The sequence below is a fragment of the Rahnella sp. PCH160 genome, from assembly GCF_047784855.1.
Classification (GTDB): domain Bacteria; phylum Pseudomonadota; class Gammaproteobacteria; order Enterobacterales; family Enterobacteriaceae; genus Rahnella.
In genome coordinates, this window is sequence record NZ_JBLOGT010000002.1 from 283,505 (window position 1) to 339,619 (window position 56,115).

General features: G+C 53.1%; 52 protein-coding genes and 8 pseudogenes (2 of these 60 only partly in view). 26 read left to right on the forward strand and 34 right to left on the reverse strand.

All coding sequences use genetic code 11. From position 1 onward, the window contains the following. Window positions 1-1,009, reverse strand: partial view of an MFS transporter gene (locus ACM5QY_RS24150; RefSeq protein ID WP_416123195.1) — the 5' portion only. The gene continues 173 nt to the left of window position 1, outside the view; the window shows 1,009 of its 1,182 coding nt (coding positions 1-1,009); its start codon is at window positions 1,007-1,009; its stop codon lies off the left edge, out of view. 98 nt (window positions 1,010-1,107) lie between these two features. Continuing rightward, the gene (locus ACM5QY_RS24155; RefSeq protein ID WP_416123196.1) at window positions 1,108-2,106 is read right to left on the reverse strand and encodes an ROK family protein; all 999 of its coding nucleotides are present in this window, start codon (window positions 2,104-2,106) and stop codon (window positions 1,108-1,110) included. A 134-nt stretch (window positions 2,107-2,240) separates the two neighbouring features. Between ACM5QY_RS24155 and ACM5QY_RS24160 the strand changes: the two genes are divergently transcribed. Further along, window positions 2,241-2,639, forward strand: coding sequence for a VOC family protein (locus ACM5QY_RS24160; RefSeq protein WP_416123197.1), 399 nt, complete (start codon window positions 2,241-2,243; stop codon window positions 2,637-2,639). A 16-nt stretch (window positions 2,640-2,655) separates the two neighbouring features. Here the strand turns inward: ACM5QY_RS24160 and ACM5QY_RS24165 are convergent, their stop codons facing one another. The 3 genes from ACM5QY_RS24165 to ACM5QY_RS24175 are packed head-to-tail and all read right to left on the reverse strand — an operon-like array spanning window position 2,656 to window position 4,956. Continuing rightward, window positions 2,656-3,378, reverse strand: a complete 723-nt coding sequence (locus tag ACM5QY_RS24165) for an amino acid ABC transporter ATP-binding protein (RefSeq protein ID WP_416123419.1) — start codon at window positions 3,376-3,378, stop codon at window positions 2,656-2,658. Beyond that, the gene (locus ACM5QY_RS24170; protein WP_416123198.1) at window positions 3,365-4,129 is read right to left on the reverse strand and encodes an amino acid ABC transporter permease; all 765 of its coding nucleotides are present in this window, start codon (window positions 4,127-4,129) and stop codon (window positions 3,365-3,367) included. The genes ACM5QY_RS24165 and ACM5QY_RS24170 overlap by 14 nt, the downstream gene beginning before the upstream one ends. Window positions 4,130-4,188: 59 nt before the next feature. After that, window positions 4,189-4,956, reverse strand: a complete 768-nt coding sequence (locus ACM5QY_RS24175; protein ID WP_416123199.1) for a basic amino acid ABC transporter substrate-binding protein — start codon at window positions 4,954-4,956, stop codon at window positions 4,189-4,191. Window positions 4,957-5,163: 207 nt separating this feature from the next. Here ACM5QY_RS24175 and ACM5QY_RS24180 point away from each other — a divergent pair, with 207 nt between their 5' ends. After that, entirely contained in the window at window positions 5,164-5,919 is a 756-nt protein-coding gene (locus ACM5QY_RS24180; RefSeq protein ID WP_416123200.1) for a hypothetical protein, read from the forward strand. A 63-nt stretch (window positions 5,920-5,982) separates the two neighbouring features. Here the strand turns inward: ACM5QY_RS24180 and kup are convergent. Both kup and ACM5QY_RS24190 read right to left on the reverse strand, forming a co-directional pair. Next, window positions 5,983-7,856 (reverse strand): annotated as a pseudogene (gene kup, locus ACM5QY_RS24185) (low affinity potassium transporter Kup). A gap of 112 nt (window positions 7,857-7,968) precedes the next feature. Continuing rightward, entirely contained in the window at window positions 7,969-8,829 is an 861-nt protein-coding gene (locus ACM5QY_RS24190; protein WP_416123201.1) for a LysR family transcriptional regulator, read from the reverse strand. A 114-nt stretch (window positions 8,830-8,943) separates the two neighbouring features. Between ACM5QY_RS24190 and ACM5QY_RS24195 the strand changes: the two genes are divergently transcribed. The 3 genes and pseudogenes from ACM5QY_RS24195 (at window position 8,944) to pptA (ending at window position 11,115) form a co-directional block, all read left to right on the forward strand. Continuing rightward, entirely contained in the window at window positions 8,944-9,939 is a 996-nt protein-coding gene (locus tag ACM5QY_RS24195; RefSeq protein WP_416123202.1) for a nitrilase family protein, read from the forward strand. Window positions 9,940-10,254: 315 nt separating this feature from the next. Beyond that, window positions 10,255-10,826: pseudogene (gene mntP / locus ACM5QY_RS24200) on the forward strand (manganese efflux pump MntP). 58 nt (window positions 10,827-10,884) lie between these two features. Then, complete coding sequence (gene pptA, locus ACM5QY_RS24205) at window positions 10,885-11,115, forward strand: tautomerase PptA (protein ID WP_416123203.1); 231 nt, start codon at window positions 10,885-10,887, stop codon at window positions 11,113-11,115. 64 nt (window positions 11,116-11,179) lie between these two features. Here the strand turns inward: pptA and ACM5QY_RS24210 are convergent, their stop codons facing one another. The 5 genes and pseudogenes from ACM5QY_RS24210 to ACM5QY_RS24230 form a co-directional block, all read right to left on the reverse strand. Next, window positions 11,180-11,362, reverse strand: a complete 183-nt coding sequence (locus ACM5QY_RS24210; RefSeq protein ID WP_416123204.1) for a hypothetical protein — start codon at window positions 11,360-11,362, stop codon at window positions 11,180-11,182. Then, window positions 11,350-11,514, reverse strand: a complete 165-nt coding sequence (locus ACM5QY_RS24215; RefSeq protein WP_416123205.1) for a hypothetical protein — start codon at window positions 11,512-11,514, stop codon at window positions 11,350-11,352. Before ACM5QY_RS24215 ends, ACM5QY_RS24210 begins: the two co-directional genes overlap by 13 nt. A 119-nt stretch (window positions 11,515-11,633) precedes the next feature. Then, a complete protein-coding gene (locus ACM5QY_RS24220) occupies window positions 11,634-12,476 on the reverse strand; it encodes an MBL fold metallo-hydrolase (RefSeq protein WP_416123206.1) in 843 nt (280 codons plus the stop codon). Between the two features lie 53 nt (window positions 12,477-12,529). After that, entirely contained in the window at window positions 12,530-12,670 is a 141-nt protein-coding gene (locus ACM5QY_RS24225; protein ID WP_416123207.1) for a hypothetical protein, read from the reverse strand. A gap of 511 nt (window positions 12,671-13,181) precedes the next feature. Further along, window positions 13,182-14,086, reverse strand: a pseudogene (locus tag ACM5QY_RS24230) (DMT family transporter). Window positions 14,087-14,323: 237 nt separating this feature from the next. Here ACM5QY_RS24230 and ACM5QY_RS24235 point away from each other — a divergent pair. Genes ACM5QY_RS24235 through ACM5QY_RS24245 form a run of 3 tightly spaced genes read left to right on the forward strand, consistent with a single transcriptional unit; the run spans window position 14,324 to window position 16,875 of the window. Next, the gene (locus tag ACM5QY_RS24235) at window positions 14,324-15,163 is read left to right on the forward strand and encodes a transporter substrate-binding domain-containing protein (RefSeq protein ID WP_416123420.1); all 840 of its coding nucleotides are present in this window, start codon (window positions 14,324-14,326) and stop codon (window positions 15,161-15,163) included. Between the two features lie 3 nt (window positions 15,164-15,166). Next, entirely contained in the window at window positions 15,167-15,877 is a 711-nt protein-coding gene (pxpB, locus tag ACM5QY_RS24240) for a 5-oxoprolinase subunit PxpB (RefSeq protein ID WP_416123208.1), read from the forward strand. 11 nt (window positions 15,878-15,888) lie between these two features. Next, window positions 15,889-16,875 carry a 5-oxoprolinase subunit C family protein gene (locus ACM5QY_RS24245; RefSeq protein ID WP_416123421.1) on the forward strand — a complete coding sequence of 329 codons (987 nt, stop codon included), beginning with the start codon at window positions 15,889-15,891 and terminating at the stop codon, window positions 16,873-16,875. Window positions 16,876-16,959: 84 nt separating this feature from the next. On the opposite strand, the gene ACM5QY_RS24250 is transcribed toward ACM5QY_RS24245, so the two are convergent. Further along, window positions 16,960-18,165 carry a pyridoxal phosphate-dependent aminotransferase gene (locus ACM5QY_RS24250; protein WP_416123209.1) on the reverse strand — a complete coding sequence of 402 codons (1,206 nt, stop codon included), beginning with the start codon at window positions 18,163-18,165 and terminating at the stop codon, window positions 16,960-16,962. A gap of 369 nt (window positions 18,166-18,534) precedes the next feature. Between ACM5QY_RS24250 and nac the strand changes: the two genes are divergently transcribed. The 7 genes from nac (at window position 18,535) to ACM5QY_RS24285 (ending at window position 23,954) form a co-directional block, all read left to right on the forward strand. After that, complete coding sequence (nac, locus tag ACM5QY_RS24255; protein WP_416123210.1) at window positions 18,535-19,458, forward strand: nitrogen assimilation transcriptional regulator NAC; 924 nt, start codon at window positions 18,535-18,537, stop codon at window positions 19,456-19,458. Window positions 19,459-19,598: 140 nt separating this feature from the next. Further along, a complete protein-coding gene (locus ACM5QY_RS24260) occupies window positions 19,599-20,039 on the forward strand; it encodes an acetyl-CoA carboxylase biotin carboxyl carrier protein (RefSeq protein ID WP_416123211.1) in 441 nt (146 codons plus the stop codon). Next, window positions 20,036-20,833, forward strand: coding sequence for a LamB/YcsF family protein (locus ACM5QY_RS24265; protein WP_416123212.1), 798 nt, complete (start codon window positions 20,036-20,038; stop codon window positions 20,831-20,833). The genes ACM5QY_RS24260 and ACM5QY_RS24265 overlap by 4 nt, the downstream gene beginning before the upstream one ends. 118 nt (window positions 20,834-20,951) lie before the next feature. Continuing rightward, window positions 20,952-21,701, forward strand: coding sequence for an SDR family oxidoreductase (locus ACM5QY_RS24270; protein WP_416123213.1), 750 nt, complete (start codon window positions 20,952-20,954; stop codon window positions 21,699-21,701). 50 nt (window positions 21,702-21,751) lie between these two features. Then, entirely contained in the window at window positions 21,752-22,447 is a 696-nt protein-coding gene (locus ACM5QY_RS24275; protein WP_104925024.1) for an amino acid ABC transporter permease, read from the forward strand. 4 nt (window positions 22,448-22,451) lie between these two features. Next, the gene (locus tag ACM5QY_RS24280) at window positions 22,452-23,207 is read left to right on the forward strand and encodes an amino acid ABC transporter permease (protein WP_416123214.1); all 756 of its coding nucleotides are present in this window, start codon (window positions 22,452-22,454) and stop codon (window positions 23,205-23,207) included. Window positions 23,208-23,216: 9 nt separating this feature from the next. Further along, window positions 23,217-23,954 (forward strand): amino acid ABC transporter ATP-binding protein, encoded by a 738-nt coding sequence (locus tag ACM5QY_RS24285; RefSeq protein ID WP_416123215.1) that lies wholly within the window; start codon window positions 23,217-23,219, stop codon window positions 23,952-23,954. 51 nt (window positions 23,955-24,005) lie between these two features. Here the strand turns inward: ACM5QY_RS24285 and ACM5QY_RS24290 are convergent, their stop codons facing one another. From ACM5QY_RS24290 to ACM5QY_RS24300, 3 genes are all read right to left on the reverse strand, one after another. Then, window positions 24,006-25,022: a sensor domain-containing diguanylate cyclase gene (locus ACM5QY_RS24290; RefSeq protein WP_416123216.1), complete on the reverse strand. Its 1,017-nt coding sequence runs from the start codon at window positions 25,020-25,022 to the stop codon at window positions 24,006-24,008. A 177-nt stretch (window positions 25,023-25,199) separates the two neighbouring features. Further along, on the reverse strand, window positions 25,200-26,228 hold the full coding sequence (locus ACM5QY_RS24295; protein WP_416123217.1) for an alpha/beta hydrolase: 1,029 nt from the start codon (window positions 26,226-26,228) through the stop codon (window positions 25,200-25,202). Between the two features lie 76 nt (window positions 26,229-26,304). After that, window positions 26,305-27,498 (reverse strand): MFS transporter, encoded by a 1,194-nt coding sequence (locus ACM5QY_RS24300; protein ID WP_416123218.1) that lies wholly within the window; start codon window positions 27,496-27,498, stop codon window positions 26,305-26,307. A gap of 243 nt (window positions 27,499-27,741) precedes the next feature. Here ACM5QY_RS24300 and ACM5QY_RS24305 point away from each other — a divergent pair, with 243 nt between their 5' ends. Then, window positions 27,742-28,632 (forward strand): LysR family transcriptional regulator, encoded by an 891-nt coding sequence (locus ACM5QY_RS24305; RefSeq protein ID WP_416123219.1) that lies wholly within the window; start codon window positions 27,742-27,744, stop codon window positions 28,630-28,632. 71 nt (window positions 28,633-28,703) lie between these two features. On the opposite strand, the gene ACM5QY_RS24310 is transcribed toward ACM5QY_RS24305, so the two are convergent. The 3 genes and pseudogenes from ACM5QY_RS24310 to ACM5QY_RS24320 all read right to left on the reverse strand — a co-directional run bounded on the left by ACM5QY_RS24310 (window position 28,704) and on the right by ACM5QY_RS24320 (window position 31,561). After that, on the reverse strand, window positions 28,704-29,027 hold the full coding sequence (locus ACM5QY_RS24310) for a hypothetical protein (RefSeq protein WP_416123220.1): 324 nt from the start codon (window positions 29,025-29,027) through the stop codon (window positions 28,704-28,706). 58 nt (window positions 29,028-29,085) lie between these two features. Further along, window positions 29,086-30,727 (reverse strand): annotated as a pseudogene (locus ACM5QY_RS24315) (methyl-accepting chemotaxis protein). Window positions 30,728-31,378: 651 nt separating this feature from the next. Next, a complete protein-coding gene (locus tag ACM5QY_RS24320; RefSeq protein WP_416123221.1) occupies window positions 31,379-31,561 on the reverse strand; it encodes a hypothetical protein in 183 nt (60 codons plus the stop codon). Here ACM5QY_RS24320 and ACM5QY_RS24325 point away from each other — a divergent pair. The 3 genes from ACM5QY_RS24325 (at window position 31,560) to ACM5QY_RS24335 (ending at window position 33,161) form a co-directional block, all read left to right on the forward strand. Then, on the forward strand, window positions 31,560-32,033 hold the full coding sequence (locus tag ACM5QY_RS24325) for a hypothetical protein (protein ID WP_416123222.1): 474 nt from the start codon (window positions 31,560-31,562) through the stop codon (window positions 32,031-32,033). The two genes, ACM5QY_RS24320 and ACM5QY_RS24325, sit on opposite strands and share 2 nt — an antisense overlap. A 303-nt stretch (window positions 32,034-32,336) precedes the next feature. Beyond that, window positions 32,337-32,753: a hypothetical protein gene (locus tag ACM5QY_RS24330; RefSeq protein ID WP_416123223.1), complete on the forward strand. Its 417-nt coding sequence runs from the start codon at window positions 32,337-32,339 to the stop codon at window positions 32,751-32,753. 141 nt (window positions 32,754-32,894) lie between these two features. Continuing rightward, window positions 32,895-33,161, forward strand: coding sequence for an SDR family NAD(P)-dependent oxidoreductase (locus ACM5QY_RS24335; RefSeq protein ID WP_416123224.1), 267 nt, complete (start codon window positions 32,895-32,897; stop codon window positions 33,159-33,161). Here ACM5QY_RS24335 and umuC read toward each other — a convergent pair. The 3 genes and pseudogenes from umuC to ACM5QY_RS24350 all read right to left on the reverse strand — a co-directional run. After that, window positions 33,108-34,154: pseudogene (gene umuC / locus ACM5QY_RS24340) on the reverse strand (translesion error-prone DNA polymerase V subunit UmuC); the annotation flags it as partial. The gene ACM5QY_RS24335 and the pseudogene umuC sit on opposite strands and share 54 nt — an antisense overlap. Before the next feature lie 140 nt (window positions 34,155-34,294). Next, window positions 34,295-35,164 carry an ImmA/IrrE family metallo-endopeptidase gene (locus ACM5QY_RS24345; RefSeq protein ID WP_416123225.1) on the reverse strand — a complete coding sequence of 290 codons (870 nt, stop codon included), beginning with the start codon at window positions 35,162-35,164 and terminating at the stop codon, window positions 34,295-34,297. Between the two features lie 2 nt (window positions 35,165-35,166). Further along, the gene (locus ACM5QY_RS24350) at window positions 35,167-35,559 is read right to left on the reverse strand and encodes a helix-turn-helix domain-containing protein (protein ID WP_416123226.1); all 393 of its coding nucleotides are present in this window, start codon (window positions 35,557-35,559) and stop codon (window positions 35,167-35,169) included. A 279-nt stretch (window positions 35,560-35,838) separates the two neighbouring features. Between ACM5QY_RS24350 and ACM5QY_RS24355 the strand changes: the two are divergent. From ACM5QY_RS24355 to ACM5QY_RS24380, 6 genes and pseudogenes are all read left to right on the forward strand, one after another. Then, a pseudogene (locus ACM5QY_RS24355) lies at window positions 35,839-36,051 on the forward strand (DUF2188 domain-containing protein); the annotation flags it as partial. A gap of 17 nt (window positions 36,052-36,068) precedes the next feature. Beyond that, window positions 36,069-36,683, forward strand: coding sequence for a CBASS cGAMP-activated phospholipase (locus ACM5QY_RS24360; RefSeq protein WP_416123227.1), 615 nt, complete (start codon window positions 36,069-36,071; stop codon window positions 36,681-36,683). A 23-nt stretch (window positions 36,684-36,706) separates the two neighbouring features. Next, window positions 36,707-37,069, forward strand: coding sequence for a patatin-like phospholipase domain-containing protein (locus tag ACM5QY_RS24365; RefSeq protein ID WP_416123228.1), 363 nt, complete (start codon window positions 36,707-36,709; stop codon window positions 37,067-37,069). Beyond that, a complete protein-coding gene (locus ACM5QY_RS24370) occupies window positions 37,063-38,205 on the forward strand; it encodes a CBASS cGAMP synthase (protein WP_416123229.1) in 1,143 nt (380 codons plus the stop codon). The genes ACM5QY_RS24365 and ACM5QY_RS24370 overlap by 7 nt, the downstream gene beginning before the upstream one ends. Then, window positions 38,202-39,833: a ThiF family adenylyltransferase gene (locus ACM5QY_RS24375; protein ID WP_416123230.1), complete on the forward strand. Its 1,632-nt coding sequence runs from the start codon at window positions 38,202-38,204 to the stop codon at window positions 39,831-39,833. Before ACM5QY_RS24370 ends, ACM5QY_RS24375 begins: the two co-directional genes overlap by 4 nt. Continuing rightward, the gene (locus tag ACM5QY_RS24380) at window positions 39,821-40,297 is read left to right on the forward strand and encodes a Mov34/MPN/PAD-1 family protein (protein WP_416123231.1); all 477 of its coding nucleotides are present in this window, start codon (window positions 39,821-39,823) and stop codon (window positions 40,295-40,297) included. Before ACM5QY_RS24375 ends, ACM5QY_RS24380 begins: the two co-directional genes overlap by 13 nt. Window positions 40,298-40,709: 412 nt before the next feature. Here the strand turns inward: ACM5QY_RS24380 and ACM5QY_RS24385 are convergent, their stop codons facing one another. The 5 genes and pseudogenes from ACM5QY_RS24385 to ACM5QY_RS24405 form a co-directional block, all read right to left on the reverse strand. Then, window positions 40,710-42,875 (reverse strand): tyrosine-type recombinase/integrase, encoded by a 2,166-nt coding sequence (locus ACM5QY_RS24385; protein ID WP_416123232.1) that lies wholly within the window; start codon window positions 42,873-42,875, stop codon window positions 40,710-40,712. Next, the gene (locus ACM5QY_RS24390; protein ID WP_416123233.1) at window positions 42,872-43,864 is read right to left on the reverse strand and encodes a tyrosine-type recombinase/integrase; all 993 of its coding nucleotides are present in this window, start codon (window positions 43,862-43,864) and stop codon (window positions 42,872-42,874) included. The genes ACM5QY_RS24385 and ACM5QY_RS24390 overlap by 4 nt, the downstream gene beginning before the upstream one ends. Before the next feature lie 69 nt (window positions 43,865-43,933). Then, window positions 43,934-44,161 (reverse strand): annotated as a pseudogene (locus ACM5QY_RS24395) (Y-family DNA polymerase); the annotation flags it as partial. Next, window positions 44,145-44,582, reverse strand: a complete 438-nt coding sequence (gene umuD, locus ACM5QY_RS24400) for a translesion error-prone DNA polymerase V autoproteolytic subunit (protein WP_416123234.1) — start codon at window positions 44,580-44,582, stop codon at window positions 44,145-44,147. The pseudogene ACM5QY_RS24395 and the gene umuD, both read right to left, overlap by 17 nt. Before the next feature lie 313 nt (window positions 44,583-44,895). Then, window positions 44,896-45,816, reverse strand: a complete 921-nt coding sequence (locus ACM5QY_RS24405; protein WP_416123235.1) for a LysR substrate-binding domain-containing protein — start codon at window positions 45,814-45,816, stop codon at window positions 44,896-44,898. A gap of 95 nt (window positions 45,817-45,911) precedes the next feature. Here ACM5QY_RS24405 and ACM5QY_RS24410 point away from each other — a divergent pair, with 95 nt between their 5' ends. Beyond that, window positions 45,912-46,766, forward strand: coding sequence for an aldo/keto reductase family oxidoreductase (locus ACM5QY_RS24410; RefSeq protein ID WP_416123236.1), 855 nt, complete (start codon window positions 45,912-45,914; stop codon window positions 46,764-46,766). A 185-nt stretch (window positions 46,767-46,951) separates the two neighbouring features. Here ACM5QY_RS24410 and ACM5QY_RS24415 read toward each other — a convergent pair. From ACM5QY_RS24415 to ACM5QY_RS24445, 7 genes and pseudogenes are all read right to left on the reverse strand, one after another. Then, window positions 46,952-47,197: pseudogene (locus ACM5QY_RS24415) on the reverse strand (RpiB/LacA/LacB family sugar-phosphate isomerase); the annotation flags it as partial. A 255-nt stretch (window positions 47,198-47,452) separates the two neighbouring features. Continuing rightward, window positions 47,453-48,925: a pyridoxal phosphate-dependent decarboxylase family protein gene (locus tag ACM5QY_RS24420; protein ID WP_416123237.1), complete on the reverse strand. Its 1,473-nt coding sequence runs from the start codon at window positions 48,923-48,925 to the stop codon at window positions 47,453-47,455. Between the two features lie 18 nt (window positions 48,926-48,943). Continuing rightward, entirely contained in the window at window positions 48,944-50,329 is a 1,386-nt protein-coding gene (locus ACM5QY_RS24425) for a diaminobutyrate--2-oxoglutarate transaminase (RefSeq protein ID WP_416123238.1), read from the reverse strand. A gap of 564 nt (window positions 50,330-50,893) precedes the next feature. Continuing rightward, the gene (locus ACM5QY_RS24430; protein WP_416123239.1) at window positions 50,894-51,307 is read right to left on the reverse strand and encodes a hypothetical protein; all 414 of its coding nucleotides are present in this window, start codon (window positions 51,305-51,307) and stop codon (window positions 50,894-50,896) included. Between the two features lie 517 nt (window positions 51,308-51,824). Next, on the reverse strand, window positions 51,825-52,712 hold the full coding sequence (gene blaRAHN / locus ACM5QY_RS24435) for an RAHN family extended-spectrum class A beta-lactamase (protein WP_416123240.1): 888 nt from the start codon (window positions 52,710-52,712) through the stop codon (window positions 51,825-51,827). Window positions 52,713-52,828: 116 nt separating this feature from the next. Beyond that, entirely contained in the window at window positions 52,829-54,499 is a 1,671-nt protein-coding gene (locus tag ACM5QY_RS24440; RefSeq protein ID WP_416123241.1) for a methyl-accepting chemotaxis protein, read from the reverse strand. A 356-nt stretch (window positions 54,500-54,855) separates the two neighbouring features. Then, a protein-coding gene (locus ACM5QY_RS24445) for an ABC transporter ATP-binding protein (protein ID WP_416123242.1) crosses the window boundary here: on the reverse strand, window positions 54,856-56,115 show its 3' portion. The gene runs 330 nt beyond the window's last position; 1,260 of the gene's 1,590 nt are visible here — the last part of the coding sequence; its start codon lies off the right edge, out of view; it ends in the stop codon at window positions 54,856-54,858.

Here is a 56,115-nt window from a genome sequence, read left to right on the forward strand (position 1 = left end):
TCACCGGCATCACTTTTTCCTGGCCTGCCAGCGTGATCAACACCGGCGCGATGTTCGCCGCACCAATCCCGACCAGCGCAAAACCGCAGATCGGCAGGAACCAGCCCGGCAGCAGGATCACCATCAGATAACCGGCAATCCCGAGAATACCGCCAAACACCAGTACCCGTTTACGGCCCAGCGCGCTGACAATCGCATCGCCGGTCAGACGCATTACGGACATCGCGATGGCGAATACCGCAAAGCCCCAGCCCGCATGTTCAAGCGCCAGTCCGCGTTCGCCGGTCAGGAAAACACCGCCCCAGTCGAGCACCGCGCCTTCCGCCATAAAGCAAATCATCGCCATAATCGCCATCAGGATCAGGCGGAAATTCGGGCGCGCTTTGGCTTTGCCTTCGTGCGCGCTTTCTTCATGCGCCCCGAACGGCAACAGGCTGCGCCACGAAAATGCGGTACCCAGAATCACCAGCACGATGGCATAAATTGTACTGCCCACCGGCGAGATACCGGCACTGAGCAGCAATGCACCGCCGCCCGCACCGGCAATCCCGCCGACGCTCCACAGGCAGTGAAAACCGGACATCAGCGGTTTATCCGCCGCCTGTTCAACCATTGTTCCCTGCACATTCACGGCCACATCCGCCAGCCCGATGCCCATACCGAAAATGAACAGGCTGAGCGCCATCAGCCGGATATCGCTGAACATCGCCAATAGCGGCATCATCAGGCAATACAGCACCACAGCGGCGAAGATCACCGCACGGCAACCAAACCGGCCGATGATCCGCCCGGAGCCCAGCATCGACAACAACGATCCCGCGCCGAGACACAACAGCAGCATGCCGAGCGCACCGGCTTCGGAATGAGTACGCAACTGCGCGTAAGGCACCAGCGCGCCCCACAGCCCCATCGCCATGCCGGTGACAAAAAATATCATCCGCGTCGCAACACGCCTGCCCGGCGCGCCGACCCACTCAGCGGGTTTTTCTAATTCAGGTGACAGTGACAAAGTGCACTCCTGTGCTGTACTGTATGGTTATTAAAAGACTTTTAATAAGTACGAAGTATATTGACTGTGCCAAAGCAAAGTCAACGCTTGTCGCGCGATTAGTTTCCGAAAGCGATGTGCAGATTGTAATTATTGAGAGTGAGTTCGGTGATGCCCTGCAGATAGTCCTGCCGCATCGACGGACGGTAAATCAGCGTGGGCATATGTTGTGCGGGGATATGTTCCTGACAGCGTTCGGTGAGTTCGGGGAGCAGCGCCGCGCTGATTTTCGGGCCAGACAGCGCAATCGTCGCCGGGTTGATAATGGCGGTCAACGAGACAATAACATTGGCCATTTCTTCCGCGACCGGCTGTTTGTCGAGATCTTTAAACGGCAGGTTCGACACCTCGCCCGCGAACTGACTTGCACCCTGCAACACCCGCCCGTTGATGACCATTCCGCAGCCGAGACAGGGCACGTCCGGCTTGAAAATGTAGGCCACCGGCGCGGTTTCTCCCGCGCAGCTGCTGCGGTAAAAACCATAGGCGGTATAGTTCATGTCGTTATCCACCTGCACATAAATACCGAATCTGGCGCGAAGTTGCTGCTCAACATTCACACCGGCAAACGCGCTGATATCGCAGGTCGCTACGCACCCTTTCACCACCACGCCCGGCAGGCCGATGCCGATGGCTTTAATGTTCGGGTAATCCGCCAGCAACCCGGCAATCTGCTGATAAAACGTCTCCAGGCCGAGCGGCAGAAAGCGCACTTCGCCCTGCGCCAGGCTCACGCCCGTGGCCGAATTTACCGACCAGATGATCTGCGCCGCCGCATCGCTGCCCTGGGCATACAGACTCAGCACGGAGAAATAATCAGGGTTATAAGCATAACGCTGTGCAGGCCGCCCGCCGCGCGACTCGTCCAGTTCCAGCGCCAGCACTTCACGCGTCAGACGTAATTCATTGAGCACCGCGCCGCAGGTCGCGATGCTCAGCCCCGTTTGCGCCGCCACCTCCGCTTTGGTCGCAGAGCCCAGTGATTTCAACGCCTGAGAGACCAGCACCACGTTGTTAATCTTCATTTCGCGGGTTGTACGGTTTTGCGGGGTAATCATGGAGCCTCGGAATGCAGGGAATTTGAGGGTAATTTATCACAAAATCAGGGTGCGGACTTTTGCCGTTCAAACTCAAAAGGCGACAAATCACTCAATTACCGGCTATAAATGAGTTTCAGCAGATAGGGGGTAAAATGATTTCACATATTCACCTGGGTGTTAACGACTTCGGACGTGCGTTCACATTTTATTCAGATGTAATGGCCGAACTGGGGCATGTCCTGAAATTTTGCGACGCCGGTAAACCCTGGGCGGGCTGGATGGCGGAAGGTGCGCCGCGCCCTTTGTTTATCGTCGGTAAACCTCATGATGGCGAAGCGGCGAGTTCGGGGAACGGGCAAATGGTGGCATTACTGGCCAATAACCGTCAGATCGTAGACAGGATTTATACCTATGCTCTCGAAAACGGAGCGAGTTGTGAAGGTGAGCCGGGCTTACGCCCGCATTATCATCCTGATTACTACGGGGCCTACTTCAGGGATGCGGACGGGAATAAGCTTTGTATCTGCTGCCATCATCCGGAGGCTCAATAAACCTCCGGATAACGGATTACAGCACTTTGCTCAAAAACTCGCGGGTACGTGGATTGGTCGGTGCAGTGAAGAGCTGCGCTGGCGGCCCTTGTTCCTGGATCACGCCCTGATCGATAAACACCACGCGATCCGCCACTTCGCGGGCAAAACCCATTTCGTGAGTCACGATCACCATTGTCATGCCTTCGAGCGCCAGTTGTTTCATCACGGCCAGCACTTCGCCGACCAGCTCGGGATCGAGCGCAGACGTTGGTTCGTCGAATAAAATGATCGAAGGTTCCATCGCCAGCGCGCGGGCAATCGCCACTCGTTGCTGCTGACCGCCGGAAAGGCTGGAAGGCCAGGCGTCGATTTTGTCGATCAGCCCGACTTTTTGCAGCAGTTTTTCAGCGCGGGAAACCGCGTCAGCTTTCGATAAACCTTTCAGCGATATCGGCGCCATAATCAGGTTTTCCAGCACGGTCATGTGCGGGAACAGATTAAAGCGCTGGAACACCATCCCGACACCGGAACGCAGCGTATTCAGGTTGGTCTTCGGGTCATGTACCGCGAAACCGTTCACCACCACTTCGCCACCGTTTGGTTTTTCCAGCGCGTTAAGGCAACGCAGAAAGGTACTTTTCCCCGAGCCGGAAGGTCCGATGATGCACACCACTTCTTTCTCTGCGATATCACACGAAATGCCGCGCAAAACGTGGGTTTCACCGAACTGTTTCTGTAAATCCTTAACGTGAATCACTTTTGCCAAGCCTCTTTTCCATGTATTGAACCAGTAACGAGAGCAGGAAAGTCAGCACCCAGTACACCAGCGAAATGGTCAGGTAGGGTTCCCAGTAGGTCGCGTAAGCGCCGGAAACCGTGCGCGCCGCGTAAGCCAGATCGGCCAGGCCGATGGCGGATGCCAGCGAGGAATCCTTCACAATCGCAATCGCGTTATTGCCCAGCGGCGGCAGAATGCGGCGGAACGCCTGCGGCAAAATCACTTTGCGCATCGTCTTGCCCCAGCCCATGCCCAACGCGCGCGACGCTTCCATCTGGCCGTTATCAATCGACTGGATCCCGGCCCGGAAAATCTCGGAAACGTAAGCCCCCGCGTTCAGCGTGATCGCCACCACACAGGATAAAAACGCGCCGTAATCTGAGCGTAATGCACGGGCGAAATCGGAAGACATCAGGCCGTTGGTGACTAAAATCCCGTCACGCGGATTGATGAACAGCGGAACCAGCGCGAAGTGAACCACCATAATCTGCACAAACAGCGGCGTACCGCGAAATGCGCTGACGTAAATCCGCACCGGCCATTGCACGGCAAAACGCAGCACGTATTTCCACGGGCCGTCGTCGGCGCGGGCCATGCGTCCGAGGCCGAGCAGCAAGCCCCAGGTGGTGCCTAAAATAACGCAAATGAGGGTGCATTTGATGGTCATCAGCGCGCCCTGCACAAACAGCGGCGCATATTCTGAGATTATCTCCCAGCGAAATCCGGTCATACCTGTCCTTGTTCAGGGGCGCTTTCACGCCCCTGCGTATCAATATTTTTCTGGGGGATTTATTGCGCTGGCAGCGTGGGCACGTTCTTATCAAACCAGGTTTCGTAGATTTTTGCGTAAGTGCCGTCGGCCACGATTGTCTTCAGACCGGCGTTGATTTTACCCAACAGTTCCGTGTTGTCTTTCGCGACCGCAATACCGAAATACTGACGTTCGAACTTGCTGTCTGGCACCAGTTTCAGGGCCTTTTCAGGATGAGATTTGATGTAGTACTTCACCACGCCAACGTCGCCAACCGCCGCGCCGATGCCGTCTTCCGCCAGTTCCTGCAACATCAGCGGCGTGTTATCAAAACGTTTGATGTCCGTGCTGTTTTTGCCCAGTTCGTCAGACACCACGATGTCACCCGTACTGGAGTTCACGACGCCGACTTTCAGGCCTTTCAGCGCGGCAACGGAATTCACTTTAGAATCCGCTGGCACCACGATGGACTGTTCTGCCGGGAAATACGGCGCAGAGAAATCGACCATCGCTTTACGTTTGTCGGTAATGGTGATGCCGGAAATAATAATGTCGCGATCACCGGAATTCAGGGTGGCGAAAATGCCTTCCCACGGCGTGTTAACCATTTTGATGTCAAAGTTTTCCGCTTTGGCGATGGCTTTGATGATGTCGATATCAAACCCTTCCAGCTGTTTCTGGCTGTTTTCATATTCGAAAGGACGATACGTGCCGCCGGAACCGACCACATAAGTGGTCTGTGCAGCGTAGGCGGAAGTGATTAAGGAAGAAAGCAGACACCCGGTGAGAACTAAAGACTTGAACATGGACACTCCTTTGTGTTTGTAATTTTATGCAGATAATTTGCATAAAAATACACAAATTGACGAAGCGCTTCAACCGAAAATTTGGTGAAAGTTACACACTGAAAAGAAGAATCCTCTGAGTTCCCCGCTGTGACATTCATCTCAATCCTAAGATCGGGTATATTGGTGCGCAGATCACAAAAATCCCTTAAAGGAAGACGTCGCACTATGAGTTATCGTTTCATCCTGGCCGCCGTCGCGGCCGTTTTCGCACTGACAGGTTGCGCAAAAACGAAAACCGCCGAACAACCGGCTTTCGATCTTGGCTCAACGCGGCTGACCGTAACCCACGTTCCGACAAAGACTGACGATGGCACCAAAATTTACGTCACCATTGATGGCAAAGATGCCGCGGCGCTGGGGCTTGGAGAGAGCGTGGAGGTACAACTTCCTGAAGGGAAACATAAGGTCGGCGGCTATGCCCGCTCACTGATTGGACGTGTCACCATATCGCCTGTCGATGTGACAACGTCACGCAACGATATCAGCCATGTGACCTATTCCGTTGCGAATCTCAAACCGACATTCCTGGTGCGCGCGACAACCCCGGTTCCGAAACCTAAGTCAGAATCGGTGCCGTTAGAACCGATCCCGGCCCTGCCAACGCAAATTGAAGCACCGGCAGCCGACGTACAGGCGCAGACCGCAACACCTGCCGCTACGGGAACGTCAACAACGGCGACAGAAACCACAACCCCAGCCGCAACCACGACGACCACCACACCGGCGGCGACTAAAACTGAAACAACGACAACACCGGCAACGACCACAACGACTCCGGCAACCAGGACGCAGACTGAAACCACAACGACTCCGGCCACGACGCCATCAGTGCCAGTGACCGTTCTGCAATCGCAGACGGACACCACCACGTCATCGCCTCAGGCAGCAAATATCACCGAACTTCAGGATCCGCAGAGCTAATCTGTTCTGCTTCCCGCACGCCCCGGTTCACGGCATCTTCAGCCAGAACCGGGCCGTGGGTCTTTAGAATTTCACCACCGCACCCAGTTCAATCACCCGGTTTGGGGGTATGTGATAATGCTCCGGCGCACGCAGCGAGTTTCGCTGCAATATCTGGAACAGTTTCCCGCGCGCTTTTAAATACCACGGACGCGGATCGCCCAATACAAAGGTATCCCGCGACATAAAGAACGATGTTTCATTCATCGTACACTTCAGCCCTTCCAGCCCGCAGCGGTACAAAATATCGCTGACATTGGGTTTTTCCCGCCAGCCATAACTTGCGATAACCCGCCAGAACGTCGGCGAAAGCTGCTCAATCGTGACACGCCGGACATTGTGAACGTAAGGCACGTCTTCCGTCGCGACCGTCAGCAATATCACGCGCTCATGCAATATCTTGTTGTGTTTAAGATTATGCAGCAGCACCAGCGGCACTTCATATTGCCCGCGCGACATCACCACGGCGGTGCCCGGTACGCGTTTTGGCGGCGCTTTTTCCAGTGACACGATCAGGGCTTCCAGCGCTTCCGGATCCTGACGCAAACGGCGCAGCAGGCGGGAACGCTCGGTTTTCCAGGTCAGCATAATCACCAGAATTGCGAGGCCAATCGCCACCGGCAGCCAGCCGCCGGAGAACAGTTTGACCAGATTCGCGGCAAACAGCGGCACATCAATCAGCAGCATCACCGCCATCATCAGCCCGCCAGCCCAGGTTTTCCAGCCCCAGTTTTTCACCATCACGATGCCAATCAGCAGCGAGGTAATGACCATGGTACCGGTCACCACAATGCCGTAGGCCGACGCCAGATTGCTGGAATGCTTGAAACTGAGGATGGCAATCAATACCGCGAAATACAGCAGCCAGTTGACGACCGGAATGTATATCTGCCCCGACTCTTCATCCGAGGTGTAGATGATGCGCATCGGTGGCAGATAACCCATCCGTACAGCCTGACGCGTCAGGGAAAATACCCCCGAGATCACCGCCTGCGAGGCAATCACCGTTGCCAGCGTCGCCAGTATCAGCAGCGGGATCAGCGCCCAGTCGGGTGCCAGCAGGAAAAACGGATTCTGGATGGCGTCAGGCTTGCTGAGCAACAACGCGCCCTGCCCGAAATAGTTCAACACCAGTGACGGCCCGACCAGAATAAACCATGCAATGCGTATCGGCTTTTTACCGAAATGTCCCATGTCAGCATACAGCGCTTCGCCACCGGTCACCGACAACACCACCATACCGAGCGCAAAGAACGACACGGTTTTGTATTCCGCAAAGAAATGCAACGCCCAGTAGGGGTTCAGCGCCTGCAATACCTGCGGATTACGCAAAATCCCGCTCAGGCCCATCAGGCCAATGGTGACAAACCAAATGACCATCACCGGCGCGAAGATTTTCCCCACGCTGCCGGTGCCATTTTTCTGAATGAAAAACAGCAACGTCAGAACGGCAATGGAAAACGGAATGATAAAACGATCGAGGGAAGGTTCGATGATTTCCAGCCCTTCAATGGCGGACAACACCGAAATGGCCGGAGTAATGACGCCGTCACCATAGAAGAAACTGCCGCCCACCAGCCCGAGGAACATGATAAGGGGCACCCAGCGCGGGCTCAGATTGCGCACCGCCAGCGACATCAGTGTCAGAATCCCCCCTCGCCATCGTTGTCGGCGCGCATCACAAAACTGATGTATTTGACGGAAACGACCAGCATCAGCAGCCAGAATATCAGTGACAAAAAGCCGAAAAGCGAGCTTTGCGTCAGGGTAATGCCCGCCTGGCCGGTCAGGCATTCCCGCAGGGTATACAACGGGCTGGTACCGATGTCGCCATACACGACGCCAATACAGGCCACCGTCACAGTAAGCAGCGATGATTTCTTTTTTATATGTGTCATAAGTGGCTTCGCGATGTCTCAGGACAACTTTTGTTGTCCAGTTTTCAGAGTATAGCTGCTGACACCTGTTCGCCGCCTAAACAACCTCGTTTTCTTTACATAAAAGAAACATTTAACGAACAAAGCCTTTTGCGATCGCAATAAAATTATCGCGAACAGAATCGTCATGACGCGGATCCCAGGCGATCCCCACCTGCCAGCGGGTCGCCTCGCCCGGAATCGGGATAATATTGAGCCCCGGCGGCGCAATATGCACCACGCTTTGCGGCAATAACGCCACGCCGATACCGGCAACAATCAGCGCGACAATCGTCTGGATGTCCTCAACCTGCTGAGTGGCAGCGGGGAAGATGTGCCGTTCGTGCAGGAACAGCGTCGTCTGGGTGTTCAGGCCGCCGCCCCGTTCAGGATACAAACGCAGTAACGGCAATTTTTGCAGCCAGCTTTCGAGGCTCATGCCGGTGTTTTCCGGCGTGACCAGTACCAGACAGTCTTCAAACAGGCTGTGATAGCTGAGCGGTTTTGCCGGGGGCACACGGACAAATCCCACCTGCAACGCCCCGCTTTGCAGCATTTCGTATTGCTGCGCCGAGGGCAGATCCTCGAGGGTGATCTCAACGCCGGGATAACACTTGCGAAACCGCGCAATACAGCCCGGTGCAAAATAAAAACTCGACAACCCAAAGCCCGCCGCCAGAAACCCCTCGCGCCCCTTCGACACCTGTTCTGCGTGATACAGAAATTGCCCGACCTGCCCGACGACTTTTCGTGCCTCCGGTAACAACCGCTGGCCGCCCGCCGTCAGCGCGGTGCCGTGGCGACCCCGCGTAAACAACGCCAGATTGACTCTGGATTCGAGCAGGTTGATCTGCTTGGTCAGCGCGGGTTGCGATATCGACAGTGCCTGCGCCGCCTGTGCGTAATTTCCTTTTTCAGCCAGCACCACAAAAGCCTTCAGCAGCCGGGTATTCATATTTGCATTCCCTATGGTTATCAAAAATGAACAAAGTTTCATTATAAAGTTATCAGCCAGATTGCTGTAATGCCAATGAAAGTCACCCTTTATGACCGTTTGCGGAGAACAGCAATGAGCGGATTAACATCAATAAAGACAGCAGTCGTACAGTTTCAGCATCAGGCCAGTAATAAAGCCTACAACCTGTTGATCATGGAGAAATACATTCAGCAGGCCGCCGCGCAGGGCGTGAAGATCCTGGCCTTTCCGGAAATGTGCATCACCGGTTACTGGCATGTACCAAATTTGTCGGCGGAAGAAGTAAATGCGCTGGCTGAACCGCTGGAAACCAGCCCGTCGCTGGCGCTTATCCGCGCGCTGGCGGCAAAAAATCAGATGCTGATTGGTGCGGGGCTTATCGAACGTGCGGCCGATGGCCGGATTTACAACACTTACGTGGCCTGCATGCCGGACGGTTCTTATCACGCGCACCGCAAGCTGCATGCGTTTGAGCACCCTGCCTTTAGCTGCGGCGACGGTTTTACCGTGTTTGATACGCCGTGGGGCGTAAAGGTCGGGATCCTGATTTGCTGGGACAATAATCTGGTGGAAAACGTACGCGCGACCACGCTGCTCGGCGCGGATATCCTGCTGGCACCCCATCAGACCGGCGGCACGCATTCGCGCAGTCCGCACGGAATGAAGCCCGTTCCGCTGGAATTATGGGAACAACGCGCCGAAAGACAGGAAGAAATTACCGCTGCCTTTAAAGGTGAAAGTGGCCGGGGATGGATCCTGCGCTGGCTGCCGTCACGCGCTCACGATAACGGGATATTCATTTTATTCAGCAACGGCGTCGGCGCAGATGCCGGTGAAGTCCGCACCGGCAACGCAATGATCCTCGACCCTTATGGCCGGATCATCAACGAAACCTGGGCGGCCAGCGATGCGATGGTCAGCGCCGAACTCGATCTGACGCTGATCCCCATGAGTTCCGGCCGCCGCTGGATCTATGGCCGCCGCCCGGAATTATATTCGATTCTGACACAGCGTCAGGGCTATGAACGCGACGCCATCACCGCACGTTTTTCCAAAGAAGCGACGGGGCCGGCATCGCGTAAGGTTTAAGGGATCAGATTACGGGAGCCGGTGATGCGTGATCACCGGCTCAGCCGCCCGCAGGCTGCACCTCACCCGCTGAGATTTACTGAATACCTCCCTCTGAACCTAACAAATTAGGATTACTGACTTTTTTGCCTTTCTGCGGATGAATCCCAGGCTAAATGAAGCCTTTTCATACAAATATAGCCAAGGCTAACATTCTTAACCAATACTATAACTGATTGAATGTTATGGTTTTTTTATTTTGTTTTTTGTGGCAAACTGCGCGCTTCTGATAATAAACCGCCTTTTTGTCACCAAAGGCCTGACCGGTCCGTTTTTATGCAACTTTATACTATCCTCATTCTGGCTTTTGGTATGTCTATGGATGCCTTCGCGGCGGCTATCGGCAAAGGTGCCGCGTTGCACCGCCCCCGCTGAAAGAGGCATTGCGTACCGGATTAATTTTTGGCGTGATTGAAGCCATAACACCGGTGATCGGATGGGCAATCGGTCTTGCAGCCAGCCAGTTTATTATGAGCTGGGATCACTGGGTGGCATTCACCCTGCTTCTGATTCTTGGCGTTCGTATGATTGCGCAGGCGTTCAAAAACGATAAAACCCAAGAAACCGAAGCGCCACGCCGTCACGGTTTCTGGTTACTGGTCACCACCGCGATCGCCACCAGCCTGGATGCAATGGCCGTGGGCGTCGGGCTCGCGTTCCTGCAAGTGAATATTCTGGTGATGGCGCTGACAATTGGTGCCGCAACCACCATCATGGCAACCTCCGGCATGCTGCTTGGCCGTTTTCTGGGCGCGGCCATCGGAAAATGGGCCGAAGTTCTCGGCGGCATCGTGCTGATTGGCATTGGCACGTCCATTCTGGTTGAGCATTTAGGTTTGCTGGGCTAGGGTGAATTACGGTAGTTTTAGGGAAAATGGTTCGACCCAATCCGACAGGAGCAACGTAATGCCACATCTTGATTTGAAATTTTATCCGCGCGGTCTTTCAGAAGAAGCGACTCAGAAGCTGGTTGATGATCTTTCCGAAGTGTTGATTAATCATTTGGGGACGACGGACAAGGCCATATCCGTGATGCTGACCGAAGTTCAGCCGGATGCGTGGAAAAGCGATGTGTATGATCCGGTCATCAGACCGGCACTAGAGCAGATGGCGAAAAAACCCGGTTATACCCTGTAACTCTCCCCTTTTTTAAGCCCCGCAGGCACCTTGTCAGCGGGGCTTTTTTGTTTTAAAAAAGCTATCACGTAAATGTCATCGCCCAGGTAATCACCCCGGCGACGACCGTGGTGAAGGTCAGCGCGACCAGAAAAAGCACGTCGACAATTTTTTCCAGCTTATGATTACGCCCCACGTTTCGGGTTCGTAGAGCCCAGTAAGAAAGGATAGTGCTCGCCAGATACAAAATGGCGTTCACCGCCAGCAAATCATCCCCAGCGTCCCTTCCTTTCTTAACGTCGTGATGACCTGAAAGATCCCGATAACCGTAATGCAGACGCCAACCATCGCCGCGGAAGCCGTAAAAATATGGACACAGATATCCTCATCCAGTTTGACGTTGCGGTTTTGTTTGAGCATCACAGACCCCTTCAGGCAAACGACATCCGTTTCGCAAAGTTTGAGGATTAACGGTATCCGACATTCCAATCAGTGTGGATCATGCTTTGGGGCGCTTCAACGTCACCGGTTAAAGTCTTTCAGTTCTCCGGGTACACGACGCGGTAACCACCTGAAACGGTTTTAATATGCGCAAAACCCGGCTCGCCGAAATGCATACCCGCCACCAGCAGTTTTTCATGCGCGGCCTGCGCCATAATCGTTTTACGCGTGGTTTCTGCCTGAACCGCATCGCAATCGAACGCAATAGAAACGCCGGGCTGCGCGGACTGAATGTGCGGGAAATGCACGATATCGCCCCAAATAAGCAGACTTTGTTCACCTGAATTGATGCGATATCCGCTGTGCCCCGGCGTGTGGCCGGGCAGCCAGACGGAGCGGATGCCTTTGACAATTTCTCCGCCATCCAGGAATTTCAGCGACGCCGCGTAAGCCGTCAGCATCCGGCGCGCCAGTAAAAAGTTACGCTGCCGGTGCTCGGCGACCTGCATCATTTTGCTGTCATCACGCCAGTATTGCGCTTCAAGAGGATGAATATGAATCTCAGCATTGGGATAAACCGGTTGCCCTTGTGCGTCGAGCAGGCCGCCGATGTGATCCGGGTGCGCGTGCGTCAGAAGCACGGTATCGATATCTTCAGGATTAACGCCCACTAAACGCAGCTTTTCACCCAGTTCGCCGCCCGAATTGTTGAGTCCGCCGGTGCCGGAATCGACCAGAATGGTGCGCCCCAACCCGCGGATCAGATAACCGTTGATATGAATATTACCGGGCTCCGCCAGCCCGGCGTCACGTTGTATCTCAGCGGCGTCTGCCGTATCAATGCCTGACAACAGTTCCAGGCTGGCTGCCATGTTTCCGTCGCTCAGGGCTGTCACGGCAAAATCCCCAATCTGACGGGAAGCAAAAGACGGATTGTTCATAAACACCTCAGTTTAATTACCTGCATGAGGCCGCAAACGGATGATTTGGCCATTCATAAGCCTTTAATGTGTTTAATCGCCAGTTGTAACGCCGAGTTCGGCTTCCCGTGGAAATCCAGCGCTTCTTCCTGCGCACGTTCGAGACAGAAAACAATGCGCCTGCGGCTGACTTCTTCACAATTCTGAGCAAGCATCAAACAACATTCACCCACCATTCTGCAGGCCTCTTCAAAAATCTGACCGGACTCTTGCATAGCAAACCTCATACCACTCAAAAATAAAACAGTGTTTTCAGGTTAACGGCATAATTTGAGAAAAGTTTGTTTTTTTTACTCAACATTTACTCAAATTATAGGGTGGTTCGCCTTGTAAACGGTGCTAATTCAGAATTTCACCGGTAACCCGCCCCCCTATCAGCTGTCCAAGCGTTTGTTGTGTCACGCTTTGCGCCTGTTCGGTACCCCGCCGTAACCGGTCTACACGCTGAGATTTGTCGCGGATAAATTCATTTCTGCGGCTGCGGATGGAAATCGTTTACACGCGGATAATTCGGATCGGTTCACAGGGCGCAGACGGCCTGAGGCGTGTCTTTTTCACGGGCGGAAAATGCGAGGGGATTGCCGGGGGATTTGGACATTTTGGCTTTACCATTAATGTCCAACAGACAGCCAGTTTACTTAGCACCGAAAGTAAATCGTGATTCCATTACGACAACGCTTTTCCACGCCGTCTTTCGCTTAATACCGCCATGATCCCGGCGGCGGCAATCACCGATGCGCCGATCAGCGTCGGGGCGGTTGGCAGACTATCGAGGAACAGAAAACCAATCATCATCGACCAGACCATCGTGGTGTAATCGAACGGAGCCAGCAGCGACGCATCGGCGTAACGCAGGCTGAGCGTAATGAGGATCTGCGCCATTCCGCCGAAGAATCCGCAGCCGATCAACAGTAAAAGTTGTCTGGTGTTAGGAATTTTCCAGCCGAAGAAAATCGTCGACAGACCTATCAGCATGGTCATCAGCGAAAAATAGAAAACAATCGCGCCCGGCCTTTCAATGCCGTTAAGAAAGCGAATCTGCACCGAAGACACCGCCGTACACATCGCCGCCAGCAGCGCCAGAATCACACCCAGCCCGCCGAAGCCTGCACAAATCCGCCCGAAAGCAGCGAACCGCTGTCACTCAGATGCGCCCAAAGCATGACGATAATCCCGGTGAAACCGACGACGACTGCCATCCAGCGGGCGGCATGGACGTTTTCACGCAGTAAAATGGCGGCCATGACCACGGTAAAAAGCGGCGCGGCGTAGCTGATTGCCGTGGCGTCCGCCAGCGAGATATACACCAGCGCCAGATAGTTAAAATACATGCCGCCGGTGCCGGAAAATCCGCGAATCAAATGACCCGATATATTCTTCGTTTTTATTTGCGGGATAACCGGCCCCTGCAATTTTAGCCAGATCAGCAGCGGGAATAAGGCGACGAAAGAGCGAAAAAATATCACTTCTCCGGTAGGAATATTTCCGCCCAACCCTTTTACGCAGGCCAGCATTAACGTGGCGCACAGGGCTGATAATATTTTTAGCGAAACACCCATTCTGGAGTTCATGATTACCCTTTGTTCTTTATGAGTCGCGGTCTGCCACTGACGGCTATTCTGGCAGAGCCGCCATTTTTGCGGTCATACAAAAAGCGTATCGCCATACAGGGTTTACTTCTTATACAACGCCAGACTGAGCTTATATAGTCGGGTTGACCTTATAAGAAACCGCAGCCAGTTTTGCTCACAGTGAGCCAGGGGAAGTTGTCGTCACACCGCTAATTAAAAAGTCCCGGAGAATGAATGATGAAACTCAAATTACTGTCTTGCTCTTTACTGGCATTGCCACTGATGGCGGCTTTTTCCTCTGCGAAAGCCGATGTTCTCTCTGATATTCAGGCGCGCGGTACGCTTAATTGTGCCGTATATTCCGATGTGCCGCCGTTCTCTTCGCCGGATCCCAAAACGCGTCAGCTGGCCGGGATGGACGTCGATTTATGTACGGCGTTAGCCAAACAGATGGGCGTTAAGCTCAATCTGATGCCGACGTCTATTGAAGCGCGTATTGCGGTGATCGCCACCGGCCGAGCCGACGTGCTGATTGCCAATCTGGCGTACACCAAAACCCGCGGTCAGCAGATTCAGTTCAGCGACCCGTACTATGTGGCGAAAGAAAGGCTGGTGGTGAAAAAGCCGAACGTCGATAAAACCCGGGCGGATTTTAAGGGTAAACGCATCAGCGCCACCAAAGGCACCACGTCAGAGCAATCCATTTATCTGGCAGGCGCAAAAGCCGTGACTTTCCAGGATGCCGCGTCGGCGTTTCTGGCACTGGAACAGAATAAAGCCGTGGGTTTTGTGACCAACACCATGACCGCCATCAAAATGATTTCTCAGGCCGGGAAAGACGGCATCGAACTGGGGATGATCAAAGAGCCGATGGCGCTGGAACCGATTGGCGTCGGTATGAAAAAGGACGAACCGGCGTTGCTGGCGAAAGTGAACAGCAGCCTGAAAACGATGGATGACGACGGCACCATCGATAAAATCTGGGATACCTGGATCGGGCCAAATACCGAATACAAAATGGTGCGCGAGGACAAAGTTCAACCGCTCTCCAGCCTTAAATTCGAACCTCTGGAATAGCCGATGACCATTGTGTCGCACGAGGCGCCTTCCCGCGCCTCTTTTATTCTTGCCAGTCAGGGCGACAAAATCAAAATCTCCACCATCGGCAGCCGCGCGTGGCTGATTGAAGCGCCGGGAGATTTCGACCTGCCCGCACAGCGTCGTATCTGGTCGCTGGCGGCCACATTGCGCGCGCGCGATGACGTCGAATCGTTGATCCCCGGCGTCACCAATCTGCTGGTGCTGTTTCGCCAGACGCCGGAGGATTACGACGCGACTTTCGCCCTGCTAAGTACGGCGTGGGAACAGGCGCTAGCCGTTCATCCGCAAGGCAAACTGATTGAAATTCCGGTGATTTACGGTGGCGAACATGCCACGGATCTGGAGGCGGTTTGCCAGCATACCGGGCTTTCGCCACGCGACGTCATCCACCGCCATTCTCAGGGTCGCTACACGGTATTTTCACTGGGCAGTGCGCCGGGTTTCGGCTATCTCCACGGGCTGGATCCGTCACTTGCTACGCCGCGTAAAAAAGTCCCCTCGCTCAATATGCTCAAAGGCACCGTGACCATCGGCGGCGCGCAGACCGGCGTTTCCGCACTCACTGGGCCAAACGGCTGGAACGCCATCGGATTCGCCGAACTGACGCTGTTTGACCCACATGCCGAAAATCCCGCGCTGATGGCGCCGGGTGACAGCGTGCGGTTTCTGCCAGAAAGGATTGAACTGTGACCGAATCAGCCGTGATTGAAATAGTGAAAACCGGCCCGCTGAATACCGTTCAGGACGCGGGCCGCAGCGGATTTCGTGATATTGGCGTTTCCGTCAGCGGTGTGATGGATCCGCTGGCGTTTCGCGCAGGCAATATCATGCTGGGCAACGACGAAAACGCTGCCTGCATTGAAGTGCAGATGTTTCCGTTTAAAGTCCGGTTTCTCACCGACACCAGCATAGCCATCACCGGCGCGGATTGCCGCACGAAACTCGACGGCGCGGAGCTTCCGCCCTGGTGGGCGTGTTCTGTCCGCGCCGGACAGACACTGGAAATGCAGTTCCCGCGTTCCGGTGCCCGCAGCTATTTGTGCGTCGCCGGTGGCATTGACGTGCCGGTTGTCATGGGTTCGCGCAGTACCGCATTGCGCGGCGGCTTTGGCGGAGCAGACGGGCGACCGCTGGCGAAAAACGATCGTCTGGCGGCGGGCATTACCGTCACCTCGCCTTTGCCGGCACAAGGCATGGGCATCGAGCCGCCGGAGATCGCGCTGGCAAACGTCTTCCCGACCAGCACCGACGGGCTGGTGCAACTGCGCGCCATTCCCGCCGGAGAATATGCCCTGTTTGAAGCCGATCTTCCGCGCTTCTGGTCGCAGCCGTGGAAGGTTTCCCTGCACAGCAACCGCACCGGTTACCGCTTATCAGGCGAGCCGGTCACTCCCTCGAAAGTTATTGAAATGCGCTCCTACGGATTAATCCCCGGCATCGTTCAGGTTCCGCCTGCGGGCGAGCCGATCATCCAGCTGGCCGACGCCAATACCGCCGGGGGCTATCCGAAAATCGCGGGCATCATTGAAGAAGATTTATGGCGTCTGGCACAGGTTCAGCCCGGCCAGAGCATCCGGCTGATCAAAAGCGATGCACGCGAAGCCATTGCTGTCGCGGGTAAGATCAACCAGTGGCTCACCCGCCTGCGCGATAACGTTAAACCAGTGAAAACGGTAATGGGGTTTTAAAATCCCATTTGCATGAAACAGAGAACTGATGAAACAGAAAACGGGCCCGAAAAAGGCCCGTTTTTTAGGATTCTAATTCAGATGTTAATCCTTTAGCCCCGCACAAAACTCCGCGATCCGGTCGCAGCCGTCCTGCAACACGTCCATGCTGGTGGCGTAGGAAATGCGGAAGTACGGACTCATGCCGTAAGCCGCGCCCTGTACAGTGACGACGTGTTTTTCTTCGATCAGCGCCAGCACAAAATCCGCATCGTTTTTGATGTGACGCCCGCCTGCGGTGGTTTTACCGATACAGCCTTGGATGTTCACGAACAGATAAAACGCGCCCTGCGGCTTGTGGCAACGCAGTTCATGCACGGAGGTTAAACGCTCCAGCACGTAATCGCGGCGCTGACGGTAAATTTCGGCGCGCGCTTTCAGTAAATCCTGCGGGCCATTCAGTACCGCGACCGCTGCCGCCTGCGTGAGCGTGGTGACGCCACCGCTGTTTTGCGTGTTCACGTTACTCATGGCTTTAATCAGATCTTTCGGGCCGCCGCAAAAACCTAAACGCCAGCCGGTCATGGAATAGGCTTTCGATACGCCGTTAACCGTCAGCACGCGATCGAGCAAACGCGGTTCCACTTCGGCCAGCGTGTAAAACGTCACGTCGTCATAAATCAGGTGTTCGTAGATATCATCCGTCAGGATCCACACGTCCCTATGGCGCAGCATCACTTCGCCAATCGCCTGCAATTCCTGGCGCGTTGCCACGGAACCGGTCGGGTTGCTCGGGTAATTCAGCAGCAGCCATTTGGTTTTCGGGGTAATCGCCGCTTCGATGTCCTGCGGATACGGCTTGAAATTGTTCTCTTCCGGGCAGGCCACCGGCACCGGAATACCGCCCGCGAATTTGACGATATCCGCATAGCTGATCCACGACGGCGTCGGGATCACGACTTCGTCGCCCGGATTGATCGTCGCCAGCATCGCGTTGAAAATGATTTGCTTCGCGCCGCCTGCGGTGAGGATCTGGCTCACGTCGTAATCCAGGTTGCTGTCACGCTGGAATTTACGCGCGATGGCGGCACGCAGCGCCGGGGTTCCGTCAGTCGGCGGATAACGGGTGTCGCCGCCGAGCGCGGCGGCGTAGGCCGCTTCCGTGGCGTGCAGAGGCGTCGGGAAATCCGGTTCACCGGTGGAAAGCGCGATAACGTTCACGCCTGCGGCAGCGAGGTCGCGGGCCTTTTGCGTCATGGCGACGGAGGCAGAAACAGAGACATTTTTTAAGCGATCGGCGATATCAGGCATGGTCCTGGGATTCCATTGTTTTTATCGAACGTAAAAAGACGGACAGCGATGAGTCACTACAGGGGAAAGAGTAATGAGGAACGGGCCGCGCAGACCAATAGCGCTTTGTTGTGGTGACATAACACAAAGCAATGGCTGAACGCGCAAATCAGGTGATTTGCACCGTCGCAGTGCAGGCGGGGATTATCATTTTTCGGGGGGCTGCGCTAAGGCCGAAAATATCCGGCTATGCCGTGAACAATTCAGCGCTGAAATCAGAAGGAAAACCGGCTATCGGGCATAAATCAGCGTGTTAACGCGTGTTGGCACTCATCTTGCTTCATACACATTACTTATAACGACACCTGTTACTGTGATGAGGATGCCATCGTGAATCTCCGCCGCCTTAAATATTTTATCAAGATTGTCGATGTGGGCAGCCTCACTCAGGCCGCAGATATCCTGCACATTGCGCAGCCTGCGCTCAGCCAGCAACGGGCGACGCTGGAAGGCGAAGTGAATCAGCAATTGCTGATCCGCACCAAACGCGGCGTGACACCCACCGAAGCGGGCAAGATTTTGTATATCCACGCGCAGGCCATTTTGCGCCAGTGCGATCAGGCGCAGAGCGCCATTGACGGCTCCGCGCTGGCGCTGTCGGGCAGCGTTTCCGTCGGGCTGGCGCCGGGCACCGCCGCACAACAACTGGCGCTACCGCTGATGGAAGAAGTCCACCGGCAACATCCGGGCATCGTGTTGTATTTCAATGAAAACTTCGGCACCACGCTGAGTGAGTTGATCATGAATGGCCGGATGGATATGGCGGTGATCTACGGCAACCGCGAAATCCACGGTTTACGTTTTATGCCACTGATGAAAGAAGAGCTGTATTTCGTTTGCCCGCACACACTGAGTAAACCGCTGAAATCCGTCAGTCTGGCGCAGGTGGCAAAGTACGATCTGTTCCTGCCGCGCATTTATAACATCATGCGTAAAGTCATCGACGACGCGTTTATCCATGAAGAAGTAACGTACCGCGTGAAGTGCGAAATAGAATCGCAAACTACCCTCAATGCCGCGCTGGCCGCAGGATTAGGCTGCACGATTATGCCGGAATCCGCCGCCCGCGCGATGCTCAAAGCCTCCGGTTCATGGATGGCGAAAATTGATAAACCGAATATTCAGGCCGCATTGTCATTTTGTATGTCCGACCATCTGCCGCTTTCCCAGCCAGCAGAAGCGGTCAAAGCGATTTTACTGTCGCTGATGGCCAGCCGCACGGTGGATAACCGGCCACTGACGCTGGTGGGGTAATAAGCACACCTTATTACCGCAAAGCGAAATCCTCTTTCCTGACGTCCACAGTGACACGATAGAGTGCGTTTACCGCCCGCACAGCGGGTCGTTTTGTCGCCGTTACTGCGCGGGGACACACTCTCTTCGACGGGATGGATATGGAAAAAAAAGCACCAGCACTCAGCGAGTTGCGTGATATCGCACGAAAGATGCGTCAGTCCGGCCTGAGTGAGATTGAACTCAACGGCCACGGTTTTCGCGTCAGCATGAAATACGCGCCAGTCTCCCCCGCCATTTTGCCACGCGATGTACAGGACGAAACACCTGCGCGTCCCGCCGTCCCTGCCCCCGACGCCGTGTACGCGCCTTTCCCCGGCATTGTGCTGTTACAACATCCGCTCAACAAAATTCCGTTCACCCGGCCCGGTGAAAGAGTCGGGAAAGATGCGCTGCTCGGGTTGCTGAAAGTCGGCGTGATTTACCTGCCGCTGCGCAGCCCGGTGCAGGGCGTGGTGGGATACCTGTCCGTGGAAGACGGCGACTGCGTGGAATACGGCGCGGAGATTTTCACGTTACGCCGCGAGGAGCTGGCCGCATGAAATACATTGATTTAAACGCCGATATTGGCGAAGGCTTTGGCGATTACCTTATTGCCGACGACGCCGCGCTGATGCCGCTGATCACCTCTGCCAACGTGGCCTGCGGGTTCCACGCGGGGGACGCGGTGATTATGGCAAAAACCGTCGCGCTGGCAAAAAAGTATCAGGTGGATCTGGGCGCGCACGTCGGGTTCCCCGATTTGTCCGGGTTTGGCCGCCGCCGGATGCACATCGAACCGGAAGTGATGGCGCATTACGTCACCTATCAGCTCGGCGCGCTTTCGGCGTTCGCGAAAGCGGCGGACTACCCGCTGACGCACATGAGTTTCCACGGCGCGCTGGGCAATATGGTGTCCGAAGACGACGCACTGGCGCGCGTTCTCTTGCAGGCGGTGAAGAATTTCGATGCAGAAATGATCATCAGCACAATGCCGGCTAACGCCGTTGAGCGTATGGCGCGGGCGCTGGGTCTCCCGGTGATTTGTACGTTTCTCGCCGACCGTGCGTATGAAAGCAACGGTCTGCTGGTCAGCCGGGCCAAACCGGGCGCGGTCATTCATGACAAAGAGCAGGTGCGCACGCGCATCCGCCAGTTGCTGCGCGAAGGCACGGTGCAAAGTATTGATGGCGTGACGTTGCCGGTTGCCGCCACGTCGATTCTGGTTCACGGCGATACGCCGGAATCCCTCGAAATGGTGCATACCCTGCGGGAAATTATTGCCGAAATGGACATCGCGCTGATGCCGCCAGGCCAGCAACGCCGCCAGCTGGCGCGGGAAAACGCGCTGTTATAAGTCCCGCTTATCGCCTCACACGGTTTATGTCTTATACCGCCTGAGAATTACTGGATACAGTCAGAAAACACCCACCGGCAGAACATGACGGAGCCGGGGGTTTAACAGGAGAGTCGCAATGCCATTTTCAGATTACAAAACTGCGCTGGTGACCGGCGCGTCGGCCGGAATGGGTGAAGCCATTGTCGAACGCCTTTGTCAGGAGGGGATCACGGTTCACGCCGTCGCGCGCCGCGCCGATCAACTGGCCGCCCTCGCCGCCCGCACCGGGTGTATTGCCCACGCGCTCGACGTCAGTGACCTCGACGCGGTGACGCGCCTGTGCAGCGAAATCAGCGTGGATATTCTGGTGAACAACGCCGGTGTTTCCCGCCCCGGCTCGATCCTGAATGCCGATGAAGAATCCGTGGATACGCAGGTGGATGTGAATCTGCGCGCCGTTTTGCATCTCTGCCGCCTGCTGGTACCGGGCATGATGGAGCGCGATCGCGGGCACGTCATCAACATCACGTCGATTGCTGCGATTTATAACTTTGGCGGTAACTCGATTTATCACGCCACCAAAGCCGGGGTTCATGCCCTGTCGCGCCAGCTTCGCGTTGACTGCTACGGCAAGCGTGTGCGCGTTACTGAAATCTGCCCCGGCCGCGTGGCGACGGACATTTTCGGTAACGTGTCCGGCGATCATGAAGAAGCGCGCCGCCGCTTCATTGACGGTTTTGAACTGCCGGAAGCCAAAGACATTGCCGACTGCGTGGCGTTTGCCGTGTCTGCGCCGATTGCCGTGAACATCGGCAACATCGAAATCACCCCGACGTTGCAGGTGCCCGGTGGCCTTTCCACCATGCGCCCCGGCGAGAGCCTGTGATCTTTTCCTTATAAACCGACAGTTCAACCATTCAGGAGGGTGAAAATACGATGACGCTCGATTTCAGCAAAGTCCTGACCGGTCAGTTCGGACAGATGATCGTCGATGGAATGGTTGTCACCCTCAAGCTGGCGCTGGGGTCCTGGCTGCTGGCGATGTTTATTGCCCTGCTGCTGGTCGTCATCCGGCTGACGCACAAACGCGCCGCCGAATATTTTGTCCGCGCGTATGTGTCGTATCACCGCAATGTGCCGACGCTTATCCAGCTGATGATGTGGTATTTCGCCATTCCGACGCTGCTGCCGGAATCCGTGCAGATGTGGATTAACGATTTCAACGCCGAGTTTTTGTTTTCGATGTTTGCGCTCGGATTGTGTCAGGCGGCGTACTTCTCCGAAGACATCCGCAGCGGTTTACGCGCTATTCCTGAAGGGCAAACCGAGGCATCACGCGCGCTGGGCATGAGTTACACCCGCTCCCTGCGTTCGGTGATTTTGCCGCAGGCCATCCGCAACGCGCTGCCGTCGCTGCTTAACCACACCGTTTTACTGTTCAAAAACACCAGTCTGGCGATGGTCATTGGCGTGGCTGAACTGACTTACGTGACCCGTGATATTGAAAACCAGACGTTCCGAACTTTCGAATCGTATCTGGTGGCCTCTGCCGGTTATCTGTTCTTCTCTCTGCTGCTGATGGGTGCCGGTGCGTTGCTGGCCCGCCGGTTCCAGCGGGTTTACGCGAGGTAATCCCATGCTCGAAATGTTCACGATTTTGCACGACAACGGGATGCTGTTCCTGATGGGACAATACCCGCAGGGGCCGCTTGGCGGGATCCTCTGTACGCTGCTGATTTCGGTGCTGGCCGTGCTGTTTGCGCTGCCGGTGGGCGTGTTGCTCGGGCTGGCCCGTTTGTCGCCGTTCCGCTGGCTGAGCTGGCCTGCCGCCTGCTGGGTATACGGTTTGCGCGGCATTCCGCTGCTGATGGTGGTGTTCTGGACGTACTTTTGCGTCCCGCTGTTAATCGGCCACAACATCAGCGGGTTCAGCACCATGCTGTGTACGCTGGTGATTTATGAAAGTGCCTACATCGCCGAGATCGTGCGCGGCGGCATTCAGGCGCTGCCGGGCGGCCAGTACGAAGCGGCGCGCGCGTTAGGCATGAGTTATTTCAAAACGCTGCGTCTGATTATCCTGCCGCAGGCGTTGTACAACACGCTGCCAAGCCTGGTCAGTCAGCTGGTTTCCATCATTAAAGACAGCACGCTCGGTTACGTGATTAACGTGCCGGAGCTGACGTTTGCCGCCAGTCAGGTGAATAACCAACTGCTGACCAAGCCTTTTCAGGTTTTCGCGATTGTCGCGATGGGCTACTACCTGATCTGTTTCAGCCTGACCTGGCTCGCCAATAAACTGGAAGCGCGTATTACGCGTAAACGGCAGAACCGAGCGCCGGAAGCGGACAACATGGCGCAGGCGCTGCTGCTGACCAAGACTCAATCACAATAAGGAACGACGATGCGACCGATGATCTTATTTAATCAGGTCAATAAATGGTATGGCGAATACCAGGCGCTGACCGACCTGAGTGCAGAAATTAAAAGCGGTGAAGTGGTGGTAGTTTGCGGGCCGTCCGGCTCGGGCAAATCAACGCTGATCCGCACCGTGAACCGGCTGGAGCCGATTGAAGAAGGCCAGATCCTGTTTGATGGCATGGACATTCACGGCACCAGTACCCGCCTGAACCAGTTGCGCACGCGCATCGGATTTGTGTTCCAGAACTTCAACCTCTTCCCGCACGTTTCGGTGCTGGAAAACATCATGATGTCGCCGGTGAAAGTGCTTGGCGTGAAGCGTCAGGAAGCGCGTCAGCACGCGGGCGAACTGCTGGAACGCGTCGGGTTATCGCACAAAGCCCATGCCTATCCGGCGCAGCTTTCCGGCGGGCAACAGCAGCGCGTCGCCATCGCCAGAGCATTAGCTATGAAACCGCCGGTGATGTTGTTTGATGAACCGACGTCGGCGCTGGATCCGGAAATGGTCGGTGAAGTCCTGAATGTGATGCGCGGTCTGGCGCGTGAAGGCATGACCATGATGTGCGTGACGCACGAAATGAATTTTGCCCGCGAAGTGGCGGACACTATCTGGTTTATGGATCAGGGGAAAATTCTGGAGAAAGCCACGCCGGAGAACTTCTTCACGCGCCCGCAGCACGCCCGTGCGCAGAAATTTTTGAGCGATTTGCATCACAACTGATTTGCCGATCTTGCGCCTTTTCGGTAAAACGCAAAGGCGCGAGATCCTGTTTTATGACTCTTCCGTTCTTCGCTGTTTCTTATCCAGATACATCGCCTGATCGGCTTCATGCAGCGCCTGATCCGGATTCATCACGGCAGGATTAATCGCGATGGCGCCAATGCTCGGGCCCGCGTAATCGAGCGTACAGGAATGCAGTTTGTATTCGCCGGTCAGTAAATTGCGCAGACGGGTTTTGAACGCATCCGCCGCAAGCTGTGCATCATCAAAACTGGACGGCCCTTCTCCGGCCACGATAAATTCATCGCCCCCCACTCGCCCGAGAATTTCCCCTTTCGCTGCCCCTTCTTTCAGCCTCTGGCCGACGGCATATAGAAAATCATCGCCTGTTTCGTGCCCGTAGATATCATTGATCTGCTTGAAATTATCTAAATCGGCAAAGGCCACCAGAACGAAATGTGAATTGTCGGCGGCGCGGTCGAAGAGTTCAGGCAACGTTTCAAATACCGCGCGGCGGTTAGGTAATTCGGTGAGTTCGTCGGTCAGGCTGACGGCGGTCAGCGCGGCATTCGCCTCTTGCAGCTTTTTCAAAAGCTGTTCGTTCTGAATCTGCTGGGCGATCAGTTGTGCGAAAAGCTGCAACACCTGTTCGCTGCGTTCGGACAACTCGCGGTTCTCGGAACTGGCGGCACACAGCGTGCCGTACAGCGAACCGTCCACCAGCGTCACCGGCGTACTCACGTAAGTCATGATCCCCAGCGCTTTAGCCGCCTGCGAATCGCCCCAGACACTCGCAACATCGCAGGTATAACGGCGGCCTTCATCCAGGGCGCGCTTGCACAGCGTGTCGCCCCACGGCACGGAAAGCCCTTCGGGAATTTGCATACTCTTGGTGTTGCGCGAGAAAAGAATGTGCTGAAAGTCGCCTTCCGGTTCAATGCGGGTGAGGTACGTCGATTCCATATTGGTCACCAGCTCAAGCATTTCGAGCAGTTGTCGAACGAGTCCTTCAAGCGTGTATTCAGATTCTAACGCACTCGAAATGCGCTCAATAAGATTGTCAGACATGACTCGGAATAAACCTTTCTTTTTATAAATGGCTTTGCTGGCGGGTGCCCTGGATCCGCGCATTTTAACATAGTTCCTGATGAAGTAATCCCCCCGCCACAGCGGCACTTGCCCGGCCGGCTTCAGGCATAAAAAAACCGCCCCGGAGAGCGGTTTGCGGTGTCATACCGTATAGATTTACTTCAAGTTCTCTTTAAAGAAAGAGGTCAGTTTTGCAAACGGGATCAAATCGGTACGGTCGTAGAGATCAACATGACCGGCACCGGGAACGATGTAGAGCTCTTTCGGCTGGCCCGCACGTTTGTAGGCGTCTTCACTGAATTCCTTCGAGTGCGCCTGGTCGCCGGTGATGAACAGCATCGGGCGTGGCGAAATCGTTTCGATATCGTTGAACGGGTAGAAATTCATGAACTTCACGTTGCTGGTCAGCGTCGGGTGCGTGGTCAGCGCTGATGTTGTTCCTTTTGGTGTGAACTCGCCGCGTGGCGTGCGGTAAAAATCATAAAACTCTTTGGCAATTGGCGGGGAGTTTTCATCAATTTTATTCGGCGTTCCGCTGGTGTATTGGATTTCTCCACCGGTGAATTCGGTATAACGCTGTTGGGCGGCGTCGGCGATGATCTGCTTACGCTGCGCCAGCGTTAACGAATTATTGAGCGCGTGACGGTTAGCGGAACCCATGTCGTACATGCTCACCGTCGCAATCGCTTTCATGCGTGGATCGATTTTGGCCGCGCTGATCACAAAGCTGCCGCTGCCGCAAATCCCCAACACACCGATGCGGTTTCTGTCGATAAACGGACGTGTCCCGAGATAATCCACGGCGGCACTGAAATCTTCCGCATAGATATCCGGCGCGACGGCGTTACGCGGTTTGCCTTCGCTTTCGCCCCAGAAAGAGATATCAATCGCCAGCGTGACAAAACCCTGCTCGGCGAGTTTCTGCGCGTACAGATTCGAGCTTTGCTCTTTCACAGCCCCCATCGGATGACCAACGATGATCGCCGGACTTTTGGCGTTCTGATCCATGCCTTTAGGCATAAACAGATTGCCGGTGACGTTCATCTGATACTGATTTTTAAACGTCACTTTTTGCTGCGTGACATTGTCACTTTTATAAAAATTATCCGCGCCTTTTGACATATCAGCAGCGGTTGCCGCGAACGAGCTGATCAACAGCCCGAGTAACATGGAAAGCATTCTCATAGCGATATCCTTGATGGAGGTGGCAAAAACAGGCGTCAGTTCGCCCGGTGAATCAATGAATTACGGTTGTTGTGGGTTACGCCGCGTTATCCTTACGGGATGTCATCCATGCCAGGCAGGAAGCCAGCGCCAGCAACCCGGCGCTGAGGGCAAAAGTGCTTTGCCAGCCGGTGTGGTCAAACGCCAGCCCGCCGGTGGTGGATCCCAACGCAATGCTGAGTTGCACGACGGCCACCATCAGCCCGCCGCCGGCTTCCGCGTTGTCGGGGAATGTCTTCGCCACCCACGACCACCAGCCAACGGGTGCCGCCGTGGCCACCAGCCCCCAGAGGCCCAGTAAGGTAAAGACCTGCCAGAGGACATGACCGGAAACCATCAGCGTCACGGCTATCACAGCCATCATCAGCGGGATCGCGATGAGCGTAAGGTAGAAGTTCTTCTTCAGGAACGTGCCGATGAGCAGCGTCCCGATAAACCCGGATACACCGAGCGTCAGCAGAATGAGAGACAAGGTTTCCACGTTGACGCGCGTGACCGTTTCAAGAAACGGGCGCAGGTAAGTAAACAGCGCAAACTGCCCCATGAAGAAAACCCCGCAGGCCATCAGCCCCGTTGCGGCAAGCGGATTTTTCAACAACCGGAAGAGGTTTCCCGTGGTCTTTTCGCGGGCGACCGGTGCCATTGACGGCAGGCTCATTAACAGCCAGATGAAGGCGATGAGCGCGACCGGCACGAGGCAAAAGAAGGCGCCACGCCAGCCCATCACGGAGCCGAGATAACTGCCCAGCGGTGCAGCAACCACCGTCGCCAGCGCATTGCCGCCGTTGAAGATCGCCAGTGCACGCGGCACTTTTCCCCGCGGTACTAACCGGATGGCCAGCGCGGCAGACATCGACCAGAACCCGCCGATTACCACGCCGATTAGCGCGCGGCCCGCCATGTACGTCAGATAGTTGGGCGCGAAAGCAATCACCGCACCGGAAAACGCCATCAGCAACGTCAGCCCTAAAAGCAGGTGTTTGCGGTTAATGTTTCCGGCCAGCCGCGACAGCAGCAAACTGGTGATCACGGCCAGCGCACCGGAGATGGCGATCCCCTGCCCGGCCAGCCCTTCGCTGACCCCCAGATCCTGAGAAACCGGTGAAAGCAGGCTGACGGGCATAAACTCCGAGGCCACCAGCGCAAAGGCGCACATCGTTATTGCCCAGATGCCGTTCCAGTGCGCCACGGGCTGCCGGTTCGCGACAGGGTTCTCAATGATTGTCGTCACACATTCCCCTTTTAAATTTTTGCAGAATGAATTTTTGGCAGCCGGGGCCGGTCTTTATTCATGGGAATAAAAACTGATAAAACATGATGTTAACCGGAGAATACAGCGGAAAACTAATCCGCTTATTTTGCATTTTGGCTTGCCTGAAATTCTACACGGCAGGTATATTCTGACTAGGTAATGAATCCTTAATAGGCTTATAAGCCCTGCTTATAAATAGAATGACCAAGAGGCGGTGTGTCGATGAAACGTAATCTTAATGACCTGATGGCGTTTGTGACCGTGGCCCGCGAAGGCAGCTTCACCCGTGCGGCGGCGCAGTTGGGTATCACGCAGCCGGCATTGAGCCAGACCATCACGGCGCTGGAAAATCGTATGGATATCCGCTTACTGACGCGCACCACGCGAAACGTGTCGCCGACGGTCGCAGGCGAGCGTTTATTGCAGGCAATTGGCAGCCGTTTTGATGAAATTGAAGCGGAGCTGGACATGCTGACGGAAATGCGCGAAAAGCCTGCCGGGACGGTGCGCATCACCTGCGGCCCGAATATTCTCAGCTCGCTTTTGTTGCCGAAACTCGCGCCGGTATTGCGAAAATACCCGGATGTCCGGCTGGAGTTTGATGCCAACCACGGGTTCCGCAATATCGTCGCTGACCGGTTTGATGCGGGCGTGCGTCTGGGCGATACCATTGATAAAGACATGATCGCCATGCCGATTACCGGGCCATTACGCATGGCGGCCGTCGCCTCACCCGATTATTTCGACAAGCACCCCAGGCCCGAAACGCCCCAGGATTTGCTGCATCACAACTGTATGAATATGCGTCAGGCCACATCCGGCGGCCTTTACGTGTGGGAATTCGATAATGATGAAGGGGCGGTCAACGTGCGGGTGAACGGGCAACTGACGTTTAATACTTCCGCACACATGGTGGAAGCCGCGCTGACCGGGCTGGGGATCGCATTTTTGCCGGAGGAAGAATTCGAACCGCACATTGATGAAGGGCGTCTGATCCGCGTTCTGGAGCCCTGGTGTTTACCGTTTCAGGGCTATTATCTCTACTATCCGAGCAGGAAACAGCATTCCCCGGCGTTTTCACTGGTGATGGAAGCCCTGAAACTGGGCAGGTGATTACGGAGAAAAGGTGACCGGACTCACGGTCACCTTTCCGTGACGACAACGGCACCCGATGGTTTACCGCATCACTGCACCTGGTCGTTTGCCACCAGTTTATTCATGTTTTCCAGAAGATTTGTCATCATTCCGAAGGCCATGTTGACGCTGTTAATGCTGTAAAAAAGGACAATGTCATTTCGCATCAGATAGTGTTCGAAGGAGGGTTCGGCCAATATCTTTTGCGCTTCCTGACTGCGCTGACTGAAATGCCGGCAATTATTGAGATACAGATCCAGCGAGTGATATTCCCCCACCGCCAGCTGATTCACCAACACAATCATTTGCTCAAAAATATCGATCAATGCCTTATGTTTTATCAGATGCTCAGCCGGTTCTTGCGTAAGGTCCATCGGGATCCTCCCTCTTTAATGGCGGGTTCGCTTCTGGCCTGCCCGTTTTTACAAGGCATTAAAAGCTTTCCCAGTTCGGGCCTTCAGTGACAGATTTCAGCGTTTTCGTTTCACCGTTCAGGCGGAGTCTCTGCGCCTGCGGGGGCTGCGACGGAGAACGCTGCGCGGAACCTCTGACTCTGAATTCACCCACCAGTTGCGCCAGGCTGCTGGCCTGTTCCTGTAAAGAACGGGAGGCCGCCGACGCTTCTTCAACCAGCGCGGCGTTTTGCTGCGTCACGTCATCCATCTGGTTAACGGCCTGATGAACCTGTGAAATCCCCTGGCTTTGCTCGAGTGCAGCGGCAGCAATTTCGTTGACCAAATCTGTGACCTGCCGGATGGTGGTACTCATATTGTTCATATTTTCCCCGACATCGCCCGCCTGATCGGCACCCGCTTCTATCTGATTATAGGAAATATCGAGCAGCTCTTTTATTTCCCGCGCCGCCAGGGTGGAACGTTGCGAAAGATTTCGGACTTCACCCGCCACGACGGCAAATCCCTTTCCATGTTCCCCGGCACGCGCGGCTTCAACGGCGGCGTTGAGTGCCAGAATGTTGGTCTGGAAGGCAATGCCTTCGATCAGGGTGATAATTTCGGTAACTGCTGCGAATATCCCCCATCGTCCCCAGCATTTTCTCCAGCGATGACGCACTTTTTTCCGAAAGTGTCCTCATGTTACCGGCAAGCTGGCTTGCCTGACGGGTGTTGTCAGCGGTCTGGCGCACCGTTTCACTGAGTTGGGTCATGCTGGCAGCCGTTTCTTCAAGAGAAGCCGCCTGCTGTTCGGTTCGCGAGGAAAGATCTTCATTGCCTGCCGCAATTTGCGCCGAGGCACTGCTGACAGACTGCGAAGCGGCACCGACAGACAGCAAAGCAGCAGAAACGCGTTGCATGAGATGGTTAAAGGCCTGCGCCATATTGCCGATTTCATCACGATGGCGTATATCCGCAGTGACAGTAAGATCAAGATTATCGCTGGCGTTTTTCATGATATCGCCGATGGCCAGCAGGCTTTTTCGCACCCGTAAAATCGTCGCCAGCGCCAGCATGCCCAACAGCAAGATGATCAGCGTCACAGCGATTCCCATGCCCCACAGGGTTTCCTGGAAAATAGAACGGTTAGTGACCCGCAGCGCTTCGCCAATATCAATGTTCAGCGTCAGTTGCTTCTGATAGTTCGTGACCATCTGGCGAATCGCTTCCCCGATGCCCTTGTCCCCTTCGATAAGCCCCAGCGTGACATCATCTTCATGCGAGCGCGACGCGGCTAAAAACGCAGGCAGCTGGTCTTCAACTTTACGAATATTGTCAAACGCCACATGTGTCAGCCGCTCATCCTCATCACTCGAGATGTCGTGCTCAAGGTAGTTTTTTGTCTGAGATTTAAGGGTTTCAATCTGCTGCTGAATGAGCGTTTCAACCGGCGGCATTTTGGTGTTGTCCGTCTGGCTCTGATGTTTGTAGAGCGTCAGCGAGAGTTGATTACTCTGTTCGATAAGTTTGCTGAGGTCTTTTATTGATGGGATGGCGTTGTCCTGAACATATTCAAACCGGGACTGAAAACCCGAAATGAGCATGATGGCGGCAATGCCCAGCGCAATGAGCGCTGCCGAAAGCAGTGTAAACGTAAGCAAAAGACGTTGGGTTATGTTCATTTTATCTCCCTGAATTGTAAGTCCTGCTCAACTAAAAATGAGGCAGGGGGTAAAAGGAGAATATCGGCAGGCTTTACACAAACATTAATTAAACCGATCTAATTCAATAATTTACGTTAAATTCACTATGGTTTTTTTATCAAGAAAACCGAAGTCATCAAGGAAATCTGATCATTCAACCCCTTCTGAAATTAATCATTCATCAGCATGAAATTGCGGGTTCTCACCAGACTGAGGCTGACGTTTCGTCCGTCAGGATCCGGCATCGCTTTACAGGATTGGGATAGATTACGATCGCAGGATGCGCTTCGAATGTGTTCTAAAGAAAACGTGCGAAACTCTCCCTGACGAAAAGGGTGAAAATTCCATAAGAAAAGTAAATGTGTTGTTAATCAAAAAAGTCTGGATGTAATGCCAGACTTTTTACAAAGAATTAAGGATTTTATGGCGGGATAAACGAAGGCAAAACCGCTCACTCGTCCTGGCCGGTAATGCGCGTCAGAAATGGTATCCAGCAGATGATACGTCGGACTGGTCGCGCTCATCACTCCGGTCAGCTTCAAAGTGCGGAAAACTCATTTTGAGAGAGGCGACACGAACTTTTTATCAATGGGCGACTTCCCTTTCTCTCTTAAATAAACGCACTACAGATTATTTTCTCACCTCTCTGATTCCCAACGTTTTATCGCCTGTGTTTACGGGGAAATTCTTCATGTCTGTTTTTGGACGACTCATTTTCTTGCCTGATAATATTATTATTTGAATAATACCCACCGATACAAATAAAAATTTATTGACAATATTATAAAGAATGGATGCTACTGGAGCTGCCATGACTATTATTTCCGATTCAAGCCCTGCCCCGCTTCCCATGGAGAAACCGCTATTAATAATCGAAGAGATTATTTCTATTTTTCTCCCCTATGCAGAATCCCTGCAAGAAAACAAGAGAGGCGACGGCAATCTACACTTATACGAAAATAACCGTCTGGCGGTTGCGCTGGTTACCGGGGGTGAAGTTAACATATATCACGGTGCAGATATGATGTGGCTTGCCACCGCGCGGGCACCCTTTATTTTTGGTTTGCAAGGTTCACCGTTTCAGTACAATAGTTTTAACTTCAAGCCTGAGAAAAATTCAAAAATCAGTGTACTCCCCCGTGAAAAAGCATTAGAAATCATCATCAAACACCATATTTTTCCGCAAGTTTTGACCTATCAAACCTATCTCCACGACTTCTGGGAAAATCGAAATAACCTATTGATTAACAAATCTTTATTGCAAATTTCTTTCGGGCTGACTTAGGGGGTTAGCAAAATAAAAAGTGTTATTTGCATAGCTCATATCAATATCAAAAAATATACTATTCACAAACCCAATTTCAATATCTTTAAATATTTGCTGAAAGTGGGCGAGAAATGAAAATAGAAAATCAATATTCTTGTGATATGAACGCCTGTGAATCAGGGGTTTCATGCCAGCGCTAATGCTGCTTTGACCTGAAAACAAAGGCGAAAACGCGCGCAATCCCATTTTTGTTATTCATCGAATTTAATCCATCCTTAATCAGTTAAGGGATTAACTATTCGTGAAGGAAGCGTTTACGCAATGAAAAAAAGAATAAGTTATTCATGCCATACAAAAAGAGTCGTTCTGGCGTCTTTACCCTCTCTGGCTATCGCAAACGGCGCTCATGCTCAAACACCGCCTTTGAATTATGGCAACGAAACGGTCAATGATTCTGTTAATTTAGGGTACAGCCAGACAAATACCGATGCCTGTAACGACGGTTACAGCCAGGTTTCCAGCGGTAAATACAGCGCCGGTTTTGCAGGCGGCGGTGTGACAACCGGTAACCCCCTCACCCTGAAAGGCGGCCAGAACCTGAACGGCGGCAGTGTCGGCGTCGGACTCAACGCAAGCCTGAGCAAAAACTGGAGCGCCACGGCTAAAGTGAATACACTCGTCGCCAGTGACGTGAGCAATGAAGTTCATGCGTATCTGGGCGCTGAGTATACGTTTTAATCAATAAAACCTTAAATCATGCTCGCATCCTGCAAAGCCCCGGCCCTCTCAACAGCCGGGGCTTTTCTTCCCCTGACTTTCCCGTTAACCCGCACTCAGCAACATGCTCTTACCCCATCCACCATTGCATCATCCACTTGCATGAAGTATGAGCTGATTGAAATGTGTAAACAGGGCAGCGGCGCTATCGTTAACAACTCGTCGCCGGGCGGTTTAGTGGGGATCGCAGAACAGGGCATTTATCATGCCTCAAAACACGGCGTCGTGGGCTTAACCAAAAGCGCAGGGCTGGAATATGCGCATAAAGGTATTCGGATTAACGCAGTACCTGCAAATTCAATCCGCAGGGAGCCATTAAGCACGCGCCAAAGGCGCATCGCTCAGACGGGTTGTCCATGCCGGGGATAACATCTCGCGCTTCATCTGCCAGTTTCGCGAGATCCCCTGCCCGGCAAACCACAACGCCCCTTTTTCTTCTTCATTAACCTTATCGACAATCGTCATCAACGCATCACTGTTAGCACGCGGCGCACGTTCATCAAACAGGTGCAACTGAGCCACACCCTGGCTGAAAAAATCCCCGAGCATCACGCCCGCTTTTTGATACCGGTGACCGTCTCTCCAGACATTATCCAGACACTTTATGGCGGCGAAGATGATGTCGCGGGTGTCCTGAGTGGGCGTAATGAGCCGGGTACTGGCCAGATTTCCATAGTAAATCTCACCCTCCGCGAACGGGCTGGTTTTGATAAATACCGAGATCTGGCGGCAAAACTGATGCTCCCCGCGAAGTTTTTCAGACGCGCGCGTGGCGTAATAACAGATGGCTTCACGCATTTCCTGATACGCCGTCACCCGTGTACCGAAAGATCGCGAGCAGACAATTTCCTGTTTGGCGGGCGCAAATTCATCAAAACCGAGACAAGGCTCGCCACGCAGTTCGCGCACGGTGCGTTCCATCACCACATTAAAATTCTTTCGGATAAACCACAGGTCGCATTCAGCAAGCTCGAGTGCTGTTTTAATCCCGGCGTCATTCAGTTTCTTCGATATCCGCCGCCCGACGCCCCAGACCTCTTCGACCGGGACATAAGACATCAGCTTTTTCTGACGAACCGGATCAGAGAGATCGATAACCCCCTGACTTTTTGTCCATTTTTTTGCGGCGAAATTCGCGAGCTTGGCCAGTGTTTTCGTCGGCGCGATGCCTACACCAATGGTCAGCCGCGTGTTTCGCTTCACTGTGTCCCTGATTTCTTTGCCGAAACGTTCTAAATCGACATCCGCCGGTAACCGGCTGAGATCGAGGAAGGCTTCATCAATGCTGTATATTTCGATTTTCGGGCATAGCTCTCCCAACGTCGTCATCACTCTCTGGCTCATATCGCCGTTTATGTGGAATAGAAAATCAACATGAAATTTAATCTAATAAGCACCGTAATTCCAATCTAACAAACTAATACATAAGGATAATAAATGATAGGTTCCAGCACGTTGAGCAAAAGATAAGGGCCGTTATGGAGTAACGTTGTCAGGTGCTGTTAACGACGCTTGCTTCGCCCTGGCCATGGCAGTTCACCTGTAAGTTCGGGCAGACCGCCGTCATCTTCGACTCGTGCGCCAAAACGGTTCACCTTAACATCCGGTAAGTCTTCGCTGTCAAACCATAGCAGCGAAATTGTGGTGTCAGTGCGTGCGTAGTGTCTCGAAAACTCCCAGAGATAAAGACCCTTTTCCCAGTTATCGAACCATTCATCCTGTGAAACCTCCCCCGTATCAGAAGCATTGATCCCAGAATATCTGATTCGGTGTGCGACTGAACCAGCCGGAATTATAGCTTTTGGGGATATCCACGCTGCGGCTTTCCTCAACGACATGGAGCGTGCTGCATACCTTACTGTACCACGCTCCATGGTGACGAAAGCGCAAGGCTCATTGCAGAGGCTGGCAAATCTAGATGCTGCAGCAGGGAAAGATGTGCCGAATAAATTAGCCATGTGTTGGATAAGCTCCAAAGAAGGTTCTTTTTTTGGAACCACAGAAAGCCATAGCTTATAGGGCATCAGCAGTTCAGCAGCAAACGTGTCGCAGGCGATCTCGTTAGGGTGCCGTTTCGCATAAGACCAAGAAGGAACTTCCTCGTGACTCGACTCTAAGTCGAGCACAATGTGGGCTATTTCGTGGCAGATCGTGAAACGCTGACGCTCATCCGTCTCAAGGGAGTTCACTGTGATGATATGCTTGCCGTTTGGCTTAGTAATGGTATAGCCAGATTCGCCTTCGCCAAGCTCATCTTTTTTGATCTTGGCGTTAGCTGCCGTCACATAGGACGAAAGATCTTTGCGGATGTTGGAAACATCGACTTTGGAAATAAACGCGCGCGCTTTCTGTCTGGCATACTCTTCGTCCATACTCAATTATCCTCGTCGTCGTCCTCAAGGGCTCTTTTGATTCGGGCAATTAACGTGGCGGGATCAGGTCTTGCATTACCCCGATGCCTGACGCCAGCCGCCATCGTAAATACATCTATACCTATAGAAGGATCTTGTAACACAAATTCAACGAGGCTCGGGTCAGCATCTGCGTGGTCAACTAGCCAAGTTATAAGCACAGCATCCCTTTCAGACGGCTTGAGAACCTTCAATAGCCTTTCAATCATCTCCTGGGAGGGATTGGTTTTTTCACCCGTTTCAAGACGGTAGACATACGCATGATCAACTGACGATAGCTGGCCAAATTCACGTAGTGAAAGGGTTCTGCGTTCGCGTAGCGTCTTGATTGCGACGCCCAATCCTGTTTGCGGCATGAGTTCTGATCCTTGCGGTGCGGGAAGAAGGCCGAACCCCTCTGTTGTATTAACCCCACACCCAGTTGAGTTCAAATACGCATGTTGTGCGGGAGTTGCTCCTACATACATGCTCTGATACATTGTTGTCTGAGTAGACAACAATGTAGATTATTCGCTAGTATTAGCTTGATCTCCCCGTTGTCTATGTGAACAACGTATTGTGCTACAGCGAGCGGTCATTGACAACCCGGCTGACTGGCTGTGACTTCCATGCTTTCGCTATAGGAGATAGTTATCATGGCCAGAAAAAATCAGCATGTTGTTCCTCACCAAGATGGTTGGGCCGTCAAAGGCGCTGGCAATCAACGGGCGACATCTGTACATGCCACGCAGCAGGAAGCAATAGATTCAGGACGGAACACTGCCCGCAACCAGAAGTCCGAGCTCGTCATCCACCGTCCAGATGGTCGTATTCGTGACAAGGACAGTTACGGTAACGATTTCTTCCCCCTAGAGGCTGAAGTGCTATGGCAAACATCCCCACTTATCATGTGCTCGCCCTTTCGGGTGGTGGCTATCGAGGCCTTTATACGGCTACGGTTCTTGCCGAACTCGAAATCGTGCTAGGCCGCCCTATAGCTTCGCACTTCGATCTTATTTGCGGTACATCTGCAGGAGGGATGCTCGCTTTGGGGCTAGCTGCAGAAATACCGGCTCAAGAACTCAAAGCAATGTTTGAAGACGAAGGCAATCGCATCTTTGGTTGCCGCAGCCTTTCAAGGCGACTTCTGGGGTTCTGGCTGAACGCGAAGCATGATTCGAAGGGATTGCAAGAAGTGCTTACAGAGCGTTTTCAAGACATCACGATCGGTAACCTGAAGCACCGAGTTCTCGTACCAGCAGTCAACTACTCAACGGGGCGCGGACAATTTTTCAAGACACCTCACCATCCTTCCTTCGAGTTAGATCATCACATGAGGATCGTTGATGTGGCATTGGCGACCGCAGCTGCACCCGTCTATTTTCCGTTGGCCCGCAATAACCGCGGTGTCTTCGCAGATGGGGGTTGGTCGGCAACGCTCCTGGTCTGTTTGGGTTACATGAAGTCAATACGTTCCTGGCACCGAATCAGGATGCTCTAATTCGAGTTCTCTCCATTGGCACGATGACGATCGGTGCGACCATCCGTGGCGATGCCAGCCTTGATCGCGGATTCGGCAAGTGGCGCGGGGGGCTATTTGACTTGGTGATTTCTGCTCAGGAGTCGTCTGTGGACTATATGCTGCGACAGTCGTTGGGAAACAAATATTTCCAGATCGACGATAAAGCAACACCTGATCAGAGTAAAGATGTTAAAGCGCTGGATCGGGTGTCAATCGGTACTACCAATACGCTTAAGGATCGAGGTAACCACGCGGCGCAGCGTGCTCTCGGCGATCCACTCTTTAAACCATTTCGAACGCATCAGGCCGGCGTACCCATCTTCTATCACGGCCCTAACAAGAACGCATCGGAGACTACATGCTGAACCTGAGCCCACTTTTTTTTACCACAGTTGATGACGAATCCTGCATGCACGATGAACTGGATTTGTTGCCAGATCAACGGGATTGGATCGCCAGTGCCCGCAAGGATGTCAGGAACTGCCTGCGAACCGGCATTCCGCGCGTGCTAAATGAACTCGGCTACACAGAAGACGTGCCTCAACCACGCTTCTTCACTCAAGGCTCGTGGGCATACAAGACATTGAACTCTCCGGCACAACGACCCCAACAGGCGGATGTCGATGATGGTTGCTATTTGCCATTGAGTTTTGTCTCGCAAACAAAGCGTCCCAGTACCGCTGCGACGGTGTTCTTTACCGCTGCAGAAGAAGCCTTGAGGCCGCTAGTTGATAAAAATCGATGGGCGCTCGTCACTGACAAACTGACTTGCATTCGGATTGTCATTGGAGCCTATGCCCACATTGACATCCCACTATATGCCATCCCCGATGAGGAGTTTGTCACCCTCGTGAAAGCCTCGATGGATAGCTATGGTTATGACTCGCTGACGGAAGCAGTAAACATTGCAGAGCGGGATGTTTGGACGGCGTTGCCCGCTGATAAAGTGCTACTGGCTCACCGCGAGCACAACTGGATGGCCTCTGATCCCAGGCCTGTTAAGGAGTGGTTCTTGGGCGAAGTGGAGGCAAAGGGGGAGCAGTTACGCAGGGTAGTTCGTTACTTGAAGGCGTTCCGCGACTGGCGGTGGCCCAGCGGTGGTCCTACCTCGATCTTGTTGATGGCTGCTGCTGCCCCATTATTTGAGAAACGTGATCGACGTGACGATCTCGCCTTGCTAGATGTTGTTGCTGCACTGCCGACGCGGTTGCGTGCCGGTGTAAACAATCCGGTGGAAGAAGCTGAGTCGCTCACTGCGCGCCTGGGTAAAGCCGGTGTTGAAGAGGCTGCAAAGGCGTTCGAAGAGTTTGAAACGGTTCTTCGCGGAGCGACTGATGCTGGCAGTCCTTCACAGGCATGCATTTGGATGCAGGACTCATTTGGCCCGCGCTTTCCAAATGAACCTGATCGGGTCAAAATCGTATCCGTCGCGGCCACCATTGCAGCGGCTCCCGCCGCTGCCGGTCCGAGCGAACTTATTGGGCGAACAAAGGCAGGATGAAAAGTACAGTTGTTGTTGCAGATGTTATCGAGGTCTTCGAGCAGAGAGGCTTCGCGTTTGTTGGCAAGGCGGATGACGGCTGGTTCAGGTTGCGCGGGCGGTTGACTCCACCCCAAGCAGACAAGGGATGTTTGTGCGAACTTCAACTCGACCCCTCGTTCTTCGACTTGCCTCGCATCCGGCTGCTGGAAATCCCACCAGAGCTGCCCGCAGCGATTCCTCATCTCGGTGCAGATGGTGGGCTTTGCTATATTGCCAAAGGCATGGTCGTGCTAGACATTTACGACCCTGTAGGACAGTCGCTGGCATGCTTGGATCGCGCAGCCATTGTGCTAGGACAGATATTGAAGAGGGAGTTGATTGAAGATCTTGCGGAAGAATTCTTCGCCTATTGGCATGGCTTGTTTTGCTTCGTAGACATGCAGGGTAAAGACCTAGGGCGACAGAACTGCATAGTCGCGCAGGCAAATGGAAGCTCGTTGTACTTCGTTACCGATAACGAGGGTCGAACAACTGAGAAACTGAAGTCTCTGGGCTACCAAGTCACCGATAGTACGGTACTGACCTATCGGGTAAAGACAAAAACTCAACCGCGTCCTCTGACCAGCCATTGGCCACCTGAAACAGTTGGAGATATCTTGGAATGGCAGAGTACTCTTGACCCTCAGTGTCGGCGCAAGATTCACGAGCGTATTAAGGAAGGAGAAAGGGGAAAAGCCAACGGCTGCTTGATTTTCATTGAATCTCCGCTGATGACGTATGGTTTTGCGGTTTTCTATGACCGTCAACATTTGGCCAGAAAGGGCAGGCTCGTAGATCGTAGGGATTTGAGCTATCGACTGAAGGTGATGCCCATCTCCGTGGTCAGAATCGATGATGGCTATCTTGCCCAGAGGAACATTCCGAACTCCCAGACTCTGGCAGGTAAGAACATCGCTGTCGTTGGATGCGGAACGATCGGTGGCTATCTGGCCGACATGCTTGTCAAGGCAGGTGCGGGGACATTCGGCGGGAAGCTTACCCTAGTAGATTTCGACTGCCTTCTCCCGCAAAACATCGGTCGTCATCGACTGGGATTTCCTGATCTTCTATCGAACAAAGCCGAGGCGATGTCGAAGGAACTTAGGCGCTTGGCGCCAGGCGCAGAGATTCGCGCGCTCCCCGTGGATGTCAGGCAAGCCCAACTGGGAAAGCTAGATCTGCTCATAGATGCAACTGGGGAAGAATCTCTAGGGCATTGGCTCTGCGGTCACTATCCACATCCGACGCCCATGCTTTCGATCTGGATTGAAGGTCCGGGAACGGCTGTACGTGCTCTCCTGAGAACAACTACATCAGGTGCCTGCTACCGATGTCTTTGGCATAGCAATGGGAAAGGCGAACTGCGCTCCACGGTTGATCCTCTTCCTGTCATCTTGGCGGGTCATGGATGTGAGGGCCTATATGTTCCGTTCCCCGCTTCGGTCTCTGTGCATGCTGCAAGTTTGGGAACTGAAATGGCGCTTGATTGGGTTAATGGCACTTATTCTCCTGCATTGCGCACCAGATTGATCGATCAGACAGAGCAGCTTGCCACGCCCGATTGCGATCCATTTCATGATCCGGAGTGCCCTCTATGCAATTTTTAAACTCATGGGCGACCCATGACAAAAGAACGCTGCTGTATTTTTCGACAGCAGCGTTAGGAACATTCTATCAGCATATCCAGAACAGCGACGCAGACTGCGAAGCTGGCGGGCTTCTATTGGGTTCAGTTCATGGAAACCATATGCTTATCGAGCAAGCTACTTTCCCCACTGAATGGGACAAGCGGTTTCGTAACCTTTTCGAGCGGATGCCATTTGGTCACGATGCTATTGCTCTGTCTCGATGGACGGCGAGTAAAGGAATTATCCGTTATCTTGGTGAATGGCACACCCATCCGGAAGATCATCCCCGTCCTTCTGGTCTCGATAGATCAGAGTGGAACTGCTTATCTGAGAATCGTCTGGACAAGCGGCCAATGCTTGCTGTCATCATCGGACGAAAATCTCTATACGTCGAACTGGTACCAAGTTCAGGCAGGGGTTCTGTGCTATCCCCCATGGTCTAAAAAAACTACTTCTGTACCGCCGTCGACCTACGGACTCCGCCTCATTTCGAGCCTCGGCACTTCTGAACTAAGCCGCAACAAGAGACATTCCCGTCCTCACGATATGGTCTTTTCAAAGGGCATGCAGGATACCCCCTCCTAAATGACTGTGCCGTCGACTCCGTTTATAAAATACGTCAGTTGACTGAAATAGCCTCGTTGAACACTGTCGGTGCCGATAAATTCCGTTATTTAAATCTCAGCTATAATATATTCTGGCTTCGTGTAGTCGTCGCATCCGCCATGATGAGTGACGTAGTGTCTGTCAGTACTTTAGTTATATTAGTGTTTCCCTGAAATGCATTTCACTGTGATAAATTATTTTATTAAAAACAGTCAATCTAACAAACTAATGCTGATACATACATTCACGTCATTTCTTAGGAGAAATAGTGGTTGGATATTTCTTTCCATCCAGAGCGGGTATTTTTTCTATTTTCTTAATAAATGCATTTATTTTTTCAATATCTCCTTCAATAATTGTTTTTTCATCTTGAGTCAGCGGTATTTCTTCCATAAAACGTTTTACAGACGATTTACTCTCTAACGCCTGTGCGTGAGAACTACTCTTAGGCAAATTAAAATCACAACCAACACATACCATCCTGTGAGGGCAGTTACTCCAGAAAGGATTCGTGCAGTACGAATTACCAAGATCATAGTATAATTGGGGACCGCTTTCCCCCAATGATATGATGTCCATATCTACTAGGACGCTGACCATATGTGAGATTTTATCGGCTTTGATAAAAGAAGCTGCCAGTTTCGTTGGGCGAATGCGGATGTAATGCATTGCTGATTTAGGAGAGGAATGTCCGGCCCATTGCATCAGCTCAAAAATTGACATCCCTTGTGATACGCTCGCTAGCGCTGTTAATGCCGATGCGCGTCCACGATGACTAGTGATCTTACCTTTACTGTCATGAAGCGGCATATTTGCACGAATGCAAAGCATCGGAATAATAGTTTCGTTGATGAAAGTACGACTTACTGGCTTTCCCCGGTACTGAAATAGGAAGTTTACTTTTTCACCAGTTCTTTCATCAGTCAGCGCAGCCTGTTCTTCTGGCCTTTCTTGTAACCATTCATCAATATATTTTTTTATAATTGCAGCGACTGGTTTCACGAAAGAGGTGGAAGTTTTCCCGGTAGGGACTTCAAGATAGCAAAGTGTACCTGGAGGAATGACTGAATTATCGTCCTGGATAATTTCCTCTGACTGATCCCGAATACAACTAGTCGCCAGGCGAATGATTTCATTGCTGCGCAATCCCGCATGCGTCCAAATAACCGCCATAGCCTTCATCATAGAAAGAGGATAGTGAATTTCAGTTAACATGTCTTCCCTACGTAAGTTCATGCTGGCCCATGTTAATTTTAACCAAACGGGATCATCAATAACCCGAGGGTTAACATCATTGCTAAAACTCGGAGCTCTTGGCCTGGCAAGGTGTCTCAACGGACTGAACTTTAGTTTCCCCCAATCCCAAAATTCGTAATCAAGAAAGAATCGTCGAAGTGAATATAGAAAAGCGTTTCGTGTCGAACTCATAAACGGCAGCCCTGAGCGCGCTGCCTCCCTACCTTTTGGGGCAGAGGTTAATGAAAGTTCATCAACGTTTAATCTGCCTAAGGCCGCGATGAAGTCAGCACAGGTACCAATATTCCAGTCGGATGGTTGCTTTATCTCAGGATGTTCCCGTGTCAACCAGAGTCCAGTCCTTAAAATGAAGCTGTAAATCGATTCGCGTGTTCTAGGCTGTAACACTGATGTTTCACGCCATTTTTTGCACCAGTGAACCCATTCGGGAGCAATTCCTTCGGTTGATTTTTCACGCCAGCCAAGGTAACCCCGCATGCGTATAGGACGTGAAAGAATACCTAAAGCGGCCAGCCCATGAGAAACTTTACCTACGGCTCTGGCAATCCCTTCACTTCGTTGCTGCTGGCCACGTTTCAGTAAATTCTCGGAGAAGGTTTCCAGTCGGGGATCGCCATTCTCCAGCATAAGCATACCCAGTACGGCTGACAGAAACATTTCCTGACTACGGCGTGAATATCCGAGAGAGACCAGTACCTCAAGCAAACGATTTAATTCTTGATGGAAGAAAGCTTTCCCAAAAATTGCCTGCGCGTATAAAGCTGGCTGGCGATTTTCATAGAGTCTCGGCAGTTTGTCTAAAGATCCGAGATGACAGGCAAAAGCGGCAAGAAGAGGTGCCCGAATTTGAGGTTTGTCAAAAAGTGACAGCCAGACCTCTTTAGGCCATTTCCAGCAGGGCAAATCCTGCGCAAATGTTTCCGCCAGAATAACCTGAATTAACGATTTTTCAACCGCGGAACTGGCACCACTCCGTCTGGCTATATCTTTTAGAGGCTTAACTAAATCCGGGACGGGGTGGAGAATATTTTGGTATTTTGTCCTTTGTCGCGAATTACTGATATGTACTCTCTCTTCTTCTGTCAGTGTATCTGAGAGCCGATATTGACTCTTATCAAAGGGGGAATAGGTTAAACCCGTTTTATTTTCAGGTTTCATTCTATATCTCCTGAACTGAAGACGAGCTTTGCCAGTTTGTTGTCAAGGTCAGCAATAGCTCCTGTCATTTTCAGTGCAAGATCTGCACCGGACAAGTGTAAATAAACCTGCGTGGTGCGGGGATCTCGGTGCCCTGCATAAGCAGAAAGCTCATGTAACTTCCATCCTGCTCTGGCTAAATGGGTTAACCGCAGATGGCGGAAAGTATGAGTCGAAAGCAGTGGTATATTAACGGTTTTTGCCCATTTTCTAACAATTTTACTCCAGCTCCAGTAGGTTAATGGCTGACCATAATTTCGGTCGGAGAAAGAGCGGAAAATGGCTCCACCAGAATAACCTTGCATGCGTAAAGTGGTTAGATGGGCAATGAGCACTGGTGTTATTTCGGGGTTGTAACAGACAACACGTTCGCGTCTATTTTTAGTATTTTCAGCGCGGATATGAATTAGACGATGACCGACGTCAAGATCCTCAATACAGAGCTGGCTGACTTCGTTGCGTCGTAACGCTCCATAATAGGCAAAGGCGAGCATGAGCCGATCCCGGACAGGAGCTTTGGCGACAAAAGTAAGCAATGTCAGCCACATACTATCATCGGGTATTCTAGGCATTCTGACCTGTCGCGGAATCAGCCCGCGCCCGCTGTAAATGGGGCTCGCAGAGACTGCTCGTAATACAGGATTATTTTGAGACAAATTATAGTAGCCAAGATAATCATACCAAAGGCGAATAGCGGAAATCCGCAATTGCAGTGTTGAATTGGCAACAGCATTTTCCATTCCGGGTAACTGTAAGCGTATGTAGCCAGAAATATCTTCAAAGTTTGCGGTAGTTGGCTCAACCTCCTGCTCTGCGCAGTGGCGGAGATAATGATGCATTGCTCTTCGATATGCTTTGATGGTGGCACTGGCGTGCCCAATGTCGCAAAGAAGACCTAGCCATTTTTCAACCAGGAGTATGCAAGTCAGAATATGTGGATTTTCAGTCATAGCATATACCTCTCTGAATTAACTTATACAGTTTAGGTCATGTGATGTTGCATTCCACTTAACTTACTAAAGTTCGTAGTTGCTGCTAAAAACAACTACGCCGTGCTGCTGAAAAAGGGCTTTTTGTTTGAAGTACGGCGCGCCCATTTTAATTTTAAGCTTCTTCGCTTCCGCCGAAAGCGCTATCACGCAGCCGTCATTATTGGAAAGCACCACGACAGGTTTGCCTTGCAGATCCGGACGCCAGGCAACTTCGCAACTTGCGTAGAACGAGTTCACATCAGCGAGCGCGTACATTTCGATGCATCGTGCTGATAACGGTGGTCACAACGCCGACGATCTCGACTTCTCTTTCTGCATTAAGGGGAATGGGCGCATAGGCCGGGTTTTCCGCCCGCAAATGAGGATGCGGGTGGAGCATCAGCCGTTTAACCGTAAACTCCCCGTCCAGGCTGGCGACCACGATGTCATTGTGGCCAGGCTTCAGGCTGAAATCGACCAGCAACAGGGAGCCATCAATAATCGCCGCATCCCGCATGGAATCGCCGGAGACTTTAAGCACATACGTAGAAGAAGGATGGGCAATCAGGTGCGCCACCAGATCGATGCCTTTCTCAACATAATCCGCCGCCGGGCTGGGAAAGCCCGCAGCAATAGGGTTTAAATACAAAGGAATATCTGTTTTTTGCTGCCGTGCGGCGATTTTGTAAAGCATCATGGGTGGGTTCCTGCAACAATACTGTGTTTATGTACAGTATAGTTAATCAGGAGCTCAGATCAATGCCTGCCCGCGCCGATACACTGACCTGACGCCTCACGCATGACTATCGTGTTGATCTCGCTGAGAAGAATTTTTTTGGCGATTTCTTCTGACAGGGCGATGTCTTTTGACGGGCCAAAAGACAGCACGAGCTTGCCGGACTGGCTGGCCTGCTTAACGATGGAAGTACTCGGGGGGGCTGGACAGTACCGGGCCACTGGCCGCCAGGCCGCAGACCCGACGATCATCCCGGCCTGAGCGAATTCGGGTTTTAACCGGCCGACGCGCGGTTCAGATTGTCTTCGCGGACAAAATCGATAAACGCCTGCAAAGGCGCGGGGATCAGGCGGCGATCGTTGTAATAAAGATACGGGCCTGAAAATGACAGCCACCACGGCTGTAAGATGGCTTCCAGTTTGCCGCTGACGATGGCCGGCGCCAGCCAGTTTTCGAACAGATAGATGATCCCCGCCCCCGCTATTGCGGCTTCCACGGCCAGATCCACCGTGCCGCCGACACTGACCACCAGCGGACCATTCACCTGCACGCTGAGGTTTTCGCCGTCACGCTCAAACGCCCAGTCAGGCATATTGCCGCTGGCATAACGGCCACGCAGACAGCGATGCTCAATCAGCTCCCGCGGATGCTCAGGCCTGCCGTGCACGTCGAGGTACGCAGGGGACGCCGCCGCCGTATAACGCTGACGGCGCGGCCCGATAGGCAGCGCCACCATGTCCTGCTCAAGACGCTCGTCGTAGCGAATACCGGCATCGCAGCCGTCACGAAACACATCCTGCACATTACTTTCTGCGATGATTTCCAGCTGAATATCCGGATAACGCCTGAGAAACTCCGGCACCAGCGCAGGTAAAACCAGCCGCGTTGCGCTGACCGGCACGTTCAGACGCAGCGTGCCGCCAGGCGTATTACGATAACGATTGAGCGCATCGAGCGCGGCGTTCACCTCATTCATGGCGGGCTGTAAACGCTCCATCAGCGCCCTGCCGGCTTCGGTCAGCACCACTGTGCGGGTCGTCCGGTGAAAAAGCCGGATGCCGAGCTGCTGCTCGGCGCGGCGCACCGCGTCACTGAGCCGCGACGCATTACTGCCGGTGACGCGCGCCGCCTCACGAAATCCACCGGCCTTCGCGACTTCAACTACGGCATGCAACAGGGCAATATCAATCGACATTGTGCGTAACCTCGTACAGTTTGTCCTGATTTTACCGGATAGTTGCACAACCAGCGCCCCGTTACAATTAATGCACACTCACAGAGGAGAATTCCATGTCACAGCCTTCAATGACTTATCGCCTCGGCGATCACGAAGTGGGACGCTTAGGTTACGGCGCTATGCAACTGGCGGGGCCAGGCGTTTTTGGCCCGGTGAAAGATGAAGCACGGGGTATTCAGGTGTTGCGCGACGCCCTCGCCAGCGGCGTGAATCATATCGATACCAGCGATTTTTACGGCCCGCATGAAACCAACAGGCTGATCAAAAAAGCGCTGCATCCCTACCCTGATAACCTGTGCATTGTGACCAAAGTTGGCGCGAGCCGCGATGCAAAAGGCGGATGGCTACCGGCCTTCAGCCCGCAGGAACTGACGCAGGCGGTGGAAGATAACCTGCAAAACCTGGGGCTGGAGGCGATGGACGTGGTAAATCTGCGCAGTATGCTCGATGTCTACAAGCCGAAAGAAGGTTCGCTGGAACCGCAACTGAAAGCGCTGATCAGGCTGAAAGAACGCGGATTAATTCGTCATATTGGCCTGAGCAACGTTACAGCAAAACAGGTCGCCGATGCGCAGAAACTGACGAAGATAGCCTGCGTGCAGAACATGTATAACCTGGCGAACCGGCACGACGATGCACTGGTTGATGCACTGTCCGAACAGGGCATCGCGTATGTGCCCTTCTTCCCGCTGGGCGGTTTTTCGCCGTTGCAATCCACGTTGCTCGATGACGTAGCGGCCACATTACAGGCGACGCCGATGCAGGTCGCGCTGGCCTGGCTGCTCAAACGCTCTCCAAATATTTTGCTGATCCCCGGCACGTCGTCGCCGCAGCATTTACAGGAAAATCTGGCGAGTGCTCAGTTGGAATTGTCTGACGAAGTGATGGAAAAGCTCAACGGAATATAGGGCTGGCCGTAACAACGGGAGTGACAAACATCAGCCATTCTGTCCAACTCGTCCTTGTACAGAATGGCTTTTTATTGTCATCCGCTAACCCACGTCTCCAGTGCCTTTAGCCAGCGCGATCTGCTCTTTAAGTACCGTCATCGCGTCCTTATAAGGTATGTCTTTGCGGAATAATCCTGCGGTGCCCCAATCACGCGTGAACCGAAGGAAAGAATATTAGTGTTGTTATGCTCGCGGGATAATTTCGCCGAATACGGTTCGCTGCAAACCACGGCGCGTATTCCATGAACTTTATTCGCCGCAGTGGAAATACCAATGCCGGAACCGCAAAATAAAATCCCTAAATCAGCCTCACCGGAAACCACCGCGTCTGCCACCGCCTTACCGTATATCGGATAATCTGTGCGGGCATTCTCATGAGCGCCTTTGCCTTTTCTGATCACGCCTTTTGCGCCGCAGCTTTTCAGCAAGGCGTCATCGATCTGAAAGAGAAGTCAGGTTAGCATTCATATCAGCGGCAGTGAATGTCTTGGTTTACGTTTTCGCGAACATAAAACTAAAGGCTTTCATTGCCGTTTTCTATTTGTTCTCGCTAAAGCGCGATGAACCTAAAAAAAAGCCGGTAACACCTGAAAAGTGTTACCGGCTTTTTGCTGCGTTCTGAGTCAAAACCTGGTTTAGAAAACTTACTGGTTCAGCAGTTGCTGTGCGGTTTTCTCAACCAGCGCCAGCAGGACTTTAACATCCTCCAGCGTCACGGTCGGGTTCAGCAGCGTCAGTTTCAGACAGGTTACGCCGTTATGCTCGGTCACGCCCACGTTGGCACGGCCCGAATCCAGCAGCGCATCGCCGATTTTCTGGTTCAGCAGCGCAATGGCCGCATCGCTGGCGGTCGCCAGTTGCTGTGGACGATAACGGAACAACACGCTCGCCAGCTGAGGCTTCATCACCAGTTCAAGCGAGGCTTCAGAAGTCACGAACTGCGCAACGTCTTGTGCCAGCGTCACACCGTGGTCGATGATTTCGGCATACTGTTTCTGGCCCAACGCTTCCAGACCCATCCACAGTTTCAGTGCATCGAAACGGCGGGTGGTTTGCAGCGATTTAGACACCAGATTTGGCACACCAGCCGCTTCGTCGAACTCAGAGTTCAGGTAAGCCGCCTGATAGCGCATCAGCTCGTAGTGACGCTCTTCTTTGAGCAGGAACGCGCCGCAGCTGATGGTCTGGAAGAACTGTTTGTGGAAGTCCAACGTAATGGAATCCACCAGCTCAATACCGTCGAGATAATGACGATATTTCTCAGACAGCAGCAACGCACCGCCCCACGCCGCGTCAACGTGCACCCAAATCTGGTGCTCTGCGGCCAGTTCAGCAATTTTACGCAGCGGGTCGATAGCACCGGCGTCGGTGGTACCGGCCGTTGCGACGATCGCCAGGATCTGCTCGCCGTTGGCCTGAGCCTGTGCCACTTTCTCGCGTAAATCGTTGAAATCCATACGGGCGAATTCATCGGTTTTCACAAGCGTCACAGACTGATAGCCGAGGCCCAGCAATGCCATGTTCTTCTGCACAGAGAAGTGCGCGTTTTCAGAACATAACACTTTAATTTTACGCAGATTACCGGTCAGACCATCCTGCTGGATGGAGTGTCCCTGACGGGCGAAGAACGCATCACGCGCCAGCATCAGCCCCATCAGATTGCTCTGGGTGCCGCCGCTGGTGAACACGCCCGCGTCGCCTGCCTGATAACCGACCTGAGTACGCAGCCATTCAATCAGCTTCATCTCAATGATGGTCGCTGACGGGCTTTGGTCCCAGGAATCCATGCTCTGGTTAGTGGCGTTAATCAGCACTTCCGCCGCCTGGCTGATCACCAGACTCGGGCAATGCAAATGCGCCACGCACTGCGGGTGATGCACCGACAGGCTGTCTTTCAGGAAATATTCAATCGCACGTTCAATCGCCGCCTGGTTGCCCAGGCCCTGAGGATTGAAATCCAACGTAATACGCTCACGCAGTTCGGCAACACTTTTACCCTGATACATCTCAGGTTGTTGCAACCATTGCACAACAGCAGCGCTGCTTTGTGCAATGGCCTGCTGGTAGGCTTCAGTGCTTTGCGCTGAGCCTGCCAGAATTGGGTTTAACTCGGACATCAGAATCTCTTACTCCGCTCAGACAGGTTTGATGCCAGCCGCCAGAAGCGCCTGCTCAAACTTATCGAGGAAAATACCCAGCTCATCGTTGGTGATCAGCAGGGAAGGCAACAGGCGCAGCACGCAGCCGTTACGGCCGCCGCGCTCCAGGATCAGACCCGCTTCGAAGCATTTTTTCTGCAACAGTGCAGACAAATCGCCATCAGCCGGGTAACAACCCATGTGATCCTGCGCTTCGTTGGGTTTGACGATCTCGATACCGATCATTAAGCCCAGCCCGCGTACATGACCGATGACCGGGTAACGTTTTTGCAGGTCAGCCAGTTTGCCTTTCAGCCATTCACCCTGTGCGGCGACTTTTTCTGCAATCTTTTGGTCTTTCAAGATTTTCAGCGTCGTCAGGCCGGTGGCCATTGCCAGCTGGTTACCACGGAACGTACCGGTGTGGTGACCTGGTGCCCAGGCATCAAACTGTTTTTTGATACCCAGAACCGCCAGTGGCAGACCGCCGCCGACCGCTTTAGACATCACGATGATATCCGGCTCGATACCCGCGTGCTCGAAGGCGAACTGTTTGCCGGTACGGCAGAAGCCAGCCTGAACTTCGTCGAGGATCAGCAAAATGCCGTGTTCCTGAGTCACTTTACGAATGCGTTGCAACCACTCAGCCGGCGCCGGGTTCACGCCGCCTTCGCCCTGAACGGCTTCGAGAATAACGGCCGCAGGTTTGCGCACGCCGCTTTCCACGTCGTTGATCAGGTTTTCGAAGTAATAGGTTAATGCTTTAACGCCAGCGTCACCGCCAATGCCCAGCGGGCAACGGTACTGGTGCGGGTAAGGCATAAACTGCACTTCCGGCATCATGCCGTTAACCGCTTCTTTCGGAGACAGGTTACCGGTTACCGCCAGCGTGGCGTGCGTCATACCGTGATAACCGCCGGAGAAGCTGATGATGCCAGAACGGCCAGTGACTTTTTTAGCCAGTTTCATCGCTGCTTCTACCGCATCCGCGCCGGACGGGCCGGTGAACTGCAGGCAATACTCTTTGCCCTGTTGCGGCAATAAAGAAAGCAGATATTCTGAGAACTGATCTTTCAACGGTGTTGTCAGATCCAGTGTATGTAACGGCAAGCCGCTGGTAATGACATTTTGGATGCTTTGCAGCACGTCCGGATGATTATGTCCAAGAGCCAGCGTACCGGCACCGGCAAGGCAATCAAGATATTGATTATTCTCAACATCGGTGATCCACACGCCATTGGCCTTCGCAATTGCTAACGGCAACTTGCGCGGATAGCTCCTGACATTCGATTCAAATTCAGCTTGTCTCGCCAAATAGGTTTCATTGTTTCCGTTTAATGAATTCGCACCTAAACTGTCAATACGGACTTTATCCGTCATCATATCTCTCCTACAACCGCAGGTTATGGAACGCTGCAATTGAATAAATGTATTTAAAAGGTAAGTACCATGAGAAAAACGCGGCCAATATATGGCTTTTTACTCTGTACCTCAATAATTTATTTTGTATAGAATTGTTTATTCTTTTTTAAAGGAATCAATATGTTGCTGATTTAGTGAACGATCATGCTGACTTAACTCCGTTACACGGTCATTAATAAAGCACTAAAAAGCACATCCTGTCCGATATACAAAGGGTAAACGCGTGAAACCACGGGAACAAAATCGCCCTTAAGTCACGATTTGTCCGCGCTGGCCGGACGTGACTACGCACCGGAGCAGAAGCCGGACAGCCGATTCCAGAACAACATGGCTATTATAGCCTGCCGGACGTTGCGTGAATGCCGATAATAAACGCCCGGACAGTAAATGGCTGAATAGTAGCCGAATATAAATTTTGAAATATATTACACCGATATAACGGCAGGTTATTATCGGAATAATTCGGACAATTATTACATCGGCCTTTATCAGAAAGAGGCTTTCCAAAACAGACTCACAGTATTGCTAGCCATTTGACGTTTGATCTTTGCCTTTGCGGTACAGATCGTAAAGCACGACGTAATCCTGAAAAACTTGCAGCAAAAATGCATCGGCGTCATGGCCAAGCGCACTGTTCGTCTGCATCTGGTAGCGGGCTTTCACCGCATCCACCCACAGTTTTTCCGACGCCGGGCCGGGTTCCTGCACCAGATACGCCAGCCAGTAGACGGTATTTTTTCTGACGGTCACCACCGGGTCCGGGCAACGGCAACACCACCAGACCGGTTCGAGAATTTTGGAAAACATCATGGTGCTGACCGTCCGCCAGGCTTGCGCGGCAAAAGGCTGCGTAGCCCACGCCCGCTGCCAGTGAACCGCTTGCCCTGTCAGTAACGACATCATCAGCGCCTGCGCGGAAGGCGAAAAAGTTTTGGTCATGTTCAGCGCTCTTCTCTTATTGTGATAAATCCCCGGAGAACTAAGAAAAATAGCCTATCTCATTCGCGACGTTGTACTTTATTTTTCTTCAGCGTATTAAATCCGAAACATCCCCGATTCATGAATTCAATTCATAATAGCGCGCTGATTTCCCCCTCTAATCTGATTAAGCCCCAGCGGCTATGCTCTGTTCCACGTTAAGCGTCTGCTGTATTCATAATTATAAAATCACAGGATTTCGTGATTACAGGATTATTAATCCAATAACGCATCGCGGATCCCACGGGAACTGAACAAGCGATTGAGCTTATCCGCGACAATCCCCTTTTTAGATGTCAGAAAACCGGCCATATGAAAACTCCCTTTCAAGAAATGAGTGTGTTTTACAGGAAAACAATAACAAAGCGGGGAAGTACGGCAGTAAGGGGAAGCGTCTTAAAAGTCTGAAAACGGCGGAAAGTTTTCCGCCGGGCTTTCATAAAAGTGACGTGCTGAAAGGCGTCACAGAAAGGGAAAATCAGTAGCCCTGCGTGACGATTTTCGCGGCAGAAGCCAGAACGTCACGGCGGGATTTTGCATCCTGCTGCGGCTGCGTGAAATAGGTCACCAGAATCAGCGGCGCATGGTTTTCAGGCCAGATAACCGCAATGTCGTTGGTGGTGCCGTAGTCGCCACTGCCGGTTTTATCACCCACAATCCACTGAGCCGGAAGCCCTGCGCGGATGCTCATCGCGCCGGTCGTATTGCCCTTCATCCACGCCACCAGTTGCGCCTGTTGCGGTTTTGCCAGTCCGTCACCCAGCGCATTTTTTTGCAGGCTGAGCGCCATCGCGCGTGGTGTAGAGGTATCACGTTCGTCGCCGGGAATGGCGGTGTTCAGCGTCGGTTCGGTACGATCCAGACGGAAGGTATTATCCCCCAACGTGCGCGCGTATTCCGTCACTTTTTGCGGGCCGCCAAGGTGTTCGATCAGTTTATTCATCCCGACATTATCGCTGTACTGCAACGCGGCGGCCGCCAGTTCGCCGAGAGTCATCGTGCCGTTAACGTGTTTTTCGGCAATCGGATTGTAATTCACCAGATCCGATTTTTTGATGCTCACCGGCTGCGCCAGCAAGTCTTTATGCGTTTCGCTCTGCTTAAGAATGGCCGACGCCGCCATAAATTTACTGGTGCTGCACATCGCAAAACGCTCATCAGCGCGGTAGGCGATATGTGAATTGTCGGCGGTATCAATCAGCATTACGCCAAGACGGCCACCGCTGTCTTTTTCCAGTGCAGCGAGTTGCTGCTGAACCGACGTCATTTTTGTGGCCGTTTGCGCATAAGACATCGCGCTAAACGCGATCATCGGGATTACTGCCGCCGCCATCAGCGCCGTTTTTCGCAGGGTCATTTTCATCATTAAAGCCTTCTCCTTTATGTTGGCGCAGGGATTATGGCAAAAAAACGGCGGCAGAAAAGTAAAAAACCCGATACTGAGTACCGGGCTTTGAGAAATACGCAGAAAAAATCAGAAAATCAGAACGTTTCCCACGAGCCTTCATCAGCGCTGGCGGCTGGCGAGACACGGCGGTTTGGCAGCAACGCCGGGGAATTTGCCTGCGTCGCTTTGCGCACGGCGGATGCCGCCGTGCCCGGACTGACTTTGAAAATGCTGATGGCCTGCGACAGACGCTCCGCCTGCTCATTCAGCGAATATGCTGCTGAAGACGCTTCCTGAACCAGTGCGGCGTTCTGCTGCGTCACTTCGTCCATCTGGTTAATGGCTTTGTTGATCTCTTCGATACCGGTGCTTTGTTCGTTGCTGGCAATGGCGATTTCACCCACGATATCCGTGACGTTTTTCACGCTGGAGACCACTTCGGCCATCGTTGCGCCCGCTTTGGCAACCAGTTGCGTACCGTTATCGACTTTCGAGACGGAATCGTCGATCAGCACTTTGATCTCTTTCGCGGCACTGGCGGAACGTTGCGCCAGATTGCGCACTTCAGAAGCCACCACGGCAAACCCACGCCCCTGCTCACCGGCACGCGCGGCTTCTACCGCAGCGTTCAGCGCCAGAATATTGGTCTGGAATGCAATGCCATCAATGACCGAAATGATATCGACAATTTTGCGCGAAGAGACATTAATGCCTTCCATCGTGTTCACAACCTGCCCGACCACTTCGCCGCCCTGCACCGCCACGCGGGAAGCCTGCGCCGCAAGCTGATTGGCCTGACGCGCGTTATCAGCGTTCTGTTTCACCGTCGCGGTCATCTGTTCCATCGCCGAGGCGGTTTCTTCCAGCGAGCTGGCCTGCTGCTCAGTGCGGGAGGACAAATCCAGATTTCCGGCTGCAATTTCGCTGGACGCGCTGTTGATGGCATTCGTCCCGGCACGAACTTCTGTCACGATCTTGAGCAGATTTTCGTTCATGTTTTTCAGGCCCTGCATAAGCTGGCCGGTTTCGTCGCTGGAGCTCACCTGAATCTGCGTGGTCAGATCGCCTGCCGCCACATTTTCGGCCACTTTCACCGCATTAAGCAGCGGACGGGTGATGGAACGGGCCAGGAAATAGCCCATCGCCGCCGCTAACAGAATCGCCAGTGCGGAGAAAATCAGCGTGAGCTGGATGGCGGTATGCCCGTCTGCCACGGCTTTTTTGCCTTCGGCCTGCAACTGCTCATCCTGAGAATTGGCGAAAGCGGTCGCCAGATCGAGATAGGCGTTTTGCGGGATGGTCAGTTTGCGCAGCACATATTCGGTTGCACCGTCTATATCACCGGCACGGGCCAGGGCGATCAGCGACTCTTTGCCGGTTTCAAAGGCATCGCTGGCATCCTGCAAGGCTTTGATTTTTTGCTTGCCGGTCACCGTTGTCTGAATGGCTGCAATTTTGCTCATCGCCAGATTAGTTGCTTTAACGGTGTCATCAAGTTGTAAATAGCGTTTTTGGTTTTGCTCAGGATTTTTGGTATCGATAACAATTCCGCGCAAAAATTTAATCTGGTTATTGACACCGTCGCGGACATCAAATGCCAGCCGGACTTTCACATAACGATCGTTGACTATTTGCTCAATCGTGGCGTTAATGCCGTTTATTTTGGTTACCGCCGTCACACTGACGATGACTAATAACAGAATTACCAGGCTGAATGCGGCCCCCAGACGGGCACCCACCCGCATATTGTTGATCATTCGAAACATTATCACTCCCTAAATTCCCGGCCAATAAATGAATACAACACAATTCAGACTGCTAATGATTGCATAGCGAAATTACTGCTAATTCTCTTTTAAATAATCCGATATCCCTTATCTGAAATTAATTTTTAAAGCGGGGATAATGGCCTTAAAAATATTGACGGCTCAGGAAGGTTATCGGTAAAAATAAAGAGATCTTTAGTGAATGAATTATTAGGGAAGTGTAAAGAGAAATGAATCAGAAAGGTTTATTACTGTACAAAAAAGGGATTGCGATTTACTCCTCCCCTTCGCAGGGGAGGGAGCCAGCCTGACTCAGGTCCGGGATTGCAGCGATAATTTCCATAAGTCCCCGCGTATTAGCTGGCGAACATTTCCGCCAGCCAGCCGGTGCGCATTTCCGGTACCGAATGCAGCAACTCGCGGGTGTAATCGTCCAGCGGTTCACTCAGCGCAGACGCCACCGGCCCCTGGCGCACAATTACGCCCTGTTTCAGCACCGCCACTTCATCGGCAATCTCGCGCACCACCTGCAAATCATGCGTGATAAACAGGTAGGCGATGCCGGTGTCCTGCTGAATTTTACGCAGCAGCGCCAGCACGTCACGCGCCACCAGCGGGTCTAAGGCTGACGTTGGCTCGTCACACACAATCAGTTTTGGCTCCGCCGCCAGCGCCCGCGCAATGCATACGCGTTGTTTCTGACCGCCGGACAGCGCCGAAGGGAAACGCTCTGCAAGTTCCGCATGAAGGCCGACCTGCGCCAGCAGTTCGCTGACTTTAGCCTGCCGCTCGAGGCGGTTCAGCCCGGTGAAACATTCCAGCACGCGGGAAATCTGCCCGCCAATGCGCTCTTTCGGGTTCAGCGCCGTATCGGGGATCTGATGAATCAGTTGCACATCGCGCAACTGCGGACGGCTGCGCTGACGCAAACCCGCCGGCAGCGTTTGCTGTTCCAGCGTCACCTCCCCTGTTTCCGGGCTGAGCAATCCGCAAATCACTTTGCCGAGCGTCGATTTACCCGAACCGGATTCGCCGATCACCGCCAGCGTGCGCCCACGTGGCAGGTTCAGCGAAATATCCTGCAAGACCGGCTGCGACTGATAACGCGCACTGATATTGCGCAGACTCAGCGCCACCGGTGCGTCACCGGTTTGCGGCGTTTTGGCTTCGCCCTGCGCATTCAGCAGACGCCGTGTGTATTCCTGCTGTGGCTGCGCCAGCAGTTGCGCGGTCGGTGCCTGTTCCACGGTTTTTCCGTGCTGCAACACCATGATTTTGTCACTGATTTGAGCGACAACGGCCAGATCATGACTGATATAAATCGCCGCCACGCCGGAAATGCGGATCACATCGGCAATGGCTTTCAGCACGCCAAGCTGTGTGGTGACATCCAGCGCGGTCGTCGGCTCATCAAAAATCAGCAGTTCCGGGTTCGCACACAGCGCCATCGCAATCATCGCGCGCTGCAACTGACCGCCGGAAACCTGATGCGGATAACGCTGATAAAACGCCTGCGGCTGCGGTAAACCGAGCAGCTCAAACAGTTCAATGGCACGCGCCTGTGCCTGCTGGCGGTTGTAGATTTTGTGTTTCAGCGCCGCTTCAATCACCTGTTC

What these genes read in the sequence shown, in the direction of transcription:
- ACM5QY_RS24155 (WP_416123196.1), bottom strand. Translation starts at nt 2,106, where the DNA reads ATGATTACCCCGCAAAACCGTACAACCCGCGAAATGAAGATTAACAAC.
- ACM5QY_RS24160 (WP_416123197.1), top strand. Translation starts at nt 2,241, where the DNA reads ATGATTTCACATATTCACCTGGGTGTTAACGACTTCGGACGTGCGTTC.
- ACM5QY_RS24170 (WP_416123198.1), bottom strand. Translation starts at nt 4,129, where the DNA reads ATGACCGGATTTCGCTGGGAGATAATCTCAGAATATGCGCCGCTGTTT.
- ACM5QY_RS24175 (WP_416123199.1), bottom strand. Translation starts at nt 4,956, where the DNA reads ATGTTCAAGTCTTTAGTTCTCACCGGGTGTCTGCTTTCTTCCTTAATC.
- ACM5QY_RS24180 (WP_416123200.1), top strand. Translation starts at nt 5,164, where the DNA reads ATGAGTTATCGTTTCATCCTGGCCGCCGTCGCGGCCGTTTTCGCACTG.
- ACM5QY_RS24190 (WP_416123201.1), bottom strand. Translation starts at nt 8,829, where the DNA reads ATGAATACCCGGCTGCTGAAGGCTTTTGTGGTGCTGGCTGAAAAAGGA.
- ACM5QY_RS24195 (WP_416123202.1), top strand. Translation starts at nt 8,944, where the DNA reads ATGAGCGGATTAACATCAATAAAGACAGCAGTCGTACAGTTTCAGCAT.
- pptA (WP_416123203.1), top strand. Translation starts at nt 10,885, where the DNA reads ATGCCACATCTTGATTTGAAATTTTATCCGCGCGGTCTTTCAGAAGAA.
- ACM5QY_RS24215 (WP_416123205.1), bottom strand. Translation starts at nt 11,514, where the DNA reads ATGCTCAAACAAAACCGCAACGTCAAACTGGATGAGGATATCTGTGTC.
- ACM5QY_RS24220 (WP_416123206.1), bottom strand. Translation starts at nt 12,476, where the DNA reads ATGAACAATCCGTCTTTTGCTTCCCGTCAGATTGGGGATTTTGCCGTG.
- ACM5QY_RS24225 (WP_416123207.1), bottom strand. Translation starts at nt 12,670, where the DNA reads ATGCTTGCTCAGAATTGTGAAGAAGTCAGCCGCAGGCGCATTGTTTTC.
- ACM5QY_RS24235 (WP_416123420.1), top strand. Translation starts at nt 14,324, where the DNA reads ATGAAACTCAAATTACTGTCTTGCTCTTTACTGGCATTGCCACTGATG.
- pxpB (WP_416123208.1), top strand. Translation starts at nt 15,167, where the DNA reads ATGACCATTGTGTCGCACGAGGCGCCTTCCCGCGCCTCTTTTATTCTT.
- ACM5QY_RS24250 (WP_416123209.1), bottom strand. Translation starts at nt 18,165, where the DNA reads ATGCCTGATATCGCCGATCGCTTAAAAAATGTCTCTGTTTCTGCCTCC.
- ACM5QY_RS24260 (WP_416123211.1), top strand. Translation starts at nt 19,599, where the DNA reads ATGGAAAAAAAAGCACCAGCACTCAGCGAGTTGCGTGATATCGCACGA.
- ACM5QY_RS24265 (WP_416123212.1), top strand. Translation starts at nt 20,036, where the DNA reads ATGAAATACATTGATTTAAACGCCGATATTGGCGAAGGCTTTGGCGAT.
- ACM5QY_RS24270 (WP_416123213.1), top strand. Translation starts at nt 20,952, where the DNA reads ATGCCATTTTCAGATTACAAAACTGCGCTGGTGACCGGCGCGTCGGCC.
- ACM5QY_RS24275 (WP_104925024.1), top strand. Translation starts at nt 21,752, where the DNA reads ATGACGCTCGATTTCAGCAAAGTCCTGACCGGTCAGTTCGGACAGATG.
- ACM5QY_RS24280 (WP_416123214.1), top strand. Translation starts at nt 22,452, where the DNA reads ATGCTCGAAATGTTCACGATTTTGCACGACAACGGGATGCTGTTCCTG.
- ACM5QY_RS24285 (WP_416123215.1), top strand. Translation starts at nt 23,217, where the DNA reads ATGCGACCGATGATCTTATTTAATCAGGTCAATAAATGGTATGGCGAA.
- ACM5QY_RS24290 (WP_416123216.1), bottom strand. Translation starts at nt 25,022, where the DNA reads ATGTCTGACAATCTTATTGAGCGCATTTCGAGTGCGTTAGAATCTGAA.
- ACM5QY_RS24295 (WP_416123217.1), bottom strand. Translation starts at nt 26,228, where the DNA reads ATGAGAATGCTTTCCATGTTACTCGGGCTGTTGATCAGCTCGTTCGCG.
- ACM5QY_RS24305 (WP_416123219.1), top strand. Translation starts at nt 27,742, where the DNA reads ATGAAACGTAATCTTAATGACCTGATGGCGTTTGTGACCGTGGCCCGC.
- ACM5QY_RS24310 (WP_416123220.1), bottom strand. Translation starts at nt 29,027, where the DNA reads ATGGACCTTACGCAAGAACCGGCTGAGCATCTGATAAAACATAAGGCA.
- ACM5QY_RS24325 (WP_416123222.1), top strand. Translation starts at nt 31,560, where the DNA reads ATGACTATTATTTCCGATTCAAGCCCTGCCCCGCTTCCCATGGAGAAA.
- ACM5QY_RS24320 (WP_416123221.1), bottom strand. Translation starts at nt 31,561, where the DNA reads ATGGCAGCTCCAGTAGCATCCATTCTTTATAATATTGTCAATAAATTT.
- ACM5QY_RS24330 (WP_416123223.1), top strand. Translation starts at nt 32,337, where the DNA reads ATGAAAAAAAGAATAAGTTATTCATGCCATACAAAAAGAGTCGTTCTG.
- ACM5QY_RS24335 (WP_416123224.1), top strand. Translation starts at nt 32,895, where the DNA reads ATGAAGTATGAGCTGATTGAAATGTGTAAACAGGGCAGCGGCGCTATC.
- ACM5QY_RS24345 (WP_416123225.1), bottom strand. Translation starts at nt 35,164, where the DNA reads ATGGACGAAGAGTATGCCAGACAGAAAGCGCGCGCGTTTATTTCCAAA.
- ACM5QY_RS24350 (WP_416123226.1), bottom strand. Translation starts at nt 35,559, where the DNA reads ATGCCGCAAACAGGATTGGGCGTCGCAATCAAGACGCTACGCGAACGC.
- ACM5QY_RS24360 (WP_416123227.1), top strand. Translation starts at nt 36,069, where the DNA reads ATGGCAAACATCCCCACTTATCATGTGCTCGCCCTTTCGGGTGGTGGC.
- ACM5QY_RS24365 (WP_416123228.1), top strand. Translation starts at nt 36,707, where the DNA reads ATGACGATCGGTGCGACCATCCGTGGCGATGCCAGCCTTGATCGCGGA.
- ACM5QY_RS24370 (WP_416123229.1), top strand. Translation starts at nt 37,063, where the DNA reads ATGCTGAACCTGAGCCCACTTTTTTTTACCACAGTTGATGACGAATCC.
- ACM5QY_RS24375 (WP_416123230.1), top strand. Translation starts at nt 38,202, where the DNA reads ATGAAAAGTACAGTTGTTGTTGCAGATGTTATCGAGGTCTTCGAGCAG.
- ACM5QY_RS24380 (WP_416123231.1), top strand. Translation starts at nt 39,821, where the DNA reads ATGCAATTTTTAAACTCATGGGCGACCCATGACAAAAGAACGCTGCTG.
- ACM5QY_RS24385 (WP_416123232.1), bottom strand. Translation starts at nt 42,875, where the DNA reads ATGAAACCTGAAAATAAAACGGGTTTAACCTATTCCCCCTTTGATAAG.
- ACM5QY_RS24390 (WP_416123233.1), bottom strand. Translation starts at nt 43,864, where the DNA reads ATGACTGAAAATCCACATATTCTGACTTGCATACTCCTGGTTGAAAAA.
- umuD (WP_416123234.1), bottom strand. Translation starts at nt 44,582, where the DNA reads ATGATGCTTTACAAAATCGCCGCACGGCAGCAAAAAACAGATATTCCT.
- ACM5QY_RS24405 (WP_416123235.1), bottom strand. Translation starts at nt 45,816, where the DNA reads ATGTCGATTGATATTGCCCTGTTGCATGCCGTAGTTGAAGTCGCGAAG.
- ACM5QY_RS24410 (WP_416123236.1), top strand. Translation starts at nt 45,912, where the DNA reads ATGTCACAGCCTTCAATGACTTATCGCCTCGGCGATCACGAAGTGGGA.
- ACM5QY_RS24420 (WP_416123237.1), bottom strand. Translation starts at nt 48,925, where the DNA reads ATGTCCGAGTTAAACCCAATTCTGGCAGGCTCAGCGCAAAGCACTGAA.
- ACM5QY_RS24425 (WP_416123238.1), bottom strand. Translation starts at nt 50,329, where the DNA reads ATGATGACGGATAAAGTCCGTATTGACAGTTTAGGTGCGAATTCATTA.
- ACM5QY_RS24430 (WP_416123239.1), bottom strand. Translation starts at nt 51,307, where the DNA reads ATGACCAAAACTTTTTCGCCTTCCGCGCAGGCGCTGATGATGTCGTTA.
- blaRAHN (WP_416123240.1), bottom strand. Translation starts at nt 52,712, where the DNA reads ATGATGAAAATGACCCTGCGAAAAACGGCGCTGATGGCGGCGGCAGTA.
- ACM5QY_RS24440 (WP_416123241.1), bottom strand. Translation starts at nt 54,499, where the DNA reads ATGTTTCGAATGATCAACAATATGCGGGTGGGTGCCCGTCTGGGGGCC.